This is a genomic window from Micromonospora sp. NPDC049139 (assembly GCF_055586845.1).
Genome location: NZ_JBVJHK010000001.1, coordinates 111,092 through 166,100 on the forward strand (window position 1 = coordinate 111,092; position 55,009 = coordinate 166,100).

A 55,009-nucleotide genomic window follows, 5' to 3' on the forward strand; every position below is an offset into this window, starting at 1 on the left:
GGCCTGCCGGGAGCTGTTCGGCAACCCCGGCTGGGGCGGCGAGTCCTTCGCCGCGCAGCACGCCGTCGCCCTCGCCGTCGCCTGGCCGCTGCTGCTGATCGCCGTGTTCCTGCCCCTCGCGGTGCACCGCTACCGCACGCTCAGCCGGTGACCGAACGGGCCATCCCGATCCACGCCGGCCGGGCGCGCGAGGCGCTGGACGCCGCCACGGTGGTGCCCCTCACCCCCGCCGAACGCGTCCGCGACGACCTGCGCCGCGCCGAGGACCTGACCGCCGACCCGCACCCGGAAGGACGCCCGTGACGATCGGCTCCCACGCCGTCGCGTTCACCCCCGCCGACCCGCCCCGCGCCGGGACGCTGCTCGTCTGGTCGCCCGACGGCGGCCCACCGCCCGACGGGATCGGCGAACCCGCCCGGGTGACCCTGGCGACGCCCCCGCACGGCCACCCCACCCCGGTGCCCGCCCGACGGGCGTCGCTGGCGGCCGGCGTACCGCTGCTGCTCGCCGCGCGGGCCACGGACCCGGCGGCCGCGTTCTGGGCCGCCGCCACCCGGGAGGCCCTGCACCTGGCCGCCCACGGCCTGCTGCTGCCCGCGGTGACCCCCGCCGGGCACGACACCTGGCGCGTCGGGCCGCTCACCGCCGACGACGAGGCCCGGCAGGCGCGGCTCGCCGCCGCGATGCCCGCCACCGCGCGCGCGGTGCCGGTGCCCGGACGCACCCCCGCCTGGCTGCCCGACCCGGCGCGGCTGCTGCGTGACTTCCTCGACGCCGTCGCCGACACCCTGCCCCGCGCCGACGGCGCCACCGGGGCGTGGGCCGCGGCGACACCCACACCCGTCGGGCGGCTGCGCGACTGGGCCGCCCGGGTCGCCGCCCACGCCGACGCGGCGGTACGGCTGTCGCTGCGCCTGGAACACCACGACACCCCCGACGAACCGTGGCGGCTCGTGGCGCAGGTGCACCGCGCCGCCGCGCCGGGGCTGCTCACCGACGCCGCCGCGCTGTGGCACGCCACGGTCCCCGGGTTCCCGCCCGGCGCCCGCGACGCCGCGCTGCTGGCCCTGCGACACGCCGCGCGGGTGTGGCCGCCCCTGGCCGGGCTGCTGGACACGGCCGTGCCCGACGCGCTGGCGCTGACCGACGCCCACGTCGTCGACCTGGCCACCGGCGCGGCCGCCCGCCTCGCCGGCGACGGGATCGACGTGCACTGGCCGGCGGGGCTCGACCGCGACCTCACCGCCTCGGCCGTGCTGCGCGCCCCGGCCCGCCGCGCCGCCGGAACCGGGCTGCTCGCCGGGCCCGGCGACCTGGCGCTGCACTGGCGACTGAGCCTGCACGGCGCGCCGCTCACCCCGGCCGAGCTGGCCCGGCTCGCCGACGCGCACCGGCCGGTGGTGCGGCTGCGCGAGCGGTGGGTGCTGGTGCCCCCGGAGCTGGCCCGCCGCGCCCGCGACCCGCACGCCGGGACACTGGCCGCGATGCCCGCGCTACGCGCCGCGCTGACCGGCGCCACACACGTCGACGGCCAACGCGTCGACGTGACCACCGAGGGCTGGCTGGCCGACGCCGCGCGACGGCTCGCCGACGGCGGGACCGCTCCCCCGGTGCCCGCACCGCCCGGGCTGGCCGCGACCCTGCGCGACTACCAGCGGCACGGGCTGCGCTGGCTGGCCCGGCTGACCGCGCTCGGCCTCGGCGGCTGCCTCGCCGACGACATGGGGCTGGGCAAGACCGTCACCCTCATCGCCCTGCACCTGCACCGGCAGGCCGACCCCGCCACCGCCGGCCCGACCCTGGTGCTATGTCCCGCGTCGCTGCTCGGCAACTGGGAACGGGAAATCCGGCGCTTCGCCCCCGACACCCCCGTACGCCGCTTCCACGGCCCCGACCGCCACCTCGACGACCTCGACGGCGGGTTCGTCCTCACCACCTGGGCCACCCTGCGCCGCGACGCGGCCCGGCTGGCCGCCCGGCGGTGGCCGCTGCTCGTCGCCGACGAGGCACAGCACGTGAAGAACCCCCACTCGGAGACCGCGTCGGCGCTGCGCGCGATCCCCGCCGCCGCCCGGGTCGCCCTGACCGGCACCCCCGTGGAGAACGACCTCACCGACCTGTGGGCGATCCTGGACTGGACCACCCCCGGGCTGCTCGGCACCCTCACCGAGTTCCGCGCCCGCTGGGTCAAGCCGGTGCAGACCGACCGCGACCCCGACGCCGGGCGGGACCTGGCCCGGCTGGTCGGGCCGTTCCTGCTGCGCCGCCGCAAGAGCGACCCCGGCATCGCCCCGGAGCTGCCCGGCAAGACCGAGACCGACCAGCCCGTCGCGCTCACCGCCGAACAGGCCGCCCTCTACCAGGCGTGCGTCGCCGAACTGCTCGACCTGATCGCCGGCACCGACGGCTTCGCCCGGCACGGGCTGGTGGTCAAGCTGCTCACCGCGCTCAAGCAGATCTGCAACCACCCCGCCCAGTACCTGCGCCAGACCGCGCCGCCGCTGGCCGGCCGCTCCGGCAAGCTCGACCTGCTCGACGAACTGCTCGACACGATCCTGCCCGCCGGCGGCGCGGTGCTCGTGTTCACCCAGTACGTGGCGATGGCCCGGCTGCTGCACCGGCACCTGACCGACCGGGGCGTCGGCGCGCTGCTGCTGCACGGCGGGCTGCCCGTCGCCATCCGCGACGACCTGGTCCGCCGCTTCGACGCCGGCGAGGCCCCGGTGTTCCTGCTGTCGCTGCGCGCCGCCGGCACCGGCCTGAACCTCACCCGCGCCGACCACGTCGTGCACTACGACCGCTGGTGGAACCCGGCCGTGGAGGACCAGGCCACCGACCGGGCGTACCGGATCGGGCAGACCCGGCCCGTGCAGGTGCACCGGCTCATCGCCGAGGGCACCGTCGAGGACCGCATCGCCGCGCTGCTCGCCGGAAAGCGGGAACTCGCCGAGGCCGTCCTCGACGCCGGACCGGCGGCCCTGGCCGCGCTCAGCGACACCGAACTGGCCGAACTCGTGACCCTCGGCGGTGACCGATGACCCCGCGCGGCTTCACCGCGTTCCCGCCCGGCCGGGCCCGCCGCCCCCGCACCTGGTGGGGCTCGGCGTGGAACCGGGCCTGGGAGGCCGACGCCCTCGACGCCGGGCCGCTGCGCGCCGGGCGCCGGCTGGCCGCCGCCGGGCACGTCGGCCCGATCACCGTCAGCCCCGGCCGGCTCGCCGCCGCCGTGCACGACGGCGACACCGAGCAGGCGTACGCCACCCGGGTGCGCGTCGCGCCGCTGGCCGAGGACGACTGGGACCTGCTGGCCGGCGAGGTGGCCGCGCGGGCCGGGCACCAGGCGGCGCTGCTGGCGGGGCAGCTGCCCCGCGACCTGGCGGACCTGGCCGGGGTGCGGCTGCTGCCCGCGCTGGGCGAGGTCACCCCGGAGTGCGACTGCCCGGAGTGGGACCACCCGTGCCGGCACGCCGCCGCGCTGTGCCACCAGGTGTCCTGGCTGCTGGACGTCGACCCCGCCCTGCTGCTGCTGATCCGGGGCCGCGACGCCCGGCAGCTGCTCGCCGCCGCGCCGGCCCCCGGCCGCACCGTGCCGCGGCCGGAGTCGCCGCTGCCGCCCGGATCACCCGGTCGGGCCCCTGTCGCGCCGGAGTCACCCGCCGGGCGTCCCGACGCGGCGGGGACGGCGGCCGTCGAGGCGTACGCCCGCCCGACGCCACCCCTGCCGCCGCCACCGGGGCCGGTGGGAGCGCCGACGCTGCCGTTGCTGCCGCCCGGCCCGGACGTCGACGTCGACGCGTTGCGCCACCTCGTGGCGGTGGCCGCCGAGCGGGCGACGGCACTGCTGCGGCAGCGCTGACCGCCCGCCCCGGCCCGGGTGCCGTCGGCGGCGCGGAGACTGCCGCGGTGTCCTCGTGCAGCGGTGCCGGCATACCGGCGGTGGGAGCGAGGTGGCTGGTCAGGCCGGCGGCGGCAGGCCCGCGTCGGCGATGCGCTGTCGCATCGGCCGCCGGCGCACCGCGGCGAGGACCTCGTGCAGCAGGTCGGCCAGCGGCACGGGCAGCTCGGCGTCCAGCCCGCGCATCGCGGCGGTCGTCGCCGCCCACTCCGCCTCGATCACCGGCAGCAGCTCGCGGGCCCGGTCGGTCAGGTGCACGATGCGCTGCCGGGCGTCCGCGCCCGGGGTCAGCTCCACCAGGCCGGCGCGGGCCATCTGGGCCACGGTCTGGCTGGTCGCCGAATGGGTGACGCCCACCCGGCGGGCCAGGTCGCGGATGGGCAGCGGCCCGTCGGCCACCAGCACCCGCAGCGGCGGCGAGAACCGGGGCCGGTAGTCGGCCAGGCCCCGCTCGGCGTACACCGCGGCGACGTCGCCGTCGATCACGTCGAGGACGTGCCGCAGCAGCGTGCCCACGGCCTCCCGGTCCGGTACGTCAGTCACTCCGCTAATGTAACAGCGCTGTTGTATCTGGTGGGACGAGGGAGGACAGGCGATGACGCAGCGGTATGCCCTGACGGAGCCGTACGCGCACGGGATGCTCGACGTCGGCGACGGCCAGCTCGTGTACTGGGAAACCTGCGGCAACCCCGACGGCAAGCCCGCGGTGGTGCTGCACGGCGGTCCCGGCTCCGGCTGCTCGCCCAGCTGGCGGACCTTCTTCGACCCGGCCCGCTACCGGGTGACCCTGTTCGACCAGCGCGGCTGCGGACGCAGCCTCCCGCACGCCGCCGACCCCACCGTGGACCTGTCCACCAACACCACCGACCACCTGATCGCCGACGTCGAACGGCTGCGCGAGCATGTCGGGGTGGACCGCTGGCTGGTGCTGGGCTCGTCCTGGGGTTCCTGCCTCGGCCTGGCGTACGCCCAGCGGCACCCGGAGCGGGTCAGCGAGCTGGTGCTGTTCAGCGTCACCGCCGGCACCCGCCGGGAGATCGACTGGATCACCCGGGACATGGGGCGGGTGTTCCCCGCCGAGTGGGCCCGGTTCCGCGACGGCGTGCCGCCGGCCGACCGCGACGGCGACCTGGCCGACGCGTACGCCCGGCTGCTGGCCGACCCGGACCCGGCGGTGCGGGACCGGGCCGCCCGCGACTGGTGCGCCTGGGAGGACAGCCACGTCGCCACCGCCCCCGGTCACCGGCCCGACCCCCGCTACGCCGACCCGGTGTTCCGGATGGCGATGGTCCGGCTGGTCACCCACTACTGGCGGCACGACTGCTTCCTGCCGGAGGAGCAGGTGCTGCGCGAGGTGGGGCGGCTGGCCGGCATTCCCGGGGTGCTGCTGCACGGCCGACTCGACATCAGCAGCCCGGCGGACATCCCGTGGCTGCTGGCGCAGTCCTGGCCGGACGCGCGCCTGGAGTTGCTGGAGCGCGCCGGGCACGGCAGCAGGAACGGCATGGCGGAGCGGGTCGTCGCGGCGCTGGACGGCTTCGCCGACCGCCGCTGACACCCCGCCCCACCGGTCAGGTCAGGAGACCTCCGGGCCGGCGCCGCGCGCCGGGCGGCGGTCAGCCGCCGGCGAGCGCGGCGCGGACGGGGCCGGTCTTGGCGGCGGCCTCGGCGACCTCGGCGTCCGGGTCGCTGCCCCAGGTGATGCCCCCGCCCGCCCAGACGTGCACGCGGTCGGCGTCGACGGCGGCGGTGCGGATGGTCAACCCCAGGTCGATCCGCCCGGGGGCGACCCAGCCCAGAGCCCCCATGCTCGCGCCGCGCCCGACCGGCTCGAGGGCGGCGACGCGGCCCAGCGCGGCGAGCTTCGGGGCGCCGGTGACCGAGCCGCCCGGGCAGACCGCGCGCAGCAGGTCGGCCAGGCCGAGCCCGTCGGCGACCGCCGCCGACACCGTCGACTCGGCCTGCCACAGGTCGCACCAGCGGCGTACGGCGAACAACTCGTCGACCCGCACGCTGCCGGTGCGGGCGACCCGCGCCAGGTCGTTGCGCTCCAGGTCGACGATCATCACGTGCTCGGCGCGTTCCTTGGCCGAGGCGAGCAGCTCGGCGCGGCCGACGGCGGTGGCGGGCCGGGTGCCCTTGATCGGTCGGGTGACCAGCCGCCCGTCGGTCAGCTCGACCAGGGTTTCCGGGCTCGCGCAGCCGATCGCCCAGCCCGCCCCGGTGAGGGTGCCGCCGTAGCGGGCTCCGGGCAGCCCGGCGAGCCGGCCCAGGGCGGGCAGCGGGTCGCCGGCGTACCGGGCGGCGGCGTGCCCGACGAGGTTGACCTGGTAGACGTCGCCCCGGCCGATGGCGGCCCGGACCGCGGTCACCGCCTCGGCGTGCTGCCGCGGGGTCCAGCTCTCCGCCCAGTCGCCCAGCCACCAGCCGGCGGCGGGCGCCGCGGCGGCCGGCGGGGCGGGCGGGCCGTGGCCGTAGACGACCACGGCGACCTCCGGCAGCGCGGGGGCGGGGCTGGCGGCGCCGGGCGGCGCGCCGGCGAGGACCGCGCCGGCGGCGGCGGAGACGTAGAGGGCGGCCCCGCAGGCGCCGGCGGGGTCGTGGCCGGCGGCGGGGCGGGCCAGGTCGTGCAGCGGCAGGCCGTGCGCGGCCAGGAACTCCTGCGCCAGCGCGGCCGGGTCGCCGCCGTCGGCGGGCCGCCACTGCCAGCGGGCCCGCTCGACGAGCGTACGGCGGCAGGCGACCGGCGCCGCCGGCACATCGACCCCTGCCCGTGAAAGCGTTTCCACGCCGTCCGGCCTATCCTCCCTCATCCGTTCAGTGGATTTCCCGGAAACGACGCGCATACCTGCTCGATGCCGTCCACTTTCGCTTGGTACTGTGCGTCACTGGTCATGTGAACCATGACACAGTGCCCCCACAGTCCGGAGAACCCGATGTGCCAGCACCAACCCACCTGCCCCTCCGCCGAAGCGACCGACCGGGAAGCCGCCCGCGTCCTCGCCTGCTTCCCTGAGCAGGGCTGGAGCCTGCTCTGCAACGGTGTCATCGTCTTCGAGGACACCGGCGAACTACTCCCCGACGGCAGGACCATCGCCCCGCACCGCGGTCCGGCCCGACACGCCCTCGTCGCCTGACCTGTCACTCTCCGTCACGCAGTCTTGTGGCGTCGACCCAGGCTAGTCCCCCGGTCGGGACAGCCGCGGCCCAGGTCGGCGTATCCGCCGGGGCGGCACCTCGACCGCCCCGGCGCGCCGCGACATCAGCTCTCGAACGCTTCCGGTGACGGGCAGGAACACACCAGGTTCCGGTCGCCGAACGCGCCGTCGATGCGCCGCACCGGCGGCCAGTACTTCCCGGCCCGGTCCACCCCGGCCGGGTACGCCCCCACCGACCGCGGGTACGCGTGCGGCCACTCGTCCCCGGCCACCATCGCCGCCGTGTGCGGCGCGTTCGCCAGGGGGTTGTCGCCCGCCGGCCACTGCCCGGCACCCACCTTGTCGATCTCCGCCCGGATGGCGACCATCGCGTCGCAGAACCGGTCCAGCTCGGCCAGGTCCTCGCTCTCGGTGGGCTCCACCATCAGCGTCCCCGCCACCGGGAACGACATCGTCGGCGCGTGGAACCCGTAGTCGATCAGCCGCTTCGCCACGTCGTCCACGCTCACCCCGGTCGCCTTCGTCAGCGGCCGCAGGTCGAGGATGCACTCGTGCGCCACCAGGCCCTTGTTGCCGGTGTACAGCACCGGGAAGTGCCCGCGCAGCCGTGCCGCCACATAGTTCGCCGCCAGCACCGCCACCCCGGTCGCCCGCGCCAGCCCCGCCGCGCCCATCATCCGCAGGTACGCCCACGGGATCGGCAGGATCCCCGCCGACCCGTACCGCGCCGCCGAGATCGCGGGCCGGCCGTCGACGTGCGCGCCCAGCGGGTCGCCCGGCAGGAACGGCGCCAGGTGCGCCCGCACCGCCACCGGCCCCACCCCGGGACCACCGCCGCCGTGCGGGATGCAGAACGTCTTGTGCAGGTTCAGGTGCGACACGTCCGCCCCGAACCGGCCCGGCTTGGCAAACCCGACCAACGCGTTGAGGTTCGCCCCGTCGACGTACACCTGACCGCCGGCGTCGTGGACCTTCGCGCACAGCGACGCGATGCCCGTCTCGTACACCCCGTGCGTCGACGGGTACGTCACCATGATCGCGGCGAGGGCGTCGCGGTGCTTGTCGATCTTCGCGTCCAGGTCGACCAGGTCGACGTTGCCGCCGTCGTCGCAGCCCACCACGACGACCCGCATCCCGGCCATCACCGCGCTGGCCGCGTTCGTGCCGTGCGCCGACGACGGAATCAAGCACACGTCCCGGTGGCCCTCCCCCCGGCTGCGGTGCCAGGCCCGGATGGCCAGCAGACCCGCCAGCTCACCCTGCGAGCCGGCGTTGGGCTGCACGCTGACCGCGTCGTAGCCGGTCACCTCCGCCAGCCACGCCTCCAGCTGGGCGATCATCTCCCGGTAGCCGGCCGTCTGCGCCTGCGGCGCGAACGGGTGCACGTGCGCGAACTCCGGCCAGCTCACCGGCTCCATCTCGGTGGTGGCGTTCAGCTTCATCGTGCACGACCCGAGCGGGATCATCCCCCGGTCCAGGGCGTAGTCGAAGTCCGACAGGCGCCGCAAGTAGCGCAGCATCGCCGTCTCGGAGTGGTGGCTGCGGAACACCGGATGGGTGAGGAAGTCCGACGTACGGGCCAGCCCGGCGGGCAGCGCCGCGGCCACGTCGCCGACGACGGCGTCGACACCGAACGCGGCCCACACCGCCGCCAGGTGCGCCGACGTCGTCGTCTCGTCGCAGGACACGCCGACCCGGTCGGCATCGACCAGCCGCAGGTTCACCCCCCGCGCCGCCGCGGCCGCCACAACCTCGGCGGCCCGGCCGGGCACGGTCGCGGTCACGGTGTCGAAGAACGCGACGTCCGCGACGCTCACCCCGCCGGCGCGCAGCCCGGCCGCGAGCCGCGCCGCCATCTCGTGCGTACGCGCCGCGATCGCGCGCAGCCCGTCCGGGCCGTGGTACACGGCATACATGCCGGCCATCACGGCGAGGAGCACCTGCGCGGTGCAGATGTTGCTGGTGGCCTTCTCCCGCCGGATGTGCTGCTCGCGGGTCTGCAACGCCAGCCGGTACGCCGGGTTGCCGTCCGCGTCGCGGGACACCCCGACCAGCCGGCCGGGCAGCATCCGCTCCAGACCCGCCCGCACGGCCAGGTAGCCGGCGTGCGGCCCACCGAAGCCCATCGGCACGCCGAACCGCTGGGTGGTGCCGGCGGCGATGTCGGCGCCGATCTCCCCCGGCGGGCGCAGCAGCGCCAGGGCCAGCAGGTCCGCCGCCACGGTGACCAGCGCGCCGGCCGCGTGCGCCGCCTCGACCAGGCCCGCCTGGTCGCGCACCGCCCCGGACGCCCCCGGGTACTGCAGGTGCAGACCGAAGAACTCCGCCGGCAGCTCCTCGCGCTCGACGTCGAGCACCCGCACGTCGATACCGAGCGGCTCGGCCCGGCTGGTGATCACCGCGATGGTCTGCGGCAGGGTGTCGGCGTCAACGACGTACACCGGGCTCCTGCTCTTCGACGCGCGGCGGGCGAGGGTCATCGCCTCCGCCGCCGCGGTGCCCTCGTCGAGCATCGACGCGTTCGCGGTGGCCAGCCCCGTCAGGTCCGTGACCATCGTCTGGAAGTTCAGCAGAGCCTCCAGCCGACCCTGGCTGATCTCCGGCTGGTACGGCGTGTACGCCGTGTACCAGGCCGGGTTCTCCAGCACGTTGCGGCGGATCACCGCCGGGGTGTGCGTGCCGTGGTAGCCCAGGCCGATCATGGACACGGCCACGGTGTTGCGGGCGGCGAGGGCCCGCAGCTCGGCGAGCGCGTCGTGCTCGGTGGCCGGCTCCGGCAGGTCCAGGGTGCCGTGCCAGCGGATCACCTCGGGGATCGCCGCGTCCATCAGCTCGTCGATCGAGCCGTAGCCGACGGCCTCCAGCATCCGGCGCTCGTCGGCCGGATCCGGGCCGATGTGGCGGGCGGCGAACTGCTCTGCGGTCATGGGTGGCGCTCCCCTGAGGCGAGGTCGACAGGTCGGCCTCCCCCTCTGTCACGCCCGCACAGCGCTCCACAGTGCCTGCCCACGAGGTCCTTTTGCCTGAGAGGTTCCGGGGAGGATTTGCCCCTTCGGCGCCGCCCGAGGTGCTTTCTGGGCGGTCTCTCCCACGTGGGTGCTACCGGCATGGTCAACGCTACCAGCGCCCGGTCGGCCGATGGATGTCGTACCCCCTCGACATGATCACGGTGAGCTGTTGGCGGTGGGTCATCGACCAGCCCCGCGCCGCCGGCTGACCCCCGGCGCCCCCGCCGGCTACCGGCCGACGCCGGTCAGGCCCGTCGGCACCGCGCCCGAGCCGACGTCGCTGCCGGCCGGTGCCCCCACCGTCCGATCGGCCAACGCCGGCAGCAACCGGCCCAGCGGCGCGTCGAGGGTCAACGCCGCATACCCGTCGCCCCGCGTCGGCCCCTGGTTGACGATCACCACCGGGATGCCCAGCTTCGCCGCCCGCAGCACGAACCGGCGGCCCGACATCACCGTCAACGACGACCCCAGCACCAGCAGCAGCCGCGCCCGCTGCACCATGTCGAAACAGCGGGCCACCCGCGGCGCCGGCACCGTCTCACCGAAGAACACCACGTCGGGCTTGAGCACCCCGGTGCCGCAGAACGTGCAGTCGACCGTCCGGAACCGCGCCACCTCGTCGTCGGCGAGATCCACGTCACCGTCCGGGTTGACCGCCGCGACCCGCGCGTCGAACCCCGGGTTCGCCTCCCGCAGCCGCCGGTCCAACTCCTCCCGGGACGTCTGGTTGCCGCACCCCAGGCACACCACCTCGTCGAGACGACCGTGCAACTCCACCACCCGCGGGCTGCCCGCCGCCGTGTGCAACCCGTCGACGTTCTGCGTGATCACCCCGTCGACCAGGCCGCCGCGCTGCAACCGGGCCACCGCCCGGTGCCCGTCGTTCGGGGCCGCCCGCGCGATCACCCGCCACCCCAGGTGGCTGCGCGCCCAGTAACGCCGCCGCGCCTGCGCGTCCCGGGTGAACACCTGATAGGTCATCGGGGTGTGCCGACGGGCCGCCCCACTGGGCCCCCGGTAGTCCGGGATGCCCGACTCGGTCGACAGGCCCGCCCCGCTCAACACCACGACACCACCGCCCGCCACCAGGCCGGCCAGCGCGTCGATCGTCTCCGTCACCCGTCCATGCTGCCTCAGCGACCCGCGCCCCGGCGAACACCCCGCGACCCCGCCGCGGCGTGCCGGGGCGGCGACTAGGTTGGCAGGTATGCGCGTCGTCATCGCCGGAGGCCACGGCAAGATCGCCAAACTGACCCACCGGGAACTCGCCGGACGCGGCGACACCGCCGTCGGTCTGATCCGCAACCCCGACCACGCCGCCGCGCTGACCGCCGCCGGCGCCCACCCCGTCGTCGCCGACCTCGAACACGTCGGCGTCGAGGACCTCGCCGGCCACCTCGCCGGCGCCGACGCGGTGGTCTTCGCCGCCGGCGCCGGCCCCGGCAGCGGCGCCGCCCGCAAGGACACCGTCGACCGGGCCGCCGCCGTGCTGCTCGCCGACGCCGCCGAACGCGCCGGCGTCCGCCGCTACCTGCTGGTCTCCTCGATGGGCGTGGACGGCGAGCCGCCCGCCGGCACCGACGAGGTGTTCGCGGCGTACCTGCGGGCGAAGAAAGCCGCCGAGGACGACCTGACCGGCCGCGACCTCGACTGGACCGTGCTGCGACCCGGCCGACTCACCGACGACCAACCCACCGGGCGGATCACCCTGGCCCGGCACGTGCCTCCGGGCGCGGTCACCCGCGCCGACGTCGCCCGCGTGCTGCTCGCCCTGCTCTACGAGCCCCGCACCGCCGGGCAGATCCTGGAGCTGGTCGGCGGGGAAACCCCGATCGCCGACGCCGTCGCCTCCGCCGCCGGCTGACCGGCCGCAGGGCCCCGCCGGCCGAAATCGGATGGCGCGCCGGACCCGGTCGGCGCGCCGAAATCGGGGCGCCGACCGCCACGCCCCCGCCCGGCACGCCCGCCGCGACGCACCCCCACCCGGCGCGGGCGCACTCCGCCCGCCGCGGCGTCAGCCGTCGAGCACCGCCCGCAGCCGCGCACCGGCCGCCCCGGCGGCGTAGGCGTCGGCCCGCAACTGCTCCGACTGCGCCGACAGGTGCTCCTGCCACTGGCTCAGCTGCTGCTGCGCCGTCGTCACCGCCGCCACCAACGCCGCGTGCCGGCCCTCCAGCTCCCGCACCCGCCCCCGCAGGTCGTCACCCAGAGGCTCCCCCGGAGGGGCGAGCGACCCCGCCCGCCGGTGCGCCTCGGCGAGGATCTCGTCGGCCTGTCGCCGAGCATCGGCGATGATCTCCGCGCCCTCCGTGCTGGCCTCGCTGATCGTCCGGTTCGCCTCGTCCTGCGCCCGTACCGCCAACTCGACCACCAGCGGGTCCGGGCCCTGCGGGGCGGTGCTGGGCAGCGCGCCGTGACGCAGCATCTCCACCTGCCGCACCAGCCCGTCGTTCTCCCGCCGCAGCCGATCCACCTCACCGTCGAGCAACGCCATCCGCTCGTCGACCGACCGGGCCAGGCCGGCGACCTCGTCGGCGGACAACCACTGGCTGCCCCGGAAGCGGCGGGCCTCCAGCGCGCCCAACGCCCGCGTCAGCTCGCCGGTCGGGACGGCGGAGACCCGGTCGCCATGATCGATGCTCATCGGACACCTGTCCAACTGAAGTCCTGCGGCGCGGCGGCCGCCGCGCTCGCGAGAGGTGGATAAAGAGACTGGTCGTAACTCTCCACCAGGATCCGCTCCGGCGGCACACCGGACACCGTCAGGGCGGTGATCGTCTCCCGGGTCATCTCCGGACTGCCGCAGACCAACACGTCGGTGTCCCGCCACGGACCCAACCGCACCGCGGTCTGACCAGCCGTACCCACCTCACCCTGCCACTGCCAGCCGCTCTCCACCGTCGGCACGTACCGCAACCACCCGCCGCCCGCACCGGAGCCCCACGACCCCGCCGGCGGCGTCGCCGCCAACTCCCGCAACGCCCGGTCGTCGTACAGGTCGTCGGGGGTCTTACCGCCCACCACCAGCGTCGTCGTACGCCCCGACCCCTGCTGCAACGCCTCCGCCACCGCCCGCAACGGCGCCAACCCGGTGCCGCCCGCCACCAGCAGCAACGGCAGCTGCGGCGACCGGTCGTACGACGACAACGCAACCCCCACCGGCAATCCCAACAGCAACTGGTCGCCCTCGCGCAGCTTCCGCACCAGATGCGTGGAGAACCGACCCGCGGCCCGGACGTGGAACTCGATCGTCCCGTCGGCGCGCGGCGCGTTCGCCGGCGACAGGTACCGCCACATGCGCAACTGCGGCACCTGCACCGGCAGCGACTGCCCCGGCAGATAGTCGCACAGGTAGTTCGGGCGGACCGTGAACACGCACACGTCGGCCCGCCGCCGCTGCACCCGCTGCACCTCCGCCTCCCAGTACGGCGGCGACGTCCGCTCCGCCTCCGCCGCCCCCGTCAGCATCAACCGCGCCACCAGCTCGTACGCCGCGGCCCACTCCGCGCGCAGGGCCGGCGTCCACCGTGGCCCGAGGAAGCGTTCCAGCGTCGCCAGCAACGCCTGCCCGACCCAGATGTAGTGCCACTCCGCCAACGGCACCGCCCGACCCTGCTGGTCCTCGCCGCGGAACCGGCGGTGGTCGGCCCCCAACCGCTGCGCGAACGCCGTCAGCTCCCGCTCGTCGTCGACGTGGGTGATGATGTGCCCCAACGCCGAGAGCAACTTGTCCTGCTGGTACTGCATGTTCGTCGGAAACATCGTGCGGGCCTCGGGCGCGATCACGAACAACGTGGCGTAGAAGTACTTCGCCGCCTCCGGACCAGCCACGCAGAACTGCGCCCAACTCTGGCGTAACGCCGCGACGTCCATGCCTCAGCCCTCCTGCCGGCGGGCGGCGTCGTGACGCTCCCGCAGGGTCAGCCCCACCACACCCGACGTCCCGTACGCGCGGTCACCCTGCCACAGGTTCGGATCCGGCACCCGCGTGTCGTAGTAGCGGTGGTGCACGGCGTGCAACGCCGCCCACCCCACACTGCCGTTGAGCCACGACCAGTCACCGTGCACCGGCCGGCCCGCCCGCTCCTCCTGCGCGCAGAACTTCATGAACAGCTCCGACTCGGTGTGCGGATCGGACACCCGCACCCCCGCCGCCCGGAACGAGTGCAACACCGCCTGGTTGATCACCAACACGGCGTGCTCCCGCCACAGGGTGTCCTCCCGCGAGGTGTCCAACCCCAACCCCCGCGCCACCGGCAGCAACTGGTCGTACCGGTCCCGGTCACCCATGTTCCGGGTGCCGATCTCGTCACTCAGGTAGTGCCCGTTGAACGGGGCACAGCTGTAGTCCACCCCACCGACCCGCAGGCGCATGTTGCTGATCACCGGCAGGGCGTGCCAACGCAGCCTCAACTCCTCGAACCACGGGTACGCCGGATGCGTCAGGGCAACCTCGCGGACCAGGTCCCGCGGCACCTCCACCAGCGTCGGATCCTCGTACGCCGTCTCGATCACCCACGGCAGCAGGTCGAACCGTCCCGGCACCGCCGGCGCACGCCACCCCAGACGCCGCGCCGCGTCCGTCATCGTTACCTGCGCCGGATCACCCAGCACCGACCCGTCGTCCGTCCGATGACCGCAGTAGCGGATCAACTGGTCGTTCCAGATCCGCGCCCGCGGACCCACGCCGGGCCGGTCCGGCGCGAACACCGTCATCACCGACTGGATCCGCCCACCGTTGTCAGCCACCGAAAGGTGCTGCGCCAACTCCTGCGCGATCCCCGCCACCGTCGTCACGTCACGCCGGTCCCGGACCTTCAACCCGGCCCACCGGACCCGCCCCACACAGCGCACCGACTGCCGCCACGCCACCTTCGCCCCGTACGACAGCTCCTCGGAGGTGTGCCGGTACGTGCCGGTCAGCGCGATTTCCTCCCGCACCTCCGCGATCCGCGCGGCCACGTCCGGCAGCCGCCGCTCCGCGTGGTAGAGACCCAGGAACTCGACGGCCTCCGCCGTCACGTCCTCCACCGGCGCCTGCGGCCGGGGAGCATGCGCCACCGGGCAGCCCGACCCCTCGCCGTCCACGACACGCCCATCGGCATCCACCAACACCGCGGCGGCATGATAGTCAGTCTGCACTTTGTTCAAATCCGATCGTCGGGCAGGCGCGGTCGTCGCCTTCTGCGTCGTCCCTCGGCACGGTTCACCGACCCGCCGCGCATGTCACGGACAGTGACATGCGCGCGGCAAGCCGCGCGCCGCACATAGGATTCCCGGCCACGCAAAGACTGTCAACAGTCCGACTCACGCCGAAAACGTCCACAATCGACGCTTGCCCCCGCAAGCAACGCCACTCTGGACATCGCCACGCGTGTGCTTGCCTTGCTTACTTCGTCCGGTGGCCGGCGGTGGGCGCGTTGGCACGGCGGCGTGGGTTGCGGTGCGTGGTGGTGGGGGTATGGGGGTGTGGCCGGCCGGTGGTCGCGCGCCGTCCGTGCCGGGACGTTGGCCGTGCGGTACGGCCGCCTCGAGGCGTCGGCGTGGTGCCGCTGAGGTGGCGACCCGTCGACCCGCTGTCGGCAGGTCCCGGGGCGGGTCGGGTGCTGCGGGCGCTGTCGAGCTGCCCCACCTGTGGGACCACCCGTCACACAGGGAGTAAACACGCCGCCACCCCGACCAAGAGCCAGCGGCACGCGCCCCGACGCCGCGCTCAGCCCGCCCGACGCCGGGCCCGGCGCACCGCCAACTCGTCACCCACCGAATCCCCCGCCGGCGCCGACGGCGGCACCGACGTCGCGGGCTCCGCCGGCAGATGCGACAGCGAACCCTGGATTTCCTTGAACGCACCACCGATCGCGATGCCGAACACCCCCTGGCCGCCCTGCAACAGGTCGACCACCTCCTCCGGCGACCGGCACTCGTACACCGTCGTCCCGTCGGAGATCAACGTGATGCCCGCCAGATCCGCCACCCCACGGGACCGCAGCGCCTCGATCGCCTTCCGGATGTTCTGCAACGACACCCCGGCGTCCAGCAGCCGCTTCACCACCTTCAGGACCACCAGGTCCCGGAACGAATACAACCGCTGCGTGCCCGACCCCGACGCGTCCCGCACGCTCGGCACCACCAACCCGGTGCGCGCCCAGTAATCCAACTGGCGGTAGCTGATCCCCACCGCATGGCAGGCCGTCACACCTCGATAACCAACGGTGTCGTCACCCTCAGTCGCCAACCCTGGCGACGTCACACCCGGCTCGTCCAGCTCCGTACCCGGATCGGGATCTCGCGGCTCGTGCATCCGGACAACCTCCCCGCCAGTGCGGTGACACGTCGTTTCCGGGACGTGCACCCCTCGACACGGCAACCCTATAGCCGCCTTCAGAGATTGCCCCGGAGGAACCGGCGCGACACGCCGCGCCACGACAACGAAGATCACCCACCGCGCCGGAACATCACCGAACGTGACGCCCGGAAAGACACGGGACTCAGCCGGCGAAGTCCTCCGGACGCACCTGCTCCAGGAACTCGCGGAACTTCTCCACCTCGTCCTCCTGCTCGTCGGGAATCACGATCCCCGCCTCGCTGAGGACCTCCTCCGCACAACGAATCGGCGCACCGACCCGCAACGCCAACGCGATGGAATCACTCGGCCGGGCCGACACCCGCACCCCGTCACCGATCAACAGATCGGCGAAGAAGACGTTCTCCTTCAGCTCGGTGATCTCCACCGCCCGCAACGGCGCCTTCAACGCCGCCAACACGTCCCGCAGAAGATCGTGGGTCAGCGGCCGGGCCGGCTTGACCCCCTGCTGCTCGTAAGCGATCGCCGTCGCCTCGACCGCGCCGATCCAGATCGGCAGATAGCGGTCCCCCTCGACCTCCCTGAGCAGGACGATCGGCTGGTTGCTGGGCAGCTCCACCCGAACTCCGACCACGCTCAGCTCGCGCACCGCCGCCTCCGTGTCGTTGTCACCTACGCCGCACCGTGCCCTTCCCTGCACGGTACACGGACCGCGACACGGCCGTCCCATGCGCTACCCGCACCACGCCCGCGCCAGAAAGGGGTTACCCCGGCAAGCCTACGACACGCTTCCCGGGGCAGATCTTTCCCCACGACCCCGGCCGGATCACCGACCCAACGTCGACCGCAACCCCACCCGCACCAACGCCGCGTGCAACTGCTGCGACAACGCCACCAACTCCCGCGCCGTCTCCGCCGCCCGCGCCCGCGCCGCCGGATCGCTCTGCCGCGCCAACGGCGCCACCAACTGCGCGAACAAACCGACCTCCCGGTCAGCCGCCGTCCGGTAACCCCGCAGATGCCGCGGCTCCAACCCGTACGCCGCCAGACCCGCCACCGCCCGCGCGATGATCAACGCATCGTCGTCGTACCAACCCGGCGGATCCGACACCACCACACCGAGCCGCTCCAACTCACCCAACGTCGACTCGTCGATCCCACTACGCGCCACCAGATCCGCCCGGCCGAGCCGCACCTGCGGCGACCCGGCCGGCTCCTCCGACACCCGCCCCGGCACCTCGCCACCCGGGCCCACCGCCACCAACGTCGGCCGCTGCCGACCCGGCGACTCCCCGGACGCGTCCCACTGCGCCAACTGATCACGGATCACCCGCAGAGGCAGATACTGGTCCCGCTGCGCGGTCAGCACGAACCGCAACCGCGCCACATCGTCCCAGCTGTACTTCCGGTAACCCGCCGCCGTCCGCTGCGGCTCCACCAGGCCCTCGGCCTCGAGAAACCGCAACTTCGAAATCGTCACGTCCGGAAAATCCACCCGCAGCTGACCCAGCACCTCACCGATGCTCATCAACGGTCGGGCACGCGCCGCCCCGGGCGGCGAGGAGGCCGCAGGCTCGTTCACCCCCGGCCGGCCTCCTCCTCCGGGCGCGGACCGGCGATGAACACCACCCGGAACTTACCGATCTGCACCTCGTCACCGTTGCTCAACGTGGCCGCCTCGACCCGCTCCCGGTTCACGTACGTGCCGTTCAGGCTTCCCACGTCCCGCACAGTGAACGTCCCACCGTCACGATGGAACTCGGCGTGCCGCCGCGACACCGTCACGTCGTCCAGGAAAATGTCACTGTCCGGATGCCGGCCACTCGTCGTCACATCATGATCCAAAAGGAACCGGGCACCCGCGTTCGGACCCCGGCGAACCACCAGCAGCGCCATCCCCGGCGGCAACGAACCGGACATCCGGCTCGGCACCACATCGGTGTCCGGCCCCTCCAGCACTTCGTCGAGCGAACCGAGATTGAGCGTCGAAGTGACGTCGAGCGGGGGGAACTCGTCGTCTGGGCGCGTCATGGGACCACCTCACGGATCTGTTCGGTCGGCGTCGGGTAATGGCGGGTCTGGCCGCCGGGCACTCGAACACCCGGCGGCTGGCTCCCCGTGCCCGGAAAGGCAATTCCGCAACGCTCAACTATTGGGTTCTCGGTCGACTGGGCGAGCCTAGCCAGCGCCGAAATGCAGGGCAACCGGACGCGCGGACACAACCACCACGCCCGGAGGGGACGCACTCAGCTCTCGGTGAGCTCACGATACGCGTCCGCGGACAGCAGCCCTTCGACCGCCGCCGGATCGTCCGGGGTGATCTCCACCAACCAACCCGCACCGTACGGGTCCGTGTTGATCACCTCAGGGGTGTCGCCGAGCGCCTCGTTGCGCGCCGCCACCGTACCGCCGAGCGGGGCGTAGATCTCCGACACACTCTTCGTCGACTCGATCTCACCCAACGACTCACCCGCCGCCACCACCGCACCGACATCGGGCAGCTGGACATACACGATGTCACCCAGGGCGTCCTGCGCAAAGTGGGTGATGCCGACCCGCACCGGGCCGCCGCCGTCACCCGCCACCCACTCGTGCTCGGCGGAATACCGCAGATCCTCAGGAATCACCAGACGCGTCCTTCACCATCGACGCACCGGACACCACCGGTGCGAGCCGCGCCGGTCAGGAGACCGGACGGGCGTGTTCCAGCTTGATCGGCGCGTGCAGCGCCGAAACCTCGGCAGCCTCACGATCCTCAACGATCAACTTACCGCCGTCGCCCGTCACCGACGCCACCACCCCGCCAGGAATGTTCAACGCCGTACGCATCGTCGCCGGATCACCGATCACCGTGATCGTGAACGGACCCGTCAACCGACGCCCGTCCACCACCAACGACCCGTTCTCCCCGTCCAGAAAGTACGTCGACGCGATGATCCGCACCGACGCCCGGTCACCGCCGGAAATCTGCATCGCCTCCGCGCCGGCGCCCCGCAACTCCTGCACCGCGTCCAACACCCGCGACGCCGAGATCGGCTTCTCACCAGCCTCGAACCGCACCGCCAACCCCGGACCCGTCGCCGGCAACGTCCCCGCCAGAATGCCCAACTCGTCGGCCCGCCGCGTCGCCTCGTCCAACGCCGCCTGCCGCCCCTGCTCACCCGAACGCAACTGCCGCTGACTCTCCTCCAGCGCCGCGATGTCCTGCCGCAGCCGGACCTCCCGCGAATTCAGGTCGTACAGGATCCGGACCAGGTCCTCCTGCCGCGTCGCCGCCACCGTCGGATCCGTCGACGTCGTCTTCAACTGCACCACCAGCGTGAACCCCAGCAACGCCAGCAGCACCGCGATCATCACCCCGGCCGAACTCACCCGCCGCCACGGCGACCCTGCGGCCGCCGGCGCCTCCGGCGACGACCCGCCCGACCCCTCACCGCCAGCCCGGCTCAGGTCCACCGTCGCGCCCTCGTCGAACCGGTCCGGCTCCGCCACGGGCGGCTCCGCCCGCTCCGGCGCCAACGGACTCAACTCGTCCGGATCCGGCGCGTCCGGCCGCGGATCCGGCTCCCCCGCCGGACCCGACGGCCGCCCCGGCCCCGCCGGCTGCGGCCAACCCGTGCCCGTCTCCGTGTGCTCCTCGCTGCTCATCGCCACAAACCTACGCCCGGAACAGGTGCCGGCGGATCGCCGCCACGTTCCCGAAGATCCGCACCCCGAGCACGACAACCACACCCGTGGACAACTGACCACCCACCCCGAGCTGGTCACCCAGATACACGATCAGACCCGCCACCAGCACGTTGGAGATGAACGACACCACGAACTGCTTGTCGTCGAAGATCCGGTCGAGCTTCGCCCGCACCCCACCGAACACCGCGTCCAACGCCGCCACCACCGCGATCGGCAGATACGGCTGCAAACCCGCGGGAACCGTGGGGTCGAGCCAGACCCCGAGGACCACACCGGCGAGCAACGCCAGCACCGCGATCATCGACCACCTCCGGAGGGGCTGGGAGACGTCCTCGAACCGGACGGCTGAGAACTGGCGGAACGGTCCGCCCCCGACGGCGACGGACTCGCGCTCGCCGGAGGCTCCGCGTAGCGTAGCCGCGGCTCCGGAGCGGCCGGCAGGGTGAGGTCCTCCGCCTCCCGCACCGCGAACGACAACCCGGTGTCCTCCGCCACCTTCCGCATCGTCAACGCGCTGCGACTGTCCTCGTACCGGTCCCGCATCGACCCCGGCCCGATCGCCGACACCTCGTACGGCCCCGTCACCGGCCGGAAGTCCACCAGGATCGCCTGCCCCGCCGACCGGATCGTCGACGTCGCCGTCAACCGCTGCCCGTTGATCGAGATCGCCTCCGCGCCGGCGGCCCACAGGTCGTTGGCGACCCCCTGCAGATCGCTGTAGATCACCCGGGACGGACCGACGTCCGCGCCCGTCACCGCGTCCGGATTCTGCGGCGCGTCCGCCAACCGCACCACCACGCCGTCACCCCGCACCCGCCCCAGGCCCGTGCCCGCCTCCAGGGTGCGCAGCCGCGCCGCCTCCGAGCCGCCCAGCGCCGCGGCCCGCTGCCGCGCCACCTCCGCCCGCAACTGGTCCGCCCGCTCCGACAACCGGTCGGTCTCGCTCTCCCGCTGCTTGATCTGCGCCACCAGGCCGGAGCGGGCCTGGCTGCGCCCCGGCTCGGCCTCCAACGTCTGCCGGTACGCGACCGCGAACAGGAACCCCAGCACCACCGCCAGGACCAGGCTCACCGACCGCGCCGACCAGTGCCGCCACCCCGCCGGCGGAGCCTGCCGCTCCCGGCGCCGGGCCGCCGCGTCGGCATACCCCGGATCCAACGGGTTGCGGAACAACTCGGTGAGGAAGTCCGGGGCGTACACCCGGTCGGACCGTCCCCGCCCCTCGCCCGGCGTCGTCATGCCGACGCTCCCTCGGCGCGCACGGCCCTGACCAGCCGGCTCGCCTGCACCACGTACATCGCGCCGGCCACCCAGTAGAGCACCAGGCCCCACCAGGCCAGCCCCCAACCGATCGGCCCGGCCACCGCCTCGGCACCGGGAACCGCCGCGGCGAGCAGCAGGACCGGGAAGGCGGCCAGCAACAGGAACGTCGCGGTCTTGCCGACGTAGTGCACCGGCGGCGGGCCGTACCCGTACCGCCGCAGCACCGCCAGCGACCCCAGCAGGAGCAGCTCCCGGGCCAGCAGCGCCGCGGTGAACTGCCAGGGCACCACGCCCCGGGCGGTGAACCCGACCAGGGTGGCGAGGATGTAGAGGCGGTCGGCGGCCGGGTCGAGCAGCTCCCCCAGCCGGCTGACCTGGCGCATCCGGCGCGCGACCCACCCGTCCACCCAGTCCGTCGTGCCGCCGACGGCCAGCACCACGATCGCGGCCACGTCGGCGTGCGCGACGAGCAGGAGATAGAGGAAGAGCGGGACGCCCAGCAGCCGGACGAAGCTGATCAGGTTCGGCAGCGTCAGGACACGGTCGCCCGCTGCCGGTGCGCTCGTGTCGGCGCTGGCCTCCGCGTGTTCCGAGCGAGCCGGCCGACGCGACACCGAACCTCCTCCGCCACACGCTCCGACCGCCCGGCCGAGGACGGGCACCGCGGAGTTCCGTGCGCGCTGTCGGGCCGGCTGGCGCCGGCACCCCCTGCGATCCCCGTACGGGACCGCCGCCTGACTCGGCCCGCGATCAACGTGATCGCGGGCCGGCTGACTGCGCTGCCACTATATCGGGCTCGTCGCGGCCTCCCGGGTTTCAGGCATCCGGTTCCGGCGACGCTGTCCGGGTGTCGTCGGGGCAGTCACCACCCCTAAGGCGTCCTAGGACACTAGCGGGAAGCGGACGGCTGGGTGGCGGGACGGGCGGCGCGCGGGGAAGGTCGTCAGGCGGTACGGACCGAGGAGTCCGACTGCGGCTCCGCCGTCGCGGCCTGCTCGAACGCCCGCAGGGCCAGCAGCAGGTCGTGCTGTACCCGGCCCGGCATCCGGTCCAGCACCACCTGCACCGCCCGGTGCCGGCGCTCCTTCAACTCGCGCAGCAGCGTCTCGGCGGCGGCGGTCGGCACCAGCCGCACCTCCCGCCGGTCCCGGGGGTCGGCCACCCGGCGCAGCAGGCCGGTGGCCTCCAGCCGGTCGCAGAGCCGGCTCGCCGAGGACGGCACGACGTCCAACAACTCGGCCAGGCCGTTGACGTTGGTCTCCGGCCGGCTGCTGATCAGCGACAACACGCGCAACTGCGTCGGCGAGACGGCCATCTGGTGCCGGGACGCGGCGGAGTCGAGCACACCGACGAGCGCCTCGGCGGCGGCGTCGATCGCCGCGGCGAGATTCGGAGGTCGCTCCACCAGGTGTCCCCTGCGATCGTCCCGCTCGTGCCCGGCCGGTGCGGCGAGGAGCCTCACCCGTCGCCCCGGCCACCCGTGCCACGCCAGTCCAGGCAGACCACGACCGCGTCGTCGCGGAGATCCGCGTCCGCATGCCAGGCGTGCAGTTCGCGCATCACCGTACCAACCGCCTCGGCCGGCGGTTGCAGCCGCGTGGCGCGCATCGCCCGCGCCATCGCCCGCTCGCCGTACGCCCCCCGGTCGCCGGGATCGGCGGCCCACACGCCGTCACTGACCACGAAGATCCGGTCCCCGGGCGCCAGGTCGAACTCCTGGACGTCGTAGCGGGCCTCGGCGAACATGCCCAGCGGCAGCTGCTGCTCCAGCGTGATCGGCGTGACGGTGCCGCCGCGCAGCCGCAGCAGGCGCGGGGAGCCGGCGTCCACCGCCCTCACCCGACCGGTCACGGTGTCCAGTTCCAGCAGCAGCGTGGCCACGTACCTTCGCCCGCGATGCTGGTAGAAGACCGTGTCGGAGGCCAGCTCGGCCTGCTCGACGAGGCTGCCCCCGGAGCGCCGGGCGTTGCGCAGCGCGTTCACGGTCACCGCCGTGAGCAGCGCCGCCGCGAGGCCGATGCCGGCGCCGTTCAACACCGTCGCCGTGAGCCGGTCACCGTCCACCGACCAGTCGAAGTGGTCCCCGCCGACCGTGTACGCCGGCTCCAGCTGGCCGGCCAGCTCGAACGCGCCGTGGCTGACGCTGCGTCCCGGCAGCAGCTCCCACTGCATCTCGGCGGCCATGCTGAGCCGCTCCCGCCGGCGCACCCGGCGGTACCGGTCGGTCTCCCGGTCCGCCGCCCGCAGGACGACCGCCAGCTCGCCGGCGATGTCCGCGACGCGGTCGACGGTGTCCGGGCCGAGCGGGGCCGGCAGCTCGACCAGGAGCACGCCGAGGCGCTCCCCCCACACCGACAGCGGCAGGTAGAGCCGGCACCGCCCCTCGTCGTCGGCGTCGGTCACCGGCTGCTGGCTGCTGAAGCAGCGCTGCGCCATGCTGCGGCAGGCGAGGAAGCCCCCGTCGGGCAGCTCCGGGTCCAGCACCGGCCACAGCCCGCTGATCCGGTAGTCGGCGATGAACACGTCCGTCCGGGACGCGCCGAGGCCGGCCCGGATGGCCCGGTCCGCCGCCTCCACCACCTGGTCGGGCGGCGCCGCACGCAACGCACGCGAGACCTGGGCCGGTGCCTCCACCATCGATCATCCTCCGGAAATACTTGCCGTAGGGCAAGCATCATACGGAGGTGTCGTCGGCCGCCGGGCGGCCGGGCGGCCCGACGCCGGCGGGGGCGGCGTACCCGCCCCGGGCGGACGACCCGACGGCACGCTGCCGCCCCCGCGCGGCCTCGCGGCGGCGCGGACGGCGGGCGGGGCCGGTCAGCCGGCCGAGCGGACGGCGACCGCGCCGTGGAAGGCGTCCGGAACCTGCGCCGGCGGGCCGTCGGGACGCCACCGGGTGATCGGCACGACGCCGTCGGCGGTGGGCGTCCAGCGGCCGAGCAGCGGCGCGAACGCGGCCGGCGGGCGCATCCGGAACGCCGGACCCATCATCGCGAGGGCCTCCGGGTAGCCGGCCAGCTCCTCGGTGTCGAAGTCGACCGCCAGCAGGCTGCCCGGCGCCGTCGCCTCGTAGAGCTCGTCGAGGGTGCGCGCGAGGGTCTCGTCGTCGAGGAACGCGGCCAGGCCGAGGAACACCACCCCGACGGGCCTCCTCCCCCACCCCGGCACGAACCGGTGCAGCTGGGCGCGGTCCACCGTGCCGATGTCGGTGGCGTCGCCGTAGCCGTAGCCGGCCCGGTCGCTGCCGGCGAGCAGCCGCTGGCCGAGGCGGATGGTGACCGGGTCGACGTCGGTGTAGAGCACGGTGGCGTCGGGGGCGACCTCGTGCACGTTGCCCATGGTGGGCACCCCCGCGCCGAAGACCAGGAAGCTCTCCACGCCCTCCGCGACCATCGCCCGGACCGCCCGGCCCAGGAAGGCCCGCAGCTCCCGGAAGACCGGCGCGCACGGCCCGTACGCCTGCTCGAAGGCGCGGGCCGCCGCCACGTCGACCGGGAAGTGGTGCTCCCCGCCGAGCCAGAAATCGATCATTCGCGCGGTGCTCGGCTGGTCCGGCTCCACCATCGACGACGCTCCCTCCCCGGCGGTCGTCGACAGCGTACCCACCGGTCGTCCTGGGCGGTATCGCCTCGCCGACCGGGCACCGGCCGCGATACTGGCCGGGAACCGGCGGGAGGTGGGCGGTGAACTCGGCGAACGGCGCGGCGGTGGTCGTCGGCGTGGACGGCTCGGAGGCGGCGCTGCGCGCCGTACGGCTGGCCGCCGTCGAGGCGGCCCGCCGGAACCGGCCGCTGCGGATCGTGCACGGGTTCATCTGGCCGCTGCTGCGCGTGCCGGTGGACGCGCCCGCCGCCGCCCCGCCCGGCGCCGGCCTGCGACACCAGGCGGAGCAGCTCGTCGCCGCCGCGACCACCGAGGCCGAGGCGGCGGTGCCCGGGCTGCGCGTCTCCGGCGAGATCATCGACGGGGAGGCCGCCGCGGTGCTGCTCGGCGAGTCGCCGGCCGCCGCGATGATCGTGCTGGGCGACCGGGGGCTCGGCGGGTTCTCCGCCCTGGTGGTCGGCTCCGTCGCGGTGCAGGTCGCCTCGCACGCCGACTGCCCCGTGCTCGTCGCCCGGGGCACCGACCGCCCGGACGGCCCCGTCGTGGTCGGGGTCGACGGCTCCGAGACGTCCCGGCTCGCCGTGGAGTTCGCCGTCGAGGAGGCGTCGGTCCGCGACGCCCCGCTGGTCGCGCTGCACGCCTACCGGCACCCGACGTCCACCGCGCCGGGCGACATGCAACCCCTGGTGTACGACGACACCGAGCTGCGCTCCGAGGAGGAGCGGGTGGTGGCCGAGTCGCTGTCCGGGCTGACCGAGCGGTGGCCGGACGTGCCGGTCAGCCGGGAGACCGTGCGGGGTCGCCCCACCACCGTGCTCGCCGAGGCGTCCCGGCGGGCCCAGCTGCTCGTGGTGGGCCGGCAGGGCCGCGGCGAACTGACGGGGCTGCTGCTCGGCTCGGTGAGCCAGTCCGTGCTGCACCACGCCGACTGCCCGGTCGCCGTCGTCCACGCGCCCCGCTGAGCCGGGTTGGCCCCGCCGCAGGCGGGTAGACGACCGCGGTACGCCAACGGCGAGGACGACCGGAGGAGGCAGTGATGCCAGGACCACGGCCGGGCAGCAACGCGTACGACAAGCAGCGGGCGCGCATCCGTGACGTGATCGACGATTCGGGACGGCGGGTGTCGGACCGCAAGGCGAACGACGTGGCGAACCGGATCCTGCAGTCCGATCGCGGGCAGCGGGGCGTCGTCCGCGGTGAGCGGGTCTACGGTCCCAAGGGCGAGCGTGAACCGGGCGACCCGAAGTGAGGGCGTCGCACCTGGCCGACGGGGCGATCGCCGGCGCCGTCGGCAGCGCCGCCCTGAACGTGGTCAGCTACCTGGACATGGTGCTGCGCGCGAGGCCGGCGAGCAGCACCCCGGAGACCACCGCCGGGCGGCTGGCCGGGGCGGCGCACGTGGATCTGGGGCCCGAGGACCGGGCGGTGAATCGCCGCTCGGGCCTCGGGCCCCTGCTCGGCTACGGGATGGGCATCGCGGCCGGCGTCGGCTACGCCGTGCTGGCCCGAGGCCGTCGGATGCCGCTGGCCCTGGCCACCGGGGTGCTCGGCGGCGGCGTGATGACGATGTCCGACGGGTCGATGGCCCTGCTGGGGGTGACCGACCCGCGCCGCTGGCGCCGGTCGGACTGGATCGCCGACATCGTGCCGCACGTCGCGTACGGCATGGCGGCCGCAGCCACCTGGAACCGGCTGCGGCCGCCCGTGTCGGGCCTCGGTCGTTAGCCCCGGGCGCTCTCGTCGTCGGCGACCGGCTCCATCGCCGGGCCGTACGGGGAGACCTGCCCCCGGGGCACCGGCCGGCCCTCGTCGCCGCCGGACGAGCCTCGGTTGCGCGGATGGCCGCCAGGGCTCGGGACCTTGCTGTACTGGCTGGTGGCGCCCTTGTCGTTGCGGCGCAGTTCCTCCTGCTGCGGATTCACCACGGGTCTTCTCCTTCCGGGGTTCGACCGTGTCCCACCTCGGTTACCCGGCGCCGTGGGTGGCATGCCGGCCCGGGCGGACGGTCGCAGGGCTGACCCGGCACCCAGCGGGTACACCCCGAGGATGGGCGACGACCGGAGGATGGCGCGGGTCCTGCTGGACCGGCGGGGCACCACGTACGCCGAGGAGGCGGGCATCCGGCTCGCCGACCGGCCCGCCCCGCTCTACCAGTTGCTGGTGCTCGCCACGCTGCTGAGCACCCGGATCCGGGCCTGCGTCGCGGTGTCGGCCGCCCGGGAGCTGTTCGCCGCCGGCTACCGGACCCCGCAGGCGATGGAGGCGGCAAGCTGGCAGGACCGCGTCGACGCGCTGGGCCGGGGCCACTACCGCCGCTACGACGAGCGGACCTCGACGATGCTCGGCACCGGCGCCCGGCTGTGCCTGGACCGCTGGCGGGGCGACCTGCGCCGGCTGCACCGCGAGGCCGACGGCGAGCCGCCCGCGCTGCGCCGGCTGCTGACCGAGTTCCCCGGCATCGGCCCGACCGGCGCCGACATCTTCCTGCGCGAGGCACAGGTGGTCTGGCCGGACCTGCGCCCGTACGCCGACCGCCGCGCCCTGTCCGGCGCGGAGCGGCTCGGCCTGCCCCGCTCGCCGGACAAGCTGGCCGGGCTGGTCGAGCCGGCCGACTTCGGCAGGCTCGCCTCGGCGCTGGTGCGGGTGTCGCTCGGCGAGGAGTCCGCCGGCGAGGTCACTCGCGCCGCCGGGCGGTGAGGCAGGCTCACTTGACCGGCTTGTCGCCCGGCTTCGTCAGGTTCCACACCAGCAGCGCCGCCAGCAGCGCGAGCACCACGAGCCCGCCCGACACGCCCCGACCGTCCTCCTCGCTGCGGCCGGTGGTGCCGAAGTAGATCACCGCGAGCCCGGCCAGCACGGTGACGAACGTCCGCATCCCTCGGTCCTTCACGTACCGGACGGTACGCCCGCCCCACGCCCGGCGTGGCCGGTTCGTCCGGGTTCACCCGACCGTGGCGGCCCCGGGTCACGCCCCGGTGGCGACGCCCCGCAGCCGGACCCGGCGGATCGTCCGGCCGGACACCTCCACCACCTCGACGGTCAGCCCCGGCAGATGCACCGTCTCCCCGGGCCCGGTCGGCAGGTGCCCCAGCCCGGCCAGCACCAGCCCGGCCACCGTCGTGTACTCCCGCGACGGCCGGAAGTGCAGCCGCACCCCGACATCGGCCAGGTCGTGCAACGGGAAGTCGCCGGGCAGCAGCAGCGAGCCGTCCGGCTCCCGGGCCACCCCGGTCACGTCCCGGTCGGTCTCGTCGTACAGCTCCCCCACCACCTCCGCCAGCAGGTCCTCCAGGGTCACCAGGCCGTCGACCCCGCCGTGCTCGTCGACGACCAGGGCGAGCTGCTGGTGGCACAGCCGCAGCCGGCGCAGCGCGTCGGACACCGGCAGGGTGCCGGGCAGCAGCAGCGGCGGGCGCGCCCGGTCGCCGACCGCCGCCGCGCCCGCCGCGACGAGGTCCCGGATGTGCACCACGCCGCGCACCTCGTCCAGCCCCCCGGGCCCGACGACGGGGGCACGGGACCGGCCGGCGGCGGCGAGCCGGCGCAGCCCCTCGTCGGCGGGCAGGGTCGCGGGGAGCACGGTCACGTCCAACCGGGGGACGAGGATCTCCCGCAGCGTCCGGCCGGCGATGTCGAACGCGCCGGTGAGGATCTCCCGCTGCTGCGCGGACAGGCCCCGCTGGCTGACCACGATCTCCCGCAGCTCCTCCTCGGTCATCTCCGTACGGCTGGCCCGCGGGTCCCCGCCGGCGAGCCGCACCACCACGTCGGTGGCCTTGCTCAGCAACCAGACCGCCGGTCGGGACACCCGGGCCAGCAGGTCCAGCGGGCCGGCGCTGAGCAGCCCCCACCGCTCCGCGCGCTGCATCGCCAGCCGCTTCGGGGCCAGCTCGCCGACGACCAGGGTGACGAAGGTGAGCAGCACGGTGACCAGGACGACCGCGGCGCCCCGCGCGGCTTCGCCGAGGAAGCCCAGCGGCCCGACCAGCGGCTCGGCCAGCGAGACCGCGGCGGCGGCGGAGGCGAGGAACCCGGCGAGGGTGATGCCGAGCTGGATGGTGGCCAGGTAGCGGTTGGGGTCGCGGACCAGCCGCGCCAGCCGCTCCCCGGAACGGCTACGCCGACCCAGCTGCCGCACCTGCCCCTCGCGCAGCGTCACGAGCGCCATCTCGCTGCCCGACAGGGCCGCGTTGACGAGCACCAGCACGGCTACCAGCGCGAGCTGCCCGAGCGGTGCCCCCATGTCAGTCGACCTCCAGGTCGTCGAGGGAGATCTTGTGCGTCATCAGCCACCGTGCCAGCGCCGACATCCCGAACAGCCACAGCGGCGCCGACTCGGTGGTGCCGTTCGTCGCGAAGATCGCGAAGCGCAGGTCCGGGGCCCGGTACGCCTCGATCCGCCATTTGTGCTGCTTGTCCCGCCAGACCGCGGAAGGGTCCATGGCGCCACGCTAGGCGACCGCCCGCCCCGCCGGGGCGGCTTCAGGACGGGGCCGCGACCACGACCCGGGCGTCGTCGGGCAGCCGCCGGGTGGCGCCCCGGCGGTCCAGCAACTCCAGCAGCGGCACGGCGACGCGGCGGGTGGTGTCCAACGCCTGCCGGGCGGCGCTGAGCGTGAACGGCTGCGGCAGCCCGGCCAGCACCCGCACCGCCTCGTCGACCGCGCCGGGCAGCAGCACCACGTTCTCGGCGACCCGCAGCAGCGCACCGACCCGTACCGCCGCGCCGATCTCCCGGGGCCCCAGACCCAGGTCCGCCAGGCGCTCGGCTTCCGGGGCCCGGAACGGGCGGTCGGCGTACTCGGCGCGGACCCGGGCGACGGCGCGGGCCACCGGCTCCGGCAGCGCGTCGGCGGCGGCCGCGGTGACCCGGCCGGCGTGCAGCCGCAGCGGCGGCCGGACCAGCGCCTCGACCAGCGCCCGGTCGGGCAGGTCGAGGCGCTGCCGCAGCAGCTCCACCGGCGCGCCCGGTTCGAGGGGGTGTTCCCGGGCGTGCCGGGCCACCTCCCCGCCCAGCCGGGCGCCGAGCCGCCGCCAGTGCTCCGGGTCGGCCAGCCAGTCCCCCACGACGGGCCGCCCGGTCACCTCGACGCCGGTGCGGACCAGGTCGGCGGCGCGGGCCAGGCCCCGGCGGCGCAGCTCGCCGGCCAGGTCGGGCCGGCCGTCCACGGTCGCCAGCACGGCCGCGCGGGCAGCCGCCGCGCCCCGGCGGGTCAGTGGCGGCGGCGCGACGTCCAGCACGGTCACGCCGCCGGCCACGTGGTGCCGGCCCGGGTCGCGCAGCAGCGCCCGGTCGCCGACCAGCAGCGGCAGCGGCCGGGCCAGCCGCAGCCGGACGGTGTCCGCGCCCAACGGCCGCACCCGGGCGGGCACCGCCGCCGCGCCGACGTGCAGGGTCAGGGTGGCGGGCAGCTCCGCCGCGGGGTCGCCGGCCAGCCGGACGTCCAGCAGGTCGGTGCGGTGGAACCGGCCCGGGGTGAGCAGGGCGTCGCCGCGGCCGACCCGGCCCCGGGGGGTGCCGCGCAGGTTCACCGCCACCCGGGCGACCGCGGTGACCTCCGACCGGGCCTCGCCGAGGCGGTGCAGGCCACGCACCCGCACCGGCTCGCCGGTGGCGGCGAGTTCCAGCTCGTCGCCCACCCGTAGCCGGCCGGCGCCGAGGGTGCCGGTGACCACCGTGCCGGCGCCGCGCACGGTGAACGCGCGGTCCACCCACAACCGCACCGGGGCGTCCGCCGCCGGGGCGGGCAGCCGGGCCGCGAGCCGGTCCAGAGCCGCGCGCAGCTCCGGCAGGCCGGCGCCGGTCACCGCGCTGACCGCCACCGTGTCGACCGCGCCGAGGGAGGTGGCCGCCAGCTCGGCCCGGGCCCGGGCCGCCGCCGGCCCCGGGTCCGCCAGGTCCGCGCGGGTCACCACCAGCAGGCCGTACGACACTCCGAGCGCGTGCAGCGCGGCCAGGTGCTCGGCCGACTGCGGCATCCAGCCCTCGTCGGCGGCGACCACGACCAGCGCGGCGGGCACCGGGCCGACGCCGGCGAGCATGTTCGGCACGAAGCGCTCGTGCCCCGGCACGTCGACGAACGCGACCGTCCCGCCCGACGGCATGGTGCTCCAGGCGAAGCCGAGGTCGATGGTCAGGCCCCGGCGGCGCTCCTCCGCCCACCGGTCGGGTTCCATCCCCGTCAGCGCCCGGACCAGGGTCGACTTGCCGTGGTCGACGTGCCCGGCGGTGGCCACCACGAACACGTCTCAGCCGTCCCCCGACACCCGCAGCACGGCGGCCCGGACGGCGGCGTCGGCGTCGGCGGGCACGCAGCGCAGGTCCAGCAGCAGCCGCCCGCGGACGACCCGGCCGAGCACGGGCGGGTCACCCACGCGCAGCGGCTCCGCGTACCGCTCGGGCAGGCCCAGCGCCCACGAGTCCAGCTCCACGCCCGGCGCGCCGCCGCCGCCGACAACCGCGCCGGCCCGCACCACCTCCGCCTTGCACCCGTCGGCCGCGAGGGCGTCACGCAGCCGCTCGGTACGCTCCCGCAGCGCGCCGGGGTCGGCGTGCAACGCGGCCCACGTGGGCGTGACCGGGTCGGCGAGGGTGGCCGCGAGCGCGGCCAGGGTCAGCTTGTCCACCCGCAGCGCCCGGGCGAGGGGGTGCCGGCGCAGCCGTTCGACCAGGTCGGCGGCACCGAGCAGCAGCCCCGCCTGCGGCCCGCCGAGCAGCTTGTCGCCGCTGGCGGTGACCAGGGCCGCCCCGGCCCGCAGGGTGCCGGCCGCGTCGGGCTCGTCGGGCAGCAGCGGGTCGGGGGCGAGCAGCCCCGAGCCGATGTCGGCGACCACCGGCACGCCGAGGGAGGCCAGCCGCCGCACCGGCACCGCCGAGGTGAAGCCGGTGACCCGGAAGTTCGACGGGTGCACCTTCAACACGAAGCCGGTCCGCGGGCCGATCGCGGCGGCGTAGTCGTCGAGCGTGGTGCGGTTGGTGGTGCCCACCTCGCGCAGCCGCGCGCCGGTGCTCTCCAGCAGCTCGGGCAGGCGGAACCCGTCGCCGATCTCCACCAGCTCGCCCCGGCTGACCACGATCTCGGCGTCGGCGGCGAGCGCGGTGGCGGCGAGCACCAGCGCGGCGGCGCCGTTGTTGACCACGTGCACCGCGCCGGCGGCGGGCACCGCGGCGGCGAGGGCGGCGAGGGCGTCGCGGCCGCGCCGGGCCCGCCGGCCGGTGCGCAGGTCCAGTTCGACGTCGGTGTGTCCGGCGGCGGCGGTGACCGCCGCGACGGCGGCGGGCGACAGCGCGGCCCGGCCCAGGTTGGTGTGCAGCACCACCCCGGTGGCGTTGAGCACGGCCCGGGGCGCGGACGCCGGCAGGGCGGCCAGCGCGGCGTCGCGTACGGCCTCGGGGGTGATCTCGCCACGGCGGGCCCGCTCCTGCGCCCACCGGACGGCGGCCTTGACGCGGTCCCGCCCCAGAGTCTGCGCCGCCGCGGTCAGCCGGGGGTCGGCGAGCAGCGCGTCGGTGCGCGGCACCCGCCGGCGCGGATCGGCTGCGACGTCCCCCATGCCCCCTCTTCCGGCAGGTTGGCGGAGACGGACGGGAATCGAACCCGCCTGACCCGGGTCCCGGGCCACACCGGTTTTGAAGACCGGGAGGGGCACCAGCCGCCTGAACGCCTCCACGCAGCAGTGAACCACAGCCCGGGTGGGCGTGAACGGTGGGGCGTCAGCCCTCGGCGCCGCGCCGCCGGTCGAGGCGTTCCCGCTGCGGCACCACCGTGTACTTCGGATCCTTCGCCGAGGCGACGCCGCCGTAGAAGATGCCGAACCGGGTGGCCACCGACGCGGCCAGCAGGGCCGTCCCGGACAGGGCGGAGACCGCCCGGCTGCGCCGGCCGAGCAACGCGCCGGCCACCCCGGCCGCGGTCAGGGCCCGCCCGGCGCGCAGCAGCCGGCCGGGCCGCCCGGTGCGGTAGGGCTCGCTGAGCAGCCCGAGCCGGGTCTCCACCCGGTGCGCGCCGAACAGTTCCAGGGCGGCGCCCGCCACCGCCATCCGGCGGGCGGGGCCGGCCTGCGCGGTCGGCGCGGCGATCAGCCCCACGCCGGCGCCGCTGGCCAGCGCGCTGCCCGCGAAGACCGTCGGCAGCTCCGGGTACGCCTCGTGCCAGGACGGCACGGCCGTGTCGGCCAGCAGCACGCCGGTGTACGTGGCCAGCGCCGGCGCGGTCGCCGCGGCGGCCAGCCCGGCGGCGTGCCCCACCGGCGGCAGCAGCCGACGTGCGAGCCCGAGCGGCCCCCGCTCGGGCAGCCACGCCGCACCCTCGGCGACCGCCGCGATCCCGGCGGCCGGGCCGAAGGCGCTGAGGATCCAGGTGCCCACGGACATCGGCGAGGTCGGCTTGGCCACCCGCAGCATGTGGTGGAACCGGGCCGGCCGCCCCAGGTCCTTGACCAGGAAGACGGCGCTGGCGGTCACCGCCACCAGCGACGTGACCCGGCCGGCCCGCCGCAGCGCGGGACGGCCGGTGAGCTGCCCACCCGCCGCGAGCAGCGACGAGCCGGCGGCCAGCCCGCCGGTGAACAGGTACGCCGCGATGTCCCACTTCCAGACCGGCGCCTTGAGGATCGGCCGGCCGTAGTAGGAGGTGAACTCGGCCTCCGGGACGGTCAGCTCCTCGCCGCCGCGCCGGCCGCCGCCCCGCCGCCGGTTCCGTCCGGGCGCACGGGTCGACGCCGGCGCGCCGGACCCGCCGGGTGGCGCCCCTGCCGAGCCGCCAGCGACATCGCCGGGGCCGGCCGGTCCGCCGGGAACGCCGGCGTCGAGGCGATCGCGGAAGCGACGGAACAGGTCGCCCACCGGGCGGTCCGGACTCAAGAGGAACCTCCGACGAACGCGGCGACGGCCGCCGCCGCCATGGCCAGGGCCGCCAGGCCGGCCCGCTTCCACATCCTCGGCAGGTCCCGGGTGGTGACCACCGGGTCCGGGGGCAGGCCGTACACCTCGGGCTCGTCGAGCAGCAGGAAGAACGCGCCGTCGCCGCCGACCCCGTCGTCGGGGTCGTGCCCGTAGAGCCGCGCCTCGGTGACGCCGCGCTCGTGCAGGGTCGCCACCCGGGCGGCGGCCCGCTCCCGCAGCTCGTCGAGGGGACCGTACTGGATGGACTCCGTCGGGCACGCCTGCGCGCAGGCGGGAATCTTCCCGGCGCCGATCCGGTCGTAGCACAACGTGCACTTCCACGCCCGGCCGTCGCCCTTGCGCTGGTCGATGACGCCGTAGGGGCAGGCGGAGATGCAGTAGCCGCAGCCGTTGCAGATGTCCTCCTGCACCACCACCGTGCCGAACTCGGTGCGGAACAGCGCCCCGGTGGGGCAGACATCCAGGCAGGCCGCGTGGGTGCAGTGCTTGCAGACGTCGGACATCATCAGCCAGCGGAAATCGCTGCGCCCCTCCGCGCCACCGGCCCGCCCCGGCGGCTGCGCCCCGGGCATGCCCAGGAACTCCGGCCCGGCGCTCCGACCGGCCGTCGCCGCACCGGCGAACGGCGGCCCGCGGTGCCCGGCCGGGCGGGGCTGCTCGACGAACGCCACGTGCCGCCACGAGTTCGCGGTCAGCGCGCCGGTGTTGTCGTACGACATGCCGAGCAGGTCCAGCCCCGAACCGGGAACGTCGTTCCACTCCTTGCAGGCCACCTCGCACGCCTTGCAGCCGATGCAGACGCTGGTGTCGGTGAAGAAGCCCATCCGGGGCGGGGCGTCGACCCAGCCCGCGTCCGGGGCGGGATCGAGCGGCCCGGACAGGCTGTTCGGGTCAGGAAGCATCACGGTCCTCCCCGGCGCCGTCGGTGGGAGCCGGCGCCGGAAACGCCCCCGGCGTGAGGGTCGAGGGCGGATGGCCGGGGACGATACCCGCCCGCCGCCGGTAGTCCGCCACCAGATCCCGCAGGGCCGCCCCGGTGGGCCGCCGCCCCGGGCGCACGTCGCAGGTGCCGACCTTGCTCTCCTGGATGAGCACGTTCGGGTCCAGCGTGATCCCGAACAGGTCGTTGGCCGAGTCGCCCGTCACCAGGCCCTCGAACCCGAAGTGGTACGGCAGCCACACCTGGTGGATCACCCGGCCGTCCACCCGCAGCGGGGCCAGCCGGTCGGTGACCAGAACCTTCGCCTCGATCACCGCCCGCCCACTGACCAGGTGCGCCCAACCCAGGTGCGCCAGGCCCCGCTCGGCCGCCACCTCCGGCGACACCTCCACGAACATCTCCGGTTGCAGCTCCGCCAGGGTCCGCACCGTACGGCTCATCCCGCCCGCCGTGTGGTGCTCGGTGAGCCGGCTGACCGTGAACACGTACGGGAAGACTCCGCTGTGCTCCTGCGGCGGGCTCGGGTTCACCGAGTTCACGGGGTGCGCGTACACCTTGCGGGTGGGGTTGGCCTGCTGCCGGTAGAGCGGGTTGCGCACCGGCGACTCGGCCGGCTCGTAGTGCGTCGGCAGCGGACCGTCGAGCACCCCGCTGGGCGCGTACAGCCAGCCCTTCCCGTCGCCCTGCATGACGAACGGGTCGTCGCCGGCGATCCCCTCCGGGCCGGCCGCGCCCTCCGGCGGCCGGTACGTCGGCGGCTTCGTCTTCTCGAAGTCCGGCACGTCGTAGCCGGTCCACTCCCCGGCGTCCGGGTCCCACCAGACATACTTCTTCCGCTCGCTCCACGGCCGGCCCTGCGGGTCGGCGGAGGCGCGGTTGTAGAGGGTGCGCCGGTTGGCCGGCCAGGCCCAGCCCCACTCGGCAGCCACCCAGTCCTGCTCGTGCCGAGGCTTGCGCCGGGCCGCCTGGTTGACGCCGTCGGCGTACACGCCGGAGTAGATCCAGCAGCCGACGGCGGTCGAACCGTCGGCGCGGGCCTCGGTGAACGTGGACAGCGGACGGCCCGTCGCCACGTCGTACCCGTTGATCTCGCGCAGCACCGCCTCGGCGCTCGGCTCGGCGTGCGGACCGTGCGTGGGATAGTCCCAGGCCAGGTCGAGCAGCGCCCGGTCACGCGGCAGGTCGGAGCCGGCCAGCTTCTCCCGCAGCCGACGCCCCAGGTGGTAGAAGAACCACAGCTCGGAGCGGGCGTCGCCCGGCGGGTCGACGGCCTTCTCCCGCCACTGCAGCAGCCGCTGGGTCTGGGTGAAGGTGCCCTCCTTCTCCACGTGCGACGCGGCCGGCAGGAAGAACACCTCCGTCCTGCACTCGGTCGGCACGATCTCGCCCGCGGCCACCTCCGGGCCGTTGCGCCAGAACGTGGCGCTCTCGATCATGAACAGGTCGCGGACCACCAGCCAGTCCAGGTTCGCCATGCCCAGCCGCTGGGCGCGGCCGTGCGCCGAGCCGACCGCCGGGTTCTGCCCGAGCAGGAAGTAGCCCCTCACCTTCCCGTCGATCATGTTCAGCACCTGCTGGTACGTCCCGTGATCGCCCGTCATCCGGGGCAGGTACCCATAGCAGAAGTCGTTCTCCGGCGTCGCCGCGTCCCCCCAGTACGCCTTGAGCAGGCTGGCCGCGTACGCGCCGGCGTCGCCCCAGGAGCCCTTCTGGCCGGGGCGGCGGAAGCTGTCCACCCACCGCGGGAAGGTGGTGTGCTCGGCGCGCGGCATCGGCAGGTAGCCGGGGAGCAGGTTGTACAGCGTCGGGATGTCGGTGGAGCCCTGGATGCTGGCGTGCCCGCGCAGGGCCAGGATCCCCCCGCCGGGGCGGCCCATGTTGCCCAGCAGCAGCTGGATGATCGCGCCGGTGCGGATGTACTGCACGCCGACGCTGTGCTGCGTCCACCCGACCGAGTAGATCAGCACGCCGGTGCGCTCGCGGCCGGAGTTCTCCGCCCACGCCCGGGCCAGCTCCAGGAACCTCTCCTGCGGGATGCCGCAGACCCGCTCCACCATCTCCGGCGTGTAGCGGGCGAAGTGCCGCCTGAGGATCTGGTAGACGCAGCGCGGATGCTGCAACGTCTCGTCCCGCTCCACCCGGCCGCTCACCTGCGCGCCGTGCGACTCGTGGAGCAGCCCGGCCGCGCTGTCCCGATCCTTGGCGGTGTGCCCGCTGCCGGAGTCGGTCTCGTGGCCCGCGTACTGCCAGGAGTCCTGCACGTAGCTGCCGGTCTCCGGGTCGAAGCCGGAGAAGAAACCGTCGCCGTCCTCGGCGTCGACGAACTGGTCGCTGACGATCGTCGCGGCGTTCGTGTAGGCCAGCACGTACTCCCGGAAGTCCAGCTCGTTCTCCAGGATGTACCGCACCACCCCGCCGAGCAGCGCGATGTCGGAGCCCGCGCGGATCGGCAGGTAGGTGTCGGCCAGCGCGCTGGTGCGGGTGAACCGCGGGTCGACGTGGAACACCCTGGCGCCGCGCCGCTTGGCCTCCATCACCCACTGGAAGCCCACCGGATGGGCCTCGGCCATGTTCGAGCCCTGGATGACGATGACGTCAGCGTTGGCGACGTCCTGCTGGAAGTCCGTCGCGCCACCGCGACCGAAGCTGGCCCCCAGACCGGGGACGGTGGCGGAGTGTCAAATGCGCGCCTGGTTCTCGATCTGGAGCGCCCCCATCGCCGTGAACAGCTTCTTGATGAGGTAGTTCTCCTCGTTGTCCAGCGTCGCCCCGCCCAGGCTGGAGATCCCCAGCGTGCGGTTGAGTGGCCGGCCCTGGGGGTCGACGTCCTCCCACGTCTCGGCGCGGGCGGCGAGGATCCGGTCGGCGATCATGTCGACCGCGACGTCGAGATCCAGGTCCTCCCACTCGGTGCCGTAGGGGCGCCGGTAGCGGACCTTCGTCTGCCGCAGCGGGCTGGTGACCAGGCTCCTGCTGGCCGAGCCCTTCGGGCAGAGGCGGCCCCGGGAGATCGGGCTGTCCGGGTCGCCCTCGATCTGGGTGACCTGCTCGTCCTTGACGTACACGCGCTGCCCGCAGCCGACCGCGCAGTAGGGGCAGACCGAGCGGGCCATCCGGTCGGCGGTCTCGGTGCGCGCCGTCAGCCCGGCCGAGCGCGCCGACTGCGCGGCGGCGCCCCGGCCCAGCGGGTCGGTGCCGGTGAGCTGCCGGTAGACCGGCCAGCCCTCGATGAAGGTCCGCAGACCCACCCGCGACACCCCCTCCCCCGGCCCGAACACCGTCGACCCCTCGCACACTAGGCCAGCCCGCACCCCGGCCGCGACCCGAGCCCCCGATCACCACCCGACGGTCACCGTCCGCGCCCGCGACGTCGCCACTGGCGTACGCAGACAGCGCCGCCCCCGAGCCGGATCGGCTCAGGGGGCGGGGCTATGTCGGGTGGAGATGTGCCGCTGGCCGGCGCCCGTGTCGGGCGCCGGCCAGCGATCCCCCTTGTGGTGAATGTCGGTGTGTCAGCTGTTCCAGTGCTCGGCGACCAGGTCGGCGGCCTGCTGCTCCCACTGGGCGTAGTGGTCCGGGTACGCCGACACCTGCACGGTCTGCGCGGCCTCGGTCAGCGGCATGTCCTGCCACCCGTCGACCTGCTTCAGGCCCTTCAGGAACGCCGTCGTCGAGTACTCGGGGTCGGTGATCTGCTCCACCGTGCCCCAACCGCTCGACGGGCGCTGCTGGAACAGGCCCTGCGAGTCGTGGTCGTTGCGGTCACCCAGATGACCCAGGTTCTCCAGCTTCGACTCCTGCAACGCCGTCGCGATCGACACCACCGCGGCCCGCTCGTCCATCCCGGCCTTCTTCGTCGCCGCAATGATCGCCTTCACGTTGGCGACCTGCTCGTCGGTCAGGTCGATGCGCGACTGCGCACCCTGCACGCCATGCGGGATCAGCTTCGACTTGTCCACGGCCGGCTTGTCAGCCTGCACCGCCACCGCCACGGGCTTACCCGACTCGACCGTCGGGGCGGCGTGAGCAGCAGCCGGACCGGCGAACACACCACCGGCAAAGGCCAGACCGGCAACACCAAGAACGCTCTTACGCAGGATCGTGTTCATCAGATGCTCCATTCGGGGGTTGGCACCACACGCCGAAGGGGGGTTCAGCGGGGGTGCAAGCACCGTCCGGCGCTCAAAGAAATCGGGGGATCCGGCGCGTCACGCGCCGGGAAGAATCAGACCGGCCCTCTGGAGACCGGGAGTGGCCCGTGTCGCGGGGCGGGGGGTTGCCCTCGCCGGGCCGGGACCATGTGTAACGACCGGCGGCCCACCATCATTCCGGGGCCCGGGCCCCGGGGCCTGCATGCCAGCCCGCCCGGGGCGGCGGGGTAGTCTTGCTCGGTCGTGCGCAGGGTGTAACGACCCCGGCCCGGCCACGATTCCGCCCCCACGATGCCCCCGGTCACACCCCGAACCGGACCCACGGGACACTGCCACCCGGCCCCTGTCGAGCTGCCCTCACAGATGGGGCACAACGTGCCCCGGCAGAATGCCGCCCCCGGTCCCTGTCGAGCTGCCCTTACAGACGGGGCACAACGTGCCCCGGCAGGCAATCGAGCCTGGTGTGACGGGGGTGGTCCCACAGACGGGGCAGCTCGACAGCGCCCACCGCACCCACCCACCGGCCCGGTCAAGAGCGGGCCGACGGGCCGCGACCTCGCGGTCGACACCTCGCCAACGCATCGCCCGTCGCCTCCCGACGGGCCTCCCCGACGGCCATTGCCGGACAACGGACAGCCAGGCACGGACGGCGCGCGACCACCGACGGGGTGTGGCCCGCCGTGCCCGGCGCAGGGATCAAGCCTGACCGCCCGGGGGGGGCCCCCCCCCCCGGCGGGGGGGGCCCCGGGGGGCGCGCCCGTGCCCCCCCGCCCCCCCCCCGGGCGGCGGCCCGGGGGGCCCCACACCCCCACCGCAACCACCGACACCCAGCACAACCAGCACCGACAAACCGCGGACCTGGCGTTACCCTGACAGCATGCACGGCCTCTCCCCCACCGCGACCCGCGTGGCCCCCCTCGCCCGCCCGGGCCGGCCCGCCGTGGTGACCCGGACGCTCACCGAGCTCGCCGGCCCCACCCGCGGCGTCGTGGAGCTGCCCGTGCAGCTGATGTGGAACGCCGACCGCACGTTCGACCTGGGCGACCCGGACGAGTTGCTCTGGATGTACGAGAACGTCCTGCGGGAGACCACCCGCGCGGAGGACCTCCGCGTGCTCATCAACGGGCGCACCCTGCGCCGGGTGTGGCGGCTGCTCAACCTCCCCAAGGGCGTACGCCAGGCGTGGGAGATCCGCCACCGGGGTCTGCGTACGGCGTGAGCGGCGCGCACCCGCACGACTTCTACCGGGAGGTGGCCCGCGTCGCCCTGTCCGCCGCCGGGCCGTACCGGTTCGTGCTCGGTGGCGGCGTGGCCTGGGCGGCGCACGGGCTGGTGACCCGCCCGACCGAGGACGTGGACCTCTTCGCCGACGTCGAGGGGGCGGCCGCCGCGGCGGCGGACGGGGTGCGGGCGGCGCTGGAACGGGCCGGGTTCGAGGTGAGCGACGCCGACCCGGACAGCGAGCTGGCCGAGCTGTTCGACGGGTTCGACCGGGACCTGAAGGACTTCGTGGTGAGCCGGGACGGGCGGCGGATCCGGCTCAGCCTCGCCCGCCTCGACCGGCACCGCAGCCCGGTGGTGATGGACCTCGGCCCGGTGATGGACGTGCGGGACCTGATGGCGAACAAGACCGCCGCACTGGTGAACCGGCGAGAGGTTCGGGACTACATCGACGTGGCGGCGGCCCTGGAGCAGCACGACGTGGCGGAGCTGCTGGAGCTGGCCCGCCAGCTCGACCCGGCCCTGGATCCGTCGGACGTCCGCGCCGCCGGCCGCTATCTGGACCGGCTGCCGGACCGGCGCTTCGCCCGCTACGGCCTGGACGCCGCCGCCGTCGCCCGCGTCCGCGCCCGCCTCGCCGTCTGGCCCCGCTGACCCGTTGTTCCGGGGCGCGGGGCGCGGGGATTACTTGGTGGGGCGGCCACCCGTCACGCCGAGGACCTCGCCGGTGACGTAGCTGGACTCCTGGGAGGCGAAGAAGACGTACGCCGGGGCCAGCTCGGCCGGCTGGCCGGGGCGCCCCTCCGGGGTGTCCTGGCCGAACTGCTCGACCTTCTTCCGCGGCATGGTCGCCGGGATCAGCGGCGTCCAGATCGGGCCGGGCGCCACCGCGTTCACCCTGATCCCCTGCTCCGCCAGGTCGGCGGCGAGCGCCTTGGTGAAGTTGGCAATCCCCGCCTTGGTGGTGGCGTAGTCCAGCAGCTGCGGCGACGGGTCGAACGCCTGGATCGACGAGGTGTTGATGATGGTCGAGCCCTCGGACATGTGCGGCACCGCCGCCCTGCAGAGCCAGAACATGGCGTACAGGTTGGTCCTGAGCACCCGGTCGAACTGCTCGTCACTGATCCCGAGGATGCCCTTCTCCTGCGCCATCTGGTAGGCGGCGTTGTTGACAAGGATGTCGATCCCGCCGAGGTCCCGCACGGCCCGCCCGATCAGCTCCTCGCAGTGCCGCTGGTCGGTGATGTCGCCGCGCACGGCGACGCCCTTGCGGCCGGCCTCCTCGACCAGCCGGACGGTCTCCCGGGCGTCGGCGTCCTCCTCCTCGCCCAGGTAGGAGATGAGCACGTCGGCGCCCTCCCGGGCGTACGCGATGGCGATCGCGCGACCGATGCCGGAGTCGCCGCCGGTGATCACCGCCCGTCTGCCGTCGAGCTTGCCGCTGCCGCGGTACGACTCCTCGCCGTGGTCCGGCTTCGGGGTCATCCTGCCGGTCGCGCCGGGCGGCGTCTGCTGCTGCCCCGGTTGCCCCTCCTGCTGGCCGTACTGGCTGGTGGGGTCCTGCAGGGTGTGCTGGTCCTCGCTCACCGACGTCTCCTCGCGCACCTGCTCGGGTTCCTGGTATCCCACCGCCCTACCCAGAGCCGACGGGCGGAAACGGCCGGGGCGGTGTTACCCCGGGCGGCCCGCGGACGCTGGTGCTGTGGGACACCTCGGGCTGCTGTGGCAGGAGTGACGGCCGCTCGTTAGGGTGCGCTCGGCGCCCACCAGGCGCCCCGACCCCCATGGAAGGGCACGTCATGACCTCTCCCTCCGGCCCGTCGCGTCGGACGGTGCTCGCCGCCGCGGCCGCGGCGGCGAGCGTCCCGCTGATCGCCGCCACCCCCGCCCAGGCGGCCGGCGCGGCCCGGTCGCGGACCTGGGACCTCACGATCCTCGGCACCTCGGACACCCACGGCAACGTCTACAACTGGGACTACTACAAGGACGCCGAGTACGACGACAGCAAGCACAACGACGTCGGCGTCGCCAAGCTGGCCACCCTCGTCAACCAGATCCGCACCGAGCGGCGGGGCAAGGCGACGCTGGTGCTCGACGCCGGCGACACCATCCAGGGCACGCCGCTGGCCACCTTCTACGCCAAGCAGGAGCCGATCACCACCACCGGGGCGACGCACCCGATGGCCAACGCCATGAACGTGCTCGGGTACGACGCCGTGACGCTGGGCAACCACGAGTTCAACTACGGCCTGCCGCTGCTGGCCAAGTGGATCTCGCAGCTCGGCTTCCCGGCGCTGGCGGCCAACGCCGTCAACGTCGCCACCGGCAAGCCGGCCTTCCTGCCGTTCGTCATCAAGAAGGTCTCCGTCGGCTTCGCCGCGCCGCCGCTGCGGGTCGGCATCCTCGGCCTGACCAACCCCGGCAGCGCGATCTGGGACAAGGCCAACGTCGAGGGCCGACTGCGGTTCGACGACATGATCGCCACGGCCGCGAAGTACGTCCCGATCATGCGGGAGCGCGGCGCCGACATCGTGCTGATCTCCGCGCACGGCGGCGACAGCGGCACCTCCAGCTACGGCCCGGAGCTGCCGAACGAGAATCCGACGGCGCTCATCGCCGAGCAGGTCCCCGGCATCGACGCGATCCTCTTCGGCCACGCCCACGCCGAGGTCGCCGAGAAGTTCGTGACCAACGCGCGGACCGGTGAGCAGGTGCTGCTCACCGAGCCGTCGAAGTGGGGCCAGCGGCTGAGCCGGATGGACTTCACGCTGGCCCGCGAGAGGGGCCGGTGGAAGATCACCAAGAAGACCGCCGCCCTGCTGAACACCAACACCGTGGTGGAGGACCCGGCGGTCCTCGCCGCCGTGCGGGCCCAGCACCAGAAGACCGTCGCGTACGTCAACCAGGTCGTGGCGCGCTCCACCGTGGAGCTGTCGGCGGCGGAGAGCCGGTACAAGGACACCCCGATCCTGGACTTCATCAACCACGTCCAGACCGAGGTGGTCGGCCAGGCGCTCGCCGGCACGTCGTACGCGGCGCTGCCGGTGCTGTCGATCGCGGCGCCGTTCAGCCGGACCGCGGTCTTCCCCGCCGGCGACGTGAAGATCCGCGACGTCGCCGGGTTGTACGTCTTCGACAACACCCTCGAGGCCGTCGTGCTCAGCGGCGCCGAGGTGCGGGCCTACCTGGAGTACTCGGCGAAGTACTTCCGGACCCTCGCCCCGGGCGCCCCGGTCGACCCGGAGACGATCAGCGATCCGGCGGTGCCGGACTACAACTACGACGTCTTCTCCGGCCTGGAGTACGACATCGACATCTCCCGGCTGGTGGGCCAGCGCGTCACCCGCCTGGTGCTGCCCGGCACCGACACCCCGGTGGCGGACAACGCGCAGTTCGTGGTGGCGGTGAACAACTACCGCCGCAGCGGCGGCGGCAACTTCCCCGGCATCGTGAAGACCCAGGTCTACAACGAGCAGCAGGAGATCCGTCAACTGCTGATCGACTGGGCGCAGGCCAAGGGCGCGATCGACCCGGCCGACTTCTACCAGCCGAACTGGAAGCTGGTGCGCGAGGGCGTGCCGGTCTTCTGACCGACGGTCACCGGACGGGCCGTGGGCGGATCGCCCGCGGCCCGTCCGCGTACCGGGCAGGTCGCGCGGACGAGGCGACGCCGCCGCGCGCGACGCGCCGTCAGGCGCCGTGCCGCAGGTCCCACCGGTCCGAAGCCTCCGAATCCGGTCGGTCCCGGCGCGGCTCGGTCTCGGTCAGCGCGACCCGCTCTTCCGGCGGGACCGCCGGCGGCATCTCGCCGAAACGCACGTGCCGCAGGAAGGCGTACTCGTCGTCGGTGAACGGCGACTCGGAGCGGTCCTCTGCCATCTGCTCTCCCCCTCGACGCCGTCATTCTCCGCCCGTGGCGCCCGGCGCCACCACCCCTAAAGCATCCTAGGATCCTGGGGTGAAAGACGGGATCCTAGGCATCCGTCCACCCGGTCAGGACGGCAGCTTCGCCAGCGGCGCGCGGGGGGCCGGCAGCCGGTCCAGCAGCGCCAGCGCCGCCCGCACCGGGGCCCGGCCCAACGTCTCGTCGAAGCTCGCCCGCCCCTGGCAGAACCGCACGAACATCCGCCAGCCCGGCGGGGTCGCCAGCAGCGCGTGGAAGACCTCCGGCCGCCGCGCGAACACGTCCAGCAGCCGGTGCCCCGCGCGCATCGAGGGCACCAGGTCCCGCGCCACCGCCCGCTCGTAGCCCGCCGGGTCACCCGCGGCGACCGCGGCGCCGGCCAGCTCGCCGGAGCGCAGCGCGTAGCTGATGCCCTCCCGGCTCCACGGTTCCAGCAGCCCCGCCGCGTCGCCCGCCACCAGCACCCGGCCCCGACGCAGCGGGGAGTCCTCGGCGCGGCAGCGGGTCAGGTGCCCCGAGTCGTGCGCCGGCTCCACCCCCGACAGACCCAGCCGGTCAACGAACGCGCGCAGGTAGGCCCGGGTCCGCTCCCCCTCGCCCCGTGCGGCGATCACGCCGACCGTGAGCCGGTCGCCCTTCGGGAAGACCCAGGCGTACGAGCCGGGCAGCGGGCCCCAGTCCAGCAGCACGCGGCCCCGCCAGCGGTCCTGCTCCCGCGGCGGCACCGGCAACTCCAGCTCCAGTCCCAGGTCGACCTGCCGGTGGCGGACCCCCACGTGCCGAGCCGTCACGCCCGAGGAGCCATCCGCGCCGACCACGGCACGCGCCCGCACCGTCTCCCCGTCGGCCAGCCGCAGGCGTACGCCCTCGGGGTCCTGCTCGACGGCGCGGACCGCGGCGCGCTCGCGGACCTCGGCGCCGGCCGCGGCCGCGGCGAGGCGCAGCCGGTCGTCGAACTCCTCACGCCGCACCATCGTCACCAGCGGGCCGTCGGGGTGCCGTCGGGTGAACCGGCGTCGCCCGTCCCGGGTGAACGTGACCCGGTCCACCCGGTCGTGCGCCGGGACGTCGATCCGGTCGGCGACCACCGCGAGCGAGGTGCCGATCAGGCCGCCCCCGCAGGTCTTGTAGCGGGGGTGGGCGGCCCGTTCCAGCACGAGTGTGCGCAGGCCCGCGCGGGCGGCGGCATGGGCGGCGGAGAGGCCGGCGGGGCCGGCGCCGACGACGGCGAGATCCCAGATGATCACCGCTGCAGCGTATGCCAGGAGGCCGGTTCCGGGGGCGTCGGCGCGGCCGGACCACCGCCCGATCGGGTGGGCATCTTCGGCCGGCCACGGGGTAACCGCGCGGCGCAACCGCCCGTGGGGCGGGCAAGGCGAAGGAGGACATCATGCGGCAGGTCCAACTGTCGGACGTCGAGGAACGGGTGTACGACGCCGTCGCGGCCCTGGAGGCGCGCGGGCAGGTGCCGTACCCGGACCTGATCGCCCAGGAGGCCGGGCTGACCGAGGAGCAGTTGCGCGCGCCACTGCACCTGCTCACCGAAAAGAACCTGCTGCACCGCGAGGACTCGCCGATGGCCGGGCTGGACTTCGGCCCCCGGTTCTGCGCCCAACAGTTGGCGTGACCCGGCGGGCGGCCCGCCACGATTCGCCTCCCGCGGACCGGGGTAGCGGACAGCGATGCCCGACCACCGGTCCACGGGAGGCACGATGAGCGCGGCCCGTACGCCGCGACCGGCCGACGCCACCGCCTCCCCGGACGACCGGCGGCGCTGGCAGGCCCTCGGCGTCGGGCTGGTCGCCGCCTTCATGACGCTGCTCGACGTGAGCATCGTCAACGTCGCCGTCCCCTCGATGGACCGCGCCCTCGGGGCCTCCCCCAGCGACCTGCAGTGGGTGCTCTCCGGGTACGCCCTGACGTTCGGGCTGGTGCTGGTCCCCGCCGGACGCTTCGGCGACGCGCGCGGCCGGCGCACCGCGTTCGTCTTCGGGATCGCCCTGTTCACGCTCGCCAGCGCCCTCGCCGGGCTGGCCGCCTCCCCCGCGTGGCTGGTCGCGGCCCGACTGCTCCAGGGCGCCGCCGCCGGGCTGGTCAACCCGCAGGTCACCGGCCTGATCCAGGAGCTGTTCCGGGGGCCCGAGCGGGGCCGCCCGTTCGGCCTGCTCGGCGCCACCATCGGCATCTCCACCGCCGTCGGCCCGCTGCTCGGCGGCCTGCTGATCGCCATCGGCGGCGAGGAGCACGGCTGGCGCTGGGTGTTCTTCGTCAACGTGCCCGTCGGGATCGTGGCGGTGGTCCTCGGCTGGCGGCTGCTCCCCGGCCGCCGGGCGGGCCCCGCGGACCACCGGCGGCTGGATCCCGTCGGAGTGCTGCTGCTCGGGCTCGGCGTGCTGCTGGTGCTGCTGCCGCTGGTCCAGCAGCAGCAGTGGCAGGGCCGCGCGAAGTGGCTGCTGGTGCCGACCGGACTGCTCGCCCTGGCCGGATTCGGGGCCTGGGAACGGTGGTACGCCCGGCGCCGGGATCCGCTGTTCGACCTGCGCCTGTTCCGATTCCGGTCGTACGCCCTCGGATCACTGATCGCGCTCGTCTACTTCGGCGGGTTCACCGCGATCTTCTTCGTCTTCACCCTCTACCTCCAGAACGGCCTCGGCTACAGCGCGCTGGTCGCCGGCGTGGCCATCACCCCGTTCGCGCTGGGCTCGGCCGCCGCGTCCGCCCTCGGCGGCCGGATCGTCAACCGCTTCGGCCGGCCGCTGGTCGCGGTCGGTCTGCTCACCGTGGTCGTCGGGCTCGTCGCGGTGGTCGGCGCGCTCGCCCTGGCGCCCGCCGGCGCCGTGGTTCCGTGGCTGACCGCAGCGCCGCTGCTGGTCGCCGGGCTGGGCAGCGGCCTGGTGATCGCCCCGAACCAGACCCTCACCCTGTCCCAGGTACCGGTGCCCCAGGCGGGAAGCGGCGCGGGCATGCTGCAGACCGGCCAGCGCATCGGCTCCGCCGCCGGCATCGCCGCCGTCGGCTCGGTCTTCTTCTCGTCGCTGGCCGGCAGCGACGGCGACTACGGCGTCGCTTTCCGACACTCCCTCCTGCTGGCCGCCGCGGTCATCGCGCTGGCGCTGGTCGCCGCCCTGGTGGACGTCACCCTCGGCCACCGCCGCTGAACGCCACCGCACGCGACCGCCTCCACCCGGAGACCCGGACCCGGTGTGGGCCTGCCCGCTCGTGACGCGAGGACGCCGCTGGCCGGTACCCCGCACGGGGTACCGGCCAGCGGCGTCATGCACCTGTCGTCAGCTGTTCCAGTGCTCGGCGACGAGGTCGGCGGCCTGCTGCTCCCACTGGGCGTAGTGGTCCGGGTACGCCGACACCTGCACGGTCTGCGCGGCCTCGGTCAGCGGCATGTCCTGCCACCCGTCGACCTGCTTCAGACCCTTCAGGAACGCCGTGGTCGAGTACTCCGGGTCGGTGATCTGCTCGACCGTGCCCCAACCGCTCGACGGGCGCTGCTGGAACAGGCCCAGCGAGTCGTGGTCGTTGCGGTCACCCAGATGACCCAGGTTCTCCAGCTTCGACTCCTGCAACGCCGTCGCGATCGACACCACCGCGGCCCGCTCGTCCATCCCGGCCTTCTTCGTCGCCGCAATGATCGCCTTCACGTTACCGACCTGCTCGTCCGACAGGTCGATGCGCGACTGCGCACCCTGCACACCATGCGGAACCAGCTTCGCCATGTCCACCGCCGGCTTGTCGGCCTGCACGGCGACGGCGGTGACCGGCGTCGCCGCCACGGGGTTGGTGTCGGCGTGGTTCAGCGGACCAGCAGCCAGACCACCAGCAACAGCCAGACCAGCAATACCAAGAACGCTCTTACGCATGATCGTGTTCATCAGATGCTCCATTCGGGGGTTGGCACCACACGCCGAAGGGGGGGTTCAGCGGGGCACAAGCACCGTCCGGCGCTCAAGAAACCGGGGGATCCGGCGCGTCACGCGCCGGGAAGAATCAGACCGGCCCTCTGGAGACCGGGAGTGGCCCGTGTCGCGGGGCGGGGGGTTGCCCTCGCCGGGCCGGGACCATGTGTAACGACCGGCGGCCCACCAACATTCCGGGGCCCGCACGCCAGCCCGCCGGGGGGCGGGGGTGGTCTTGCTCGGCCGTACGCAGGGTGTAACGACCCCGCCCCGGCCACGATTCCGCCCCCACGATGCCCCCGGTCACACCCCGAACCGGACCCACGGAACGCTGCCATCTGGCCCGTGTCGAGCTGCCCTCACAGACGGGACACAACCGGACCCCACGGGTTCCGCTGCCTGGTCCCTGTCGAGCTGCCCTCACAGATGGGGCACAGCATGCCGCCGCAGGCGACCGAGTCTGGTGTGACGGGTGGTCTCACAGACGGGGCAGCTCGACAGCGCCCACGGCACCCCACCCACCCGGACCCGCCGACAGCGGGTCGACCGGTCGCCACGCCGCAGGCGACACCAGGCCAACCCCACATCGCGACGCCTCACCGACGCCACGCCGACGCCTTCGCGGACGCCTCACGGCAGCCGTACCGCGAAACCGACATCCAGGCACGGACGGCGCGCGACCACCGAAGGGGTGTGCCCCGCACACCCCCACCACCACGCACCACAGCACAGCGCCGAAAGAGCGCGCCGCCGCAGGCGCAACCGGCCGGCCCCTGAAATCGGGACCGGCCGGTCGGGTCATGCGGTTGTCACGCGGTCGTCACCAGAGCTGGGCGACGATGTCCGCCGCCTGCTCCTCCCACTGCGCGTACGCGAACGGGTAGGCCGAGACCTGCACCGTCTGTGCGGCGGAGGTCAGCGGCAGGTCCTGCCAGCCGCCGACGTTCTTGAGCGCCTCGAAGAACGCCCGCGAGGCGTACTCGGGGTCGGTGACCTGGTCGGGCGAACCCCAACCCGACGACGGGCGCTGCTGGAACAGGCCCTGCGAGTCGTGGTCGTTGTACGCGCCCAGGTGGCCGAGGTTGTAGAGCTTCGACTCCTGCAGCGACGTCGCGATGCCGATGACGGCGCCCCGCTCACCCACGCCGGTCTCCTTGGCCTCCTTGATGATGGCCTTGGCGTTGGCGAGCTGCGCGTCGTCGAGCGGGATGCGCGACTGGGCACCCTGCACGCCGTGCGGGATCAGCTCATCTCGGGCGGGCTTGTCGGCGACCGGCTTGGCCGTCTCGCCGCCGGTGGTCAGGGCCGACTCCTCGCTGGAGGCCGACTTGCCCTGGCCGGTGGCCTGCTCGATCGCGGCCACGGCGCCCTCGTGCGGCGTGCTGGTGACAGGTGCGGCGACGGCCGTCGGCCCGAAGGCCAGGCCACCGAGGGCGGCGACACCCACCACGCTCAGCGCGATCTTGCGGTTCGAGTCCTTCGAGTCCTTCGCGATGGCCGGGAGCCACCGAGTGAAGTCGTACTTCACGATGGTTGCCCTTTCGGTCAGGCGAAGCGCTCCGTGCTGAGCGCTCCTCGGGGGAAACTTCCGCGCCGGAGGAGGTTTCGGTTCCGGCGGTACGGGGGACACAACCAGCCTGCCCTGTCGGGCATTCCGGATATGAGCCGGTGGTGGCGTGCTGCGGTCCCCGTCACTCGGCACGAGGGACGGGCGAGAACACTCCCCTGCGTTCGGCACGGGAAAGGATGAACCAGACGATCGACCCCAGCCGGCCGAGTCCGGGCCGGGACGCCAACACGTCCCGCAGAAGATCGTGGGTCAGCAGAGCCGGGGCACGCTCACCGCGAGGCCGGACCGGTGAGGGCCGGCAGGGTGCCGGACCGGATCGGCTCAGGCGGCGTGGGGCGCGCCGAACCGGACGAGGACGTGCCAGAGCTGCTTGAGGTGCTGGAGGGTGACCTCGGCCGGCCCCCGGTCGGCCCAGCGGGACGGCTCGGTGACCACGGAGACCGCCGCGCGCCCGATCAGGGCGGCGTCGACCGGATCGCCCGGCCGGGCGAACTCGGCGTGCAGCCGGGCGGCCAGCGGGGGGATGGCCGGCCCCCGGAAGTCGGGGTCGATCCGGTCGACGGGAAGCGCGAAGCCGGCGTGCCAGTGCAGGGCGACGCCGTGCCGACGGGCCAGCGCGTCGAGGGTCTCCCCGGCCTCGGTGCCCCGGAAGGACGGGTCCATGACCACCGCCTCCACGTCCCGGGCCAGACTCAACTCCCCGTGGATCTGGGCCTCGATGTAGTCGTCGAGGGCGCGACCCGCGGCGCCGGGGGCCCACGCGGCCTCCTCGCGACGGCGCAGCAGCGCCCGGACCAGGGCCACCACGTCCCCCGGCACGCCCAGGCTCACCCCGGTGCTGTCCGTCGCCGCGAGGAGGGCCGCCAGCACCGGCTCGAAGACGTCGACGGTGCCCAGGTCGCGGGGGCCCAGGTGACTGTCACCGAAGCAGAACGTCGCCCGGGCGAGCACCTCGGGACGCAGCCGCAGGTGGCAGGAGCCGAACCGGGGGCTGGCACCGTCCGGGTGGTCGAGCAGGTTCAGGCCGCCGTACTTCGGCCGGTCCGTCGGGGGCACGCCGGGGACCTGGTAGGCGCCGCCGAAGAGCGTCTCCTCCCAGCGGTCCCGGTCGCCCCCGGGGAAGGCGGTCAGCCCGCCGTTGGAGATGCCGGTCTCGAACTGGCTGCGGTAGACGCCCTCGGCGGCGAGGGCCGACGCGACCGTACGCCCGTCGGCGCACAGCCGGTCCGGGTGGAAGTTGAGGGTGAGGCGGCCGTGCCGGCCGACCGCGGCGATCAGGCACTCCGGCCGGTGGGTCACGCCCGAGCCCGCGAGCGCGCGGGCGATGACGGCCAGGGCGGCGGGGCGGTCGCGCAGCGCCGCCGCGCGGACGTGCCCGATCGCCGCGCGCTGGGCGGGGGTCAGTGCCGCGTCGACGGCGGCCGGACCGGCCGTGGGCTGCATGGCTGCGAATACTTCCCGCGCGCGGGCCGGGACGCACCCGATTTTCGGTGCCGGCCGGAGCAGCGCCGTGCGGCGGCGGTCACCGACCTGCCCGGCCTTGGCCGATCCCGGTTCCGCCCGCGACGTCGTTGCCGGCCACGGTCCGAACGGACCGGCGGATGCCTTCTCCGGTTACTCCTCGCGCGCCCGGTCGGTGCCGAAGCCGTCGAGGGTCGCCCGCTCGTCCGCGCCGAGCAGTTCCTGGAAGAGCGTGATCTGCAGGCCGGCCGGGGCGTCGAGGCGCGCGTTGAGCGACTGCCACGGGGTCACGGTCGGCGGGGCGATCTCGGTGGCGCCGGCGGAGACCAGGCGGCGGGTGGCGGACCGGCTGTCGTCCACCTCGAACGCCACCCTGATCTTGGGGGCGACCTGCCGCCCGACCTCGACCTCGTCGATCATCCGCTTCTGCGCCGGGTTGGCGATCTCCAGCGTCGCCCGGCCGGCGTCGAGGATCACCACCCGCGCGTCGCCCTCCCCCGTGAAGGCGGCCTGCTCGGGCAGGCCCAGCGCGTCCCGGAAGAACACGACCGCCGCCTCGTAGTCCTCGGCCTCCACGACCAGACGAAGCTGGCGTACGGCGGGTGGGCGGCCGGCGGCGTCCGTCGTCATGCCGCCAGAGCCTAGTCGGTCACGGCACGCCGGGCGCCTACGGTTCACCCGCTGGGCCGGTACCGAAACCGGGGATTACAGTGGGAGCGCCGACCGGGAGGCAGGGAATTGACTGTTGGTGCGGTGGTCGACCAGGCCGCCCTGGGGGACCACGCCTGCTGGGCCGACGACGACGAGACCGACGCGCTCGCCGCCGTCGGCCGTTTCGTCGCCCCCGGTCCCCGCCACGGTCGGGCCGCCGCCGACTCCCTGGACACGTCGGGGCCGTCCCCCGTGGGACGGGCGGCATGACCGGGCCGGGTGGCACAGCGGGCACCTTCGTGCACGAGGGCCTCTTCTACCGCGACCCGGACGAACTGTTGGCGGGCACGGTGCCGTTCATCACCAGCGGGTTGGCCGCCGCAGAACCGGTGCTGGTCGCGATGCCCGGCGCCAACCTGTGGCTGGTCCGCGCCGAGGTCGGCGCGATGGACGGGGTGCGCTGGGCGGACATGACCGAGGCCGGCCGGAACCCGGGGCGGATCATCCCGTGGGTTCTGCAGGCGTTCATCGACGAACACGCCGGCCGGCGCGTACGGATCATCGGCGAGCCGATCTGGGCCGGGCGCAGCGACACCGAGTATCCGGCCTGCGCCCAGCACGAGGCGCTGATCAACATGGCGTTCGCCGGCCGCGACGCCACCATCCTCTGCCCGTACGACGTGGCGGGCCTCGACGACGACGTGCTGACCGACGCGTGCGCCACGCACCCGGTGCTCGTCGACGACGCGGGGCGGCGGTCGAGCGGGGCGTACGCCCCGTCGGAGGTGGTCGCCCGCTACAACCTCCCGCTGCCGGCACCAGCGGAACCGGTCGCGGCACTGGCCTACCAGGTCGACAGCCTGCCCGCCGTGCGCGCGTTCGTCGCCGGCCACGGCCGGGTCGCCGGGCTGGACGAGGACCGGGTGGCCGACCTGCAGATCGCGGTGACCGAGCTGGCCACGAACAGCATCGCGCACGCCGGGGGCGCGGGCGTGCTGCGGGTCTGGCGGACCGCCGAGCACCTGGTCTGCGAGATCCGCGACGACGGCTGGCTGGCCGACCCGCTGGCCGGCCGGTTGACTCCGGCGAAGGACGGCGTCGGCGGGCGGGGCCTGGTGATCGTGCAGGCGCTCTGCGACCTGGTCCGGGTGTACAGCACCGCCGCCGGCACGACGGTCCGCCTGCACATCCGCCGCCCGCTCTGACCGACGCCGACGCTCCTCCCCCGCCCGCCGGGTGGGCGGCGTCGCCCGGACCGGGCCGGCGGGTCCGGTCCGGCCGGCGGGCTGACCGTGGCCGGCCCGCGCGGTCAGTGCCCGCGGGCCAGCCACTCGTCCAGGTGCGGGGCCTCCGCGCCGACGGTGGTGCTGTCGCCGTGCCCGGTGTGCACCACCGTCTCTGGCGGCAGGGTGAGCAGCCGGTCCCGGATCGAGGCGACGATCGTGCCGAAGTCGCTGTACGAGCGCCCCGTGGCGCCGGGCCCGCCGGCGAAGAGCGTGTCGCCGGTGAACACCACGCCGAGCGTCGGGGCGTGGAAGCTGCACGCGCCGGGGCTGTGGCCGGGAGTGTGCAGGACGGTCAGCGCGACCCCGGCCACCTCGACGGTCTGCCCGTCGCGCAGTTCCCCGCCCGGCGCCTCGTCCGGGTGCACCATGTCCCACAGCACCCGGTCGGCGGGGTGCAGCAGCACCGGCGCGCCGGTGGCCCGGGCCAGCGCCGGGGCCACCCGGACGTGGTCGTCGTGGGCGTGGGTGGCGAGGACGGCGCGTACCCGCCGGTCGCCGACGGCGGACAGGATCGCCTCGACGTCGTGCGGGGCGTCGACGACGACGCACTCGGTGTCGTCGCCGACGATCCAGACGTTGTTGTCCACGTCGAAGGTCTGGCCGTCGAGGGAGAAGGTGCCGGAGGTGACGGCGTGGTCGACGCGGGCCGCCATCAGAGGACCACCACCGAGCGGAGCACGTCGCCGCGGTGCATCCGGGCGAACGCCTCCTCGACCCCGTCCAGCGCGATCTCCTCGGTGACGAACGCGTCCAGGTCGAGGCGGCCCTGCAGGTAGAGCTCGGTGAGCATCGGGAAGTCCCGGCTGGGCAGGCAGTCGCCGTACCAGCTCGACTTCAGCGAGCCGCCGCGGCCGAACACGTCCAGCAGCGGCACGTCGACGGTCATCTCCGGCGTCGGCACGCCCACCAGCACCACCGTGCCGGCCAGGTCGCGGGCGTAGAAGGCCTGCTTCCAGGTCTCCGGGCGGCCCACCGCGTCGATCACCACGTCGGCGCCGAAGCCACCGGTCGCGGCGCGGATCGCCTCGACCGCGTCGTCCTCGCGGGCGTTCACGGTGTGCGTGGCGCCGAACTTGCGGGCCCAGTCGAGCTTGCGGGGGTCGGTGTCCACCGCGATGATCGTCGTCGCGCCGGCCAACGCCGCGCCGGCGACCGCCGCGTCCCCGACGCCACCGCAGCCGATCACGGCCACCGAGTCGCCCCGGGTGACCCCGCCGGTGTTCATGGCGGCGCCGAGACCGGCCATCACGCCGCAACCGAGCAGCCCGACGGCGGCGGGCCGGGCGGCCGGGTCCACCTTCGTGCACTGGCCGGCGTGGACCAGCGTCTTCTCGGCGAAGGCACCGATACCGAGCGCCGGGGCGAGTTCGGTGCCGTCGGTCAGGGTCATCTTCTGGGACGCGTTGTGGGTGGCGAAGCAGTACCACGGGCGGCCCCGGCGGCAGGCGCGGCACACCCCGCAGACGGCCCGCCAGTTGAGCACCACGAAGTCGCCGGGCGCGACGCTGTCGACGCCGGCCCCGACCTCCTCGACGATGCCGGCGGCCTCGTGCCCGAGCAGGAACGGGTAGTCGTCGTTGATGCCGCCCTCGCGGTAGTGCAGGTCGGTGTGGCAGACCCCGCAGGACAGGATCCGCACGACGGCCTCGCCGGGCCCCGGGTCCGGCACCACGATCGTCGTCACCTCGACCGGTGTGCCCTTGCTGCGGGAGATGACTCCCCTGACCTGCTGGCTCACGATTTCCTCCTGCTCCACGCCGGCGCACCGCGCCGCCGTCATCCAGGGTGCGCTGCGCGCCGCACCGTGGGGTGACCTCCCCTCGGCGACGCTACCGCTGATCATCCGTCGTCCCAACGCCAGATCGGGCGGTTATCACCTCGCGGGCGGGGTAGGCGGGGGCACGGTTCGACGGTGGGACGGGAGTGCGCCATGAAGGTCAGTCATCTGCCGCTGCGGGTCAGCACCGGCGCGTTCATCCTCAACTCCGGCCTCGGCAAGCGGAACCTGGAGGGGGAGGCGGCGCAGGGCATGCACGGGATGGCCGTCGGCGCGATCCCGCAGCTCGGGCAGCTCGATCCGAACCGGTTCGC

The 55,009-nt window shown here is 74.4% G+C and carries 55 protein-coding genes, 1 tRNA gene, 3 pseudogenes and 1 riboswitch (2 of these 60 cut by a window edge); of the genes and pseudogenes, 19 read left to right on the forward strand and 40 right to left on the reverse strand.

Going from position 1 to position 55,009, the window contains the following annotated elements; all coding sequences use genetic code 11:
* The 4 genes in view from ACZ6Q9_RS00565 to ACZ6Q9_RS00580 are tightly spaced (each overlapping or abutting the next) and all read left to right on the forward strand, a layout consistent with a single transcriptional unit that may run on beyond the window.
* On the forward strand, positions 1-151 hold the final stretch of the coding sequence (locus ACZ6Q9_RS00565) for an ABC transporter permease (protein WP_396827010.1). It extends 665 nt beyond the left edge of the window; the window shows 151 of its 816 coding nt (coding positions 666-816); its start codon lies off the left edge, out of view; its stop codon occupies positions 149-151.
* A complete protein-coding gene (locus tag ACZ6Q9_RS00570) occupies positions 148-303 on the forward strand; it encodes a hypothetical protein (protein WP_396827009.1) in 156 nt (51 codons plus the stop codon). Before ACZ6Q9_RS00565 ends, ACZ6Q9_RS00570 begins: the two co-directional genes overlap by 4 nt.
* On the forward strand, positions 300-3,038 hold the full coding sequence (locus ACZ6Q9_RS00575) for a DEAD/DEAH box helicase (protein WP_396827007.1): 2,739 nt from the start codon (positions 300-302) through the stop codon (positions 3,036-3,038). The genes ACZ6Q9_RS00570 and ACZ6Q9_RS00575 overlap by 4 nt, the downstream gene beginning before the upstream one ends.
* Positions 3,035-3,856, forward strand: a complete 822-nt coding sequence (locus tag ACZ6Q9_RS00580) for an SWIM zinc finger family protein (protein ID WP_393450113.1) — start codon at positions 3,035-3,037, stop codon at positions 3,854-3,856. The genes ACZ6Q9_RS00575 and ACZ6Q9_RS00580 overlap by 4 nt, the downstream gene beginning before the upstream one ends.
* Positions 3,857-3,955: 99 nt before the next feature.
* Here the strand turns inward: ACZ6Q9_RS00580 and ACZ6Q9_RS00585 are convergent, their stop codons facing one another.
* Positions 3,956-4,438 (reverse strand): MarR family winged helix-turn-helix transcriptional regulator, encoded by a 483-nt coding sequence (locus ACZ6Q9_RS00585; protein ID WP_393261776.1) that lies wholly within the window; start codon positions 4,436-4,438, stop codon positions 3,956-3,958.
* Positions 4,439-4,490: 52 nt separating this feature from the next.
* On the opposite strand from ACZ6Q9_RS00585, the gene pip reads away from it, so the two are divergent.
* On the forward strand, positions 4,491-5,450 hold the full coding sequence (gene pip, locus ACZ6Q9_RS00590) for a prolyl aminopeptidase (RefSeq protein WP_393450116.1): 960 nt from the start codon (positions 4,491-4,493) through the stop codon (positions 5,448-5,450).
* A 61-nt stretch (positions 5,451-5,511) separates the two neighbouring features.
* Here the strand turns inward: pip and ACZ6Q9_RS00595 are convergent, their stop codons facing one another.
* Entirely contained in the window at positions 5,512-6,708 is a 1,197-nt protein-coding gene (locus ACZ6Q9_RS00595; RefSeq protein ID WP_393450119.1) for a chorismate-binding protein, read from the reverse strand.
* Positions 6,709-6,831: 123 nt separating this feature from the next.
* Here ACZ6Q9_RS00595 and ACZ6Q9_RS00600 point away from each other — a divergent pair, with 123 nt between their 5' ends.
* Entirely contained in the window at positions 6,832-7,032 is a 201-nt protein-coding gene (locus ACZ6Q9_RS00600; protein ID WP_347669485.1) for a DUF5999 family protein, read from the forward strand.
* Positions 7,033-7,157: 125 nt separating this feature from the next.
* Here ACZ6Q9_RS00600 and gcvP read toward each other — a convergent pair whose 3' ends face one another.
* Together gcvP and ACZ6Q9_RS00610 are read right to left on the reverse strand one after the other, a co-directional pair.
* A complete protein-coding gene (gene gcvP, locus ACZ6Q9_RS00605) occupies positions 7,158-9,980 on the reverse strand; it encodes an aminomethyl-transferring glycine dehydrogenase (protein ID WP_393450122.1) in 2,823 nt (940 codons plus the stop codon).
* 74 nt (positions 9,981-10,054) lie between these two features.
* Positions 10,055-10,154, reverse strand: a riboswitch (glycine riboswitch).
* 135 nt (positions 10,155-10,289) lie between these two features.
* On the reverse strand, positions 10,290-11,180 hold the full coding sequence (locus ACZ6Q9_RS00610) for an NAD-dependent protein deacetylase (RefSeq protein ID WP_393450125.1): 891 nt from the start codon (positions 11,178-11,180) through the stop codon (positions 10,290-10,292).
* 88 nt (positions 11,181-11,268) lie between these two features.
* Here ACZ6Q9_RS00610 and ACZ6Q9_RS00615 point away from each other — a divergent pair, with 88 nt between their 5' ends.
* Entirely contained in the window at positions 11,269-11,925 is a 657-nt protein-coding gene (locus ACZ6Q9_RS00615) for an NAD(P)H-binding protein (RefSeq protein WP_393261755.1), read from the forward strand.
* Positions 11,926-12,075: 150 nt separating this feature from the next.
* On the opposite strand, the gene ACZ6Q9_RS00620 is transcribed toward ACZ6Q9_RS00615, so the two are convergent.
* The 15 genes from ACZ6Q9_RS00620 to ACZ6Q9_RS00690 form a co-directional block, all read right to left on the reverse strand.
* Positions 12,076-12,705 (reverse strand): hypothetical protein, encoded by a 630-nt coding sequence (locus ACZ6Q9_RS00620; RefSeq protein WP_393450128.1) that lies wholly within the window; start codon positions 12,703-12,705, stop codon positions 12,076-12,078.
* Complete coding sequence (locus ACZ6Q9_RS00625) at positions 12,702-13,934, reverse strand: globin domain-containing protein (protein ID WP_393261750.1); 1,233 nt, start codon at positions 13,932-13,934, stop codon at positions 12,702-12,704. The genes ACZ6Q9_RS00620 and ACZ6Q9_RS00625 overlap by 4 nt, the downstream gene beginning before the upstream one ends.
* Positions 13,935-13,937: 3 nt before the next feature.
* Entirely contained in the window at positions 13,938-15,122 is a 1,185-nt protein-coding gene (locus ACZ6Q9_RS00630) for a nitric oxide synthase oxygenase (RefSeq protein ID WP_393450273.1), read from the reverse strand.
* Between the two features lie 652 nt (positions 15,123-15,774).
* Entirely contained in the window at positions 15,775-16,362 is a 588-nt protein-coding gene (locus tag ACZ6Q9_RS00635; protein ID WP_396827127.1) for a MerR family transcriptional regulator, read from the reverse strand.
* A 187-nt stretch (positions 16,363-16,549) separates the two neighbouring features.
* The gene (locus ACZ6Q9_RS00640) at positions 16,550-17,014 is read right to left on the reverse strand and encodes a bifunctional nuclease family protein (RefSeq protein ID WP_131299495.1); all 465 of its coding nucleotides are present in this window, start codon (positions 17,012-17,014) and stop codon (positions 16,550-16,552) included.
* 177 nt (positions 17,015-17,191) lie between these two features.
* A complete protein-coding gene (gene ftsR, locus ACZ6Q9_RS00645; RefSeq protein WP_350712558.1) occupies positions 17,192-17,893 on the reverse strand; it encodes a transcriptional regulator FtsR in 702 nt (233 codons plus the stop codon).
* A gap of 50 nt (positions 17,894-17,943) precedes the next feature.
* Complete coding sequence (gene odhI, locus ACZ6Q9_RS00650) at positions 17,944-18,396, reverse strand: oxoglutarate dehydrogenase inhibitor Odhl (RefSeq protein ID WP_007071101.1); 453 nt, start codon at positions 18,394-18,396, stop codon at positions 17,944-17,946.
* Between the two features lie 215 nt (positions 18,397-18,611).
* A complete protein-coding gene (gene gcvH / locus ACZ6Q9_RS00655; RefSeq protein ID WP_363707168.1) occupies positions 18,612-18,992 on the reverse strand; it encodes a glycine cleavage system protein GcvH in 381 nt (126 codons plus the stop codon).
* A 55-nt stretch (positions 18,993-19,047) separates the two neighbouring features.
* Positions 19,048-20,013, reverse strand: coding sequence for a DUF881 domain-containing protein (locus tag ACZ6Q9_RS00660; protein WP_393261745.1), 966 nt, complete (start codon positions 20,011-20,013; stop codon positions 19,048-19,050).
* Between the two features lie 10 nt (positions 20,014-20,023).
* Positions 20,024-20,356 carry a small basic family protein gene (locus tag ACZ6Q9_RS00665; protein ID WP_091106953.1) on the reverse strand — a complete coding sequence of 111 codons (333 nt, stop codon included), beginning with the start codon at positions 20,354-20,356 and terminating at the stop codon, positions 20,024-20,026.
* Complete coding sequence (locus tag ACZ6Q9_RS00670) at positions 20,353-21,294, reverse strand: DUF881 domain-containing protein (protein WP_393261742.1); 942 nt, start codon at positions 21,292-21,294, stop codon at positions 20,353-20,355. Before ACZ6Q9_RS00670 ends, ACZ6Q9_RS00665 begins: the two co-directional genes overlap by 4 nt.
* Positions 21,291-21,932, reverse strand: coding sequence for a CDP-alcohol phosphatidyltransferase family protein (locus tag ACZ6Q9_RS00675; RefSeq protein ID WP_393261740.1), 642 nt, complete (start codon positions 21,930-21,932; stop codon positions 21,291-21,293). The genes ACZ6Q9_RS00670 and ACZ6Q9_RS00675 overlap by 4 nt, the downstream gene beginning before the upstream one ends.
* A gap of 329 nt (positions 21,933-22,261) precedes the next feature.
* Positions 22,262-22,723 (reverse strand): MarR family transcriptional regulator, encoded by a 462-nt coding sequence (locus tag ACZ6Q9_RS00680; RefSeq protein ID WP_393261737.1) that lies wholly within the window; start codon positions 22,721-22,723, stop codon positions 22,262-22,264.
* A gap of 53 nt (positions 22,724-22,776) precedes the next feature.
* The gene (locus ACZ6Q9_RS00685) at positions 22,777-23,955 is read right to left on the reverse strand and encodes a PP2C family protein-serine/threonine phosphatase (protein ID WP_393261735.1); all 1,179 of its coding nucleotides are present in this window, start codon (positions 23,953-23,955) and stop codon (positions 22,777-22,779) included.
* Positions 23,956-24,135: 180 nt separating this feature from the next.
* On the reverse strand, positions 24,136-24,924 hold the full coding sequence (locus ACZ6Q9_RS00690) for an SAM-dependent methyltransferase (protein WP_396827000.1): 789 nt from the start codon (positions 24,922-24,924) through the stop codon (positions 24,136-24,138).
* Between the two features lie 77 nt (positions 24,925-25,001).
* On the opposite strand from ACZ6Q9_RS00690, the gene ACZ6Q9_RS00695 reads away from it, so the two are divergent.
* The 3 genes from ACZ6Q9_RS00695 (at position 25,002) to ACZ6Q9_RS00705 (ending at position 26,646) form a co-directional block, all read left to right on the forward strand.
* Positions 25,002-25,883 carry a universal stress protein gene (locus tag ACZ6Q9_RS00695; protein WP_396826998.1) on the forward strand — a complete coding sequence of 294 codons (882 nt, stop codon included), beginning with the start codon at positions 25,002-25,004 and terminating at the stop codon, positions 25,881-25,883.
* 74 nt (positions 25,884-25,957) lie between these two features.
* Positions 25,958-26,170: a phosphatidylethanolamine-binding protein gene (locus tag ACZ6Q9_RS00700; protein WP_350683982.1), complete on the forward strand. Its 213-nt coding sequence runs from the start codon at positions 25,958-25,960 to the stop codon at positions 26,168-26,170.
* Entirely contained in the window at positions 26,167-26,646 is a 480-nt protein-coding gene (locus tag ACZ6Q9_RS00705; protein ID WP_393261727.1) for a hypothetical protein, read from the forward strand. The genes ACZ6Q9_RS00700 and ACZ6Q9_RS00705 overlap by 4 nt, the downstream gene beginning before the upstream one ends.
* On the opposite strand, the gene ACZ6Q9_RS00710 is transcribed toward ACZ6Q9_RS00705, so the two are convergent.
* The gene (locus ACZ6Q9_RS00710) at positions 26,643-26,846 is read right to left on the reverse strand and encodes a hypothetical protein (RefSeq protein WP_393450143.1); all 204 of its coding nucleotides are present in this window, start codon (positions 26,844-26,846) and stop codon (positions 26,643-26,645) included. The genes ACZ6Q9_RS00705 and ACZ6Q9_RS00710 overlap by 4 nt on opposite strands.
* Positions 26,847-26,967: 121 nt before the next feature.
* On the opposite strand from ACZ6Q9_RS00710, the gene ACZ6Q9_RS00715 reads away from it, so the two are divergent.
* Positions 26,968-27,618, forward strand: coding sequence for a hypothetical protein (locus ACZ6Q9_RS00715; protein ID WP_357461887.1), 651 nt, complete (start codon positions 26,968-26,970; stop codon positions 27,616-27,618).
* Positions 27,619-27,625: 7 nt separating this feature from the next.
* Here the strand turns inward: ACZ6Q9_RS00715 and ACZ6Q9_RS00720 are convergent, their stop codons facing one another.
* From ACZ6Q9_RS00720 to ACZ6Q9_RS00765, 10 genes and pseudogenes are all read right to left on the reverse strand, one after another.
* Positions 27,626-27,811 carry a hypothetical protein gene (locus tag ACZ6Q9_RS00720; protein WP_357697469.1) on the reverse strand — a complete coding sequence of 62 codons (186 nt, stop codon included), beginning with the start codon at positions 27,809-27,811 and terminating at the stop codon, positions 27,626-27,628.
* A 75-nt stretch (positions 27,812-27,886) separates the two neighbouring features.
* Positions 27,887-29,164 (reverse strand): hemolysin family protein, encoded by a 1,278-nt coding sequence (locus ACZ6Q9_RS00725; RefSeq protein WP_393261723.1) that lies wholly within the window; start codon positions 29,162-29,164, stop codon positions 27,887-27,889.
* A 1-nt stretch (position 29,165) separates the two neighbouring features.
* Positions 29,166-29,363 carry a hypothetical protein gene (locus ACZ6Q9_RS00730; protein ID WP_350687479.1) on the reverse strand — a complete coding sequence of 66 codons (198 nt, stop codon included), beginning with the start codon at positions 29,361-29,363 and terminating at the stop codon, positions 29,166-29,168.
* Between the two features lie 40 nt (positions 29,364-29,403).
* Positions 29,404-31,167 carry a selenocysteine-specific translation elongation factor gene (gene selB, locus ACZ6Q9_RS00735; protein ID WP_396826994.1) on the reverse strand — a complete coding sequence of 588 codons (1,764 nt, stop codon included), beginning with the start codon at positions 31,165-31,167 and terminating at the stop codon, positions 29,404-29,406.
* 3 nt (positions 31,168-31,170) lie between these two features.
* The gene (gene selA, locus ACZ6Q9_RS00740) at positions 31,171-32,475 is read right to left on the reverse strand and encodes an L-seryl-tRNA(Sec) selenium transferase (protein ID WP_396826992.1); all 1,305 of its coding nucleotides are present in this window, start codon (positions 32,473-32,475) and stop codon (positions 31,171-31,173) included.
* Between the two features lie 19 nt (positions 32,476-32,494).
* Positions 32,495-32,590 (reverse strand) — tRNA-Sec (locus ACZ6Q9_RS00745).
* Positions 32,591-32,635: 45 nt separating this feature from the next.
* A complete protein-coding gene (gene nrfD, locus ACZ6Q9_RS00750; RefSeq protein ID WP_396826990.1) occupies positions 32,636-33,784 on the reverse strand; it encodes an NrfD/PsrC family molybdoenzyme membrane anchor subunit in 1,149 nt (382 codons plus the stop codon).
* On the reverse strand, positions 33,781-34,728 hold the full coding sequence (locus tag ACZ6Q9_RS00755) for a 4Fe-4S dicluster domain-containing protein (protein ID WP_393261713.1): 948 nt from the start codon (positions 34,726-34,728) through the stop codon (positions 33,781-33,783). Before ACZ6Q9_RS00755 ends, nrfD begins: the two co-directional genes overlap by 4 nt.
* A gap of 4 nt (positions 34,729-34,732) precedes the next feature.
* Positions 34,733-38,014: pseudogene (gene fdh, locus ACZ6Q9_RS00760) on the reverse strand (formate dehydrogenase); the annotation flags it as partial.
* A gap of 264 nt (positions 38,015-38,278) precedes the next feature.
* The gene (locus ACZ6Q9_RS00765; RefSeq protein ID WP_396826987.1) at positions 38,279-38,875 is read right to left on the reverse strand and encodes a hypothetical protein; all 597 of its coding nucleotides are present in this window, start codon (positions 38,873-38,875) and stop codon (positions 38,279-38,281) included.
* Between the two features lie 919 nt (positions 38,876-39,794).
* Between ACZ6Q9_RS00765 and ACZ6Q9_RS00770 the strand changes: the two genes are divergently transcribed.
* Positions 39,795-40,136, forward strand: coding sequence for a hypothetical protein (locus ACZ6Q9_RS00770; protein ID WP_393263858.1), 342 nt, complete (start codon positions 39,795-39,797; stop codon positions 40,134-40,136).
* Positions 40,133-40,792 (forward strand): nucleotidyl transferase AbiEii/AbiGii toxin family protein, encoded by a 660-nt coding sequence (locus ACZ6Q9_RS00775; RefSeq protein ID WP_393263860.1) that lies wholly within the window; start codon positions 40,133-40,135, stop codon positions 40,790-40,792. The genes ACZ6Q9_RS00770 and ACZ6Q9_RS00775 overlap by 4 nt, the downstream gene beginning before the upstream one ends.
* 30 nt (positions 40,793-40,822) lie before the next feature.
* Here ACZ6Q9_RS00775 and ACZ6Q9_RS00780 read toward each other — a convergent pair whose 3' ends face one another.
* A complete protein-coding gene (locus ACZ6Q9_RS00780) occupies positions 40,823-41,725 on the reverse strand; it encodes an SDR family oxidoreductase (RefSeq protein WP_396827125.1) in 903 nt (300 codons plus the stop codon).
* Between the two features lie 212 nt (positions 41,726-41,937).
* Between ACZ6Q9_RS00780 and ACZ6Q9_RS00785 the strand changes: the two genes are divergently transcribed.
* Positions 41,938-43,728, forward strand: a complete 1,791-nt coding sequence (locus ACZ6Q9_RS00785) for a bifunctional metallophosphatase/5'-nucleotidase (protein ID WP_393454400.1) — start codon at positions 41,938-41,940, stop codon at positions 43,726-43,728.
* 100 nt (positions 43,729-43,828) lie between these two features.
* On the opposite strand, the gene ACZ6Q9_RS00790 is transcribed toward ACZ6Q9_RS00785, so the two are convergent.
* Positions 43,829-44,017: a hypothetical protein gene (locus ACZ6Q9_RS00790; RefSeq protein ID WP_350712703.1), complete on the reverse strand. Its 189-nt coding sequence runs from the start codon at positions 44,015-44,017 to the stop codon at positions 43,829-43,831.
* Positions 44,018-44,131: 114 nt separating this feature from the next.
* Positions 44,132-45,289: a geranylgeranyl reductase family protein gene (locus ACZ6Q9_RS00795; RefSeq protein WP_393454397.1), complete on the reverse strand. Its 1,158-nt coding sequence runs from the start codon at positions 45,287-45,289 to the stop codon at positions 44,132-44,134.
* A gap of 143 nt (positions 45,290-45,432) precedes the next feature.
* Here ACZ6Q9_RS00795 and ACZ6Q9_RS00800 point away from each other — a divergent pair, with 143 nt between their 5' ends.
* Positions 45,433-45,669 carry a hypothetical protein gene (locus ACZ6Q9_RS00800; protein WP_357465101.1) on the forward strand — a complete coding sequence of 79 codons (237 nt, stop codon included), beginning with the start codon at positions 45,433-45,435 and terminating at the stop codon, positions 45,667-45,669.
* 85 nt (positions 45,670-45,754) lie between these two features.
* Positions 45,755-47,200, forward strand: coding sequence for an MFS transporter (locus ACZ6Q9_RS00805; RefSeq protein WP_396826984.1), 1,446 nt, complete (start codon positions 45,755-45,757; stop codon positions 47,198-47,200).
* A gap of 129 nt (positions 47,201-47,329) precedes the next feature.
* On the opposite strand, the gene ACZ6Q9_RS00810 is transcribed toward ACZ6Q9_RS00805, so the two are convergent.
* The 5 genes and pseudogenes from ACZ6Q9_RS00810 to ACZ6Q9_RS00830 form a co-directional block, all read right to left on the reverse strand.
* Positions 47,330-47,926 (reverse strand): hypothetical protein, encoded by a 597-nt coding sequence (locus tag ACZ6Q9_RS00810; protein ID WP_396826982.1) that lies wholly within the window; start codon positions 47,924-47,926, stop codon positions 47,330-47,332.
* Positions 47,927-48,770: 844 nt separating this feature from the next.
* Positions 48,771-49,217 (reverse strand): annotated as a pseudogene (locus ACZ6Q9_RS00815) (hypothetical protein); the annotation flags it as partial.
* 66 nt (positions 49,218-49,283) lie between these two features.
* A pseudogene (locus ACZ6Q9_RS00820) lies at positions 49,284-49,478 on the reverse strand (hypothetical protein); the annotation flags it as partial.
* A gap of 363 nt (positions 49,479-49,841) precedes the next feature.
* Entirely contained in the window at positions 49,842-50,963 is a 1,122-nt protein-coding gene (locus tag ACZ6Q9_RS00825) for a DUF3626 domain-containing protein (RefSeq protein WP_396826980.1), read from the reverse strand.
* Between the two features lie 171 nt (positions 50,964-51,134).
* The gene (locus tag ACZ6Q9_RS00830; protein WP_393263872.1) at positions 51,135-51,611 is read right to left on the reverse strand and encodes a VOC family protein; all 477 of its coding nucleotides are present in this window, start codon (positions 51,609-51,611) and stop codon (positions 51,135-51,137) included.
* Between the two features lie 108 nt (positions 51,612-51,719).
* On the opposite strand from ACZ6Q9_RS00830, the gene ACZ6Q9_RS00835 reads away from it, so the two are divergent.
* Positions 51,720-51,902 carry a hypothetical protein gene (locus ACZ6Q9_RS00835; RefSeq protein ID WP_393454385.1) on the forward strand — a complete coding sequence of 61 codons (183 nt, stop codon included), beginning with the start codon at positions 51,720-51,722 and terminating at the stop codon, positions 51,900-51,902.
* Complete coding sequence (locus tag ACZ6Q9_RS00840) at positions 51,899-52,837, forward strand: anti-sigma factor RsbA family regulatory protein (RefSeq protein ID WP_396826977.1); 939 nt, start codon at positions 51,899-51,901, stop codon at positions 52,835-52,837. Before ACZ6Q9_RS00835 ends, ACZ6Q9_RS00840 begins: the two co-directional genes overlap by 4 nt.
* A gap of 104 nt (positions 52,838-52,941) precedes the next feature.
* Here the strand turns inward: ACZ6Q9_RS00840 and ACZ6Q9_RS00845 are convergent, their stop codons facing one another.
* Both ACZ6Q9_RS00845 and ACZ6Q9_RS00850 read right to left on the reverse strand, forming a co-directional pair.
* Positions 52,942-53,571 (reverse strand): MBL fold metallo-hydrolase, encoded by a 630-nt coding sequence (locus tag ACZ6Q9_RS00845; protein ID WP_393263877.1) that lies wholly within the window; start codon positions 53,569-53,571, stop codon positions 52,942-52,944.
* Positions 53,571-54,656 (reverse strand): S-(hydroxymethyl)mycothiol dehydrogenase, encoded by a 1,086-nt coding sequence (locus ACZ6Q9_RS00850; protein WP_396827123.1) that lies wholly within the window; start codon positions 54,654-54,656, stop codon positions 53,571-53,573. Before ACZ6Q9_RS00850 ends, ACZ6Q9_RS00845 begins: the two co-directional genes overlap by 1 nt.
* Positions 54,657-54,848: 192 nt before the next feature.
* On the opposite strand from ACZ6Q9_RS00850, the gene ACZ6Q9_RS00855 reads away from it, so the two are divergent.
* On the forward strand, positions 54,849-55,009 hold the 5' portion of the coding sequence (locus ACZ6Q9_RS00855; protein ID WP_393263881.1) for a hypothetical protein. It continues 259 nt past the right edge of the window; the window shows 161 of its 420 coding nt (coding positions 1-161); it begins with the start codon at positions 54,849-54,851; its stop codon lies beyond the right edge, outside the window.

Excerpts from the sequence above, each read along its gene's own strand:
- ACZ6Q9_RS00580 (WP_393450113.1), top strand. The coding sequence starts at position 3,035 with ATGACCCCGCGCGGCTTCACCGCGTTCCCGCCCGGCCGGGCCCGCCGC.
- pip (WP_393450116.1), top strand. The coding sequence starts at position 4,491 with ATGACGCAGCGGTATGCCCTGACGGAGCCGTACGCGCACGGGATGCTC.
- ACZ6Q9_RS00595 (WP_393450119.1), bottom strand. The coding sequence starts at position 6,708 with ATGAGGGAGGATAGGCCGGACGGCGTGGAAACGCTTTCACGGGCAGGG.
- ACZ6Q9_RS00600 (WP_347669485.1), top strand. The coding sequence starts at position 6,832 with ATGTGCCAGCACCAACCCACCTGCCCCTCCGCCGAAGCGACCGACCGG.
- gcvP (WP_393450122.1), bottom strand. The coding sequence starts at position 9,980 with ATGACCGCAGAGCAGTTCGCCGCCCGCCACATCGGCCCGGATCCGGCC.
- ACZ6Q9_RS00615 (WP_393261755.1), top strand. The coding sequence starts at position 11,269 with ATGCGCGTCGTCATCGCCGGAGGCCACGGCAAGATCGCCAAACTGACC.
- ACZ6Q9_RS00620 (WP_393450128.1), bottom strand. The coding sequence starts at position 12,705 with ATGAGCATCGATCATGGCGACCGGGTCTCCGCCGTCCCGACCGGCGAG.
- ACZ6Q9_RS00625 (WP_393261750.1), bottom strand. The coding sequence starts at position 13,934 with ATGGACGTCGCGGCGTTACGCCAGAGTTGGGCGCAGTTCTGCGTGGCT.
- ACZ6Q9_RS00635 (WP_396827127.1), bottom strand. The coding sequence starts at position 16,362 with ATGCACGAGCCGCGAGATCCCGATCCGGGTACGGAGCTGGACGAGCCG.
- ftsR (WP_350712558.1), bottom strand. The coding sequence starts at position 17,893 with ATGAGCATCGGTGAGGTGCTGGGTCAGCTGCGGGTGGATTTTCCGGAC.
- odhI (WP_007071101.1), bottom strand. The coding sequence starts at position 18,396 with ATGACGCGCCCAGACGACGAGTTCCCCCCGCTCGACGTCACTTCGACG.
- ACZ6Q9_RS00660 (WP_393261745.1), bottom strand. The coding sequence starts at position 20,013 with ATGAGCAGCGAGGAGCACACGGAGACGGGCACGGGTTGGCCGCAGCCG.
- ACZ6Q9_RS00665 (WP_091106953.1), bottom strand. The coding sequence starts at position 20,356 with ATGATCGCGGTGCTGGCGTTGCTCGCCGGTGTGGTCCTCGGGGTCTGG.
- ACZ6Q9_RS00670 (WP_393261742.1), bottom strand. The coding sequence starts at position 21,294 with ATGACGACGCCGGGCGAGGGGCGGGGACGGTCCGACCGGGTGTACGCC.
- ACZ6Q9_RS00685 (WP_393261735.1), bottom strand. The coding sequence starts at position 23,955 with ATGGTGGAGGCACCGGCCCAGGTCTCGCGTGCGTTGCGTGCGGCGCCG.
- ACZ6Q9_RS00700 (WP_350683982.1), top strand. The coding sequence starts at position 25,958 with ATGCCAGGACCACGGCCGGGCAGCAACGCGTACGACAAGCAGCGGGCG.
- ACZ6Q9_RS00715 (WP_357461887.1), top strand. The coding sequence starts at position 26,968 with ATGGGCGACGACCGGAGGATGGCGCGGGTCCTGCTGGACCGGCGGGGC.
- ACZ6Q9_RS00725 (WP_393261723.1), bottom strand. The coding sequence starts at position 29,164 with ATGGGGGCACCGCTCGGGCAGCTCGCGCTGGTAGCCGTGCTGGTGCTC.
- ACZ6Q9_RS00730 (WP_350687479.1), bottom strand. The coding sequence starts at position 29,363 with ATGGACCCTTCCGCGGTCTGGCGGGACAAGCAGCACAAATGGCGGATC.
- selA (WP_396826992.1), bottom strand. The coding sequence starts at position 32,475 with ATGGGGGACGTCGCAGCCGATCCGCGCCGGCGGGTGCCGCGCACCGAC.
- ACZ6Q9_RS00755 (WP_393261713.1), bottom strand. The coding sequence starts at position 34,728 with ATGCTTCCTGACCCGAACAGCCTGTCCGGGCCGCTCGATCCCGCCCCG.
- ACZ6Q9_RS00765 (WP_396826987.1), bottom strand. The coding sequence starts at position 38,875 with ATGAACACGATCCTGCGTAAGAGCGTTCTTGGTGTTGCCGGTCTGGCC.
- ACZ6Q9_RS00770 (WP_393263858.1), top strand. The coding sequence starts at position 39,795 with ATGCACGGCCTCTCCCCCACCGCGACCCGCGTGGCCCCCCTCGCCCGC.
- ACZ6Q9_RS00785 (WP_393454400.1), top strand. The coding sequence starts at position 41,938 with ATGACCTCTCCCTCCGGCCCGTCGCGTCGGACGGTGCTCGCCGCCGCG.
- ACZ6Q9_RS00790 (WP_350712703.1), bottom strand. The coding sequence starts at position 44,017 with ATGGCAGAGGACCGCTCCGAGTCGCCGTTCACCGACGACGAGTACGCC.
- ACZ6Q9_RS00800 (WP_357465101.1), top strand. The coding sequence starts at position 45,433 with ATGCGGCAGGTCCAACTGTCGGACGTCGAGGAACGGGTGTACGACGCC.
- ACZ6Q9_RS00805 (WP_396826984.1), top strand. The coding sequence starts at position 45,755 with ATGAGCGCGGCCCGTACGCCGCGACCGGCCGACGCCACCGCCTCCCCG.
- ACZ6Q9_RS00810 (WP_396826982.1), bottom strand. The coding sequence starts at position 47,926 with ATGAACACGATCATGCGTAAGAGCGTTCTTGGTATTGCTGGTCTGGCT.
- ACZ6Q9_RS00825 (WP_396826980.1), bottom strand. The coding sequence starts at position 50,963 with ATGCAGCCCACGGCCGGTCCGGCCGCCGTCGACGCGGCACTGACCCCC.
- ACZ6Q9_RS00830 (WP_393263872.1), bottom strand. The coding sequence starts at position 51,611 with ATGACGACGGACGCCGCCGGCCGCCCACCCGCCGTACGCCAGCTTCGT.
- ACZ6Q9_RS00840 (WP_396826977.1), top strand. The coding sequence starts at position 51,899 with ATGACCGGGCCGGGTGGCACAGCGGGCACCTTCGTGCACGAGGGCCTC.
- ACZ6Q9_RS00845 (WP_393263877.1), bottom strand. The coding sequence starts at position 53,571 with ATGGCGGCCCGCGTCGACCACGCCGTCACCTCCGGCACCTTCTCCCTC.